50 protein-coding genes and 3 riboswitches (2 of these 53 only partly in view) are annotated in these 57,671 nt (G+C 37.9%); of the genes, 44 read left to right on the forward strand and 6 right to left on the reverse strand.

Translation table 11 applies throughout. The features are described from left to right. From MLOOGBEN_RS07155 to MLOOGBEN_RS07245, 19 genes are all read left to right on the forward strand, one after another. Positions 1-982: the 3' portion of an extracellular solute-binding protein gene (locus MLOOGBEN_RS07155; protein ID WP_179157556.1), read on the forward strand. 548 nt of this gene lie to the left of the window's left edge; only the last 982 of its 1,530 coding nucleotides appear in the window; the start codon falls outside the window, past its left edge; the stop codon is at positions 980-982. Positions 983-1,086: 104 nt separating this feature from the next. Beyond that, entirely contained in the window at positions 1,087-2,202 is a 1,116-nt protein-coding gene (locus MLOOGBEN_RS07160; RefSeq protein ID WP_179157557.1) for a glycoside hydrolase family 88 protein, read from the forward strand. Positions 2,203-2,206: 4 nt separating this feature from the next. Further along, on the forward strand, positions 2,207-3,541 hold the full coding sequence (locus MLOOGBEN_RS07165) for a glycoside hydrolase family 28 protein (RefSeq protein ID WP_179157558.1): 1,335 nt from the start codon (positions 2,207-2,209) through the stop codon (positions 3,539-3,541). Further along, on the forward strand, positions 3,541-4,437 hold the full coding sequence (locus MLOOGBEN_RS07170; RefSeq protein ID WP_368737765.1) for a dienelactone hydrolase family protein: 897 nt from the start codon (positions 3,541-3,543) through the stop codon (positions 4,435-4,437). Before MLOOGBEN_RS07165 ends, MLOOGBEN_RS07170 begins: the two co-directional genes overlap by 1 nt. Further along, complete coding sequence (locus MLOOGBEN_RS07175) at positions 4,407-5,369, forward strand: pectinesterase family protein (RefSeq protein ID WP_179157559.1); 963 nt, start codon at positions 4,407-4,409, stop codon at positions 5,367-5,369. The genes MLOOGBEN_RS07170 and MLOOGBEN_RS07175 overlap by 31 nt, the downstream gene beginning before the upstream one ends. After that, entirely contained in the window at positions 5,366-5,827 is a 462-nt protein-coding gene (locus MLOOGBEN_RS07180) for a DUF4064 domain-containing protein (RefSeq protein ID WP_179157560.1), read from the forward strand. The genes MLOOGBEN_RS07175 and MLOOGBEN_RS07180 overlap by 4 nt, the downstream gene beginning before the upstream one ends. Then, a complete protein-coding gene (locus tag MLOOGBEN_RS07185) occupies positions 5,784-7,352 on the forward strand; it encodes a glycoside hydrolase family 43 protein (protein WP_179157561.1) in 1,569 nt (522 codons plus the stop codon). Before MLOOGBEN_RS07180 ends, MLOOGBEN_RS07185 begins: the two co-directional genes overlap by 44 nt. 41 nt (positions 7,353-7,393) lie before the next feature. Continuing rightward, a complete protein-coding gene (locus tag MLOOGBEN_RS07190; RefSeq protein ID WP_179157562.1) occupies positions 7,394-10,336 on the forward strand; it encodes a fibronectin type III domain-containing protein in 2,943 nt (980 codons plus the stop codon). A gap of 102 nt (positions 10,337-10,438) precedes the next feature. Then, entirely contained in the window at positions 10,439-12,889 is a 2,451-nt protein-coding gene (locus MLOOGBEN_RS07195; protein ID WP_179157563.1) for an Ig-like domain-containing protein, read from the forward strand. 269 nt (positions 12,890-13,158) lie between these two features. After that, the gene (locus MLOOGBEN_RS07200; protein ID WP_179157564.1) at positions 13,159-14,190 is read left to right on the forward strand and encodes a Bug family tripartite tricarboxylate transporter substrate binding protein; all 1,032 of its coding nucleotides are present in this window, start codon (positions 13,159-13,161) and stop codon (positions 14,188-14,190) included. Positions 14,191-14,301: 111 nt separating this feature from the next. Continuing rightward, positions 14,302-14,754: a tripartite tricarboxylate transporter TctB family protein gene (locus MLOOGBEN_RS07205; protein WP_179157565.1), complete on the forward strand. Its 453-nt coding sequence runs from the start codon at positions 14,302-14,304 to the stop codon at positions 14,752-14,754. A gap of 24 nt (positions 14,755-14,778) precedes the next feature. Next, complete coding sequence (locus tag MLOOGBEN_RS07210) at positions 14,779-16,305, forward strand: tripartite tricarboxylate transporter permease (RefSeq protein WP_179157566.1); 1,527 nt, start codon at positions 14,779-14,781, stop codon at positions 16,303-16,305. A gap of 157 nt (positions 16,306-16,462) precedes the next feature. After that, positions 16,463-17,986: an ATP-binding protein gene (locus MLOOGBEN_RS07215; protein WP_306430729.1), complete on the forward strand. Its 1,524-nt coding sequence runs from the start codon at positions 16,463-16,465 to the stop codon at positions 17,984-17,986. Further along, on the forward strand, positions 17,964-18,692 hold the full coding sequence (locus MLOOGBEN_RS07220) for a response regulator (RefSeq protein ID WP_179157568.1): 729 nt from the start codon (positions 17,964-17,966) through the stop codon (positions 18,690-18,692). Before MLOOGBEN_RS07215 ends, MLOOGBEN_RS07220 begins: the two co-directional genes overlap by 23 nt. 115 nt (positions 18,693-18,807) lie before the next feature. After that, positions 18,808-20,316, forward strand: a complete 1,509-nt coding sequence (locus MLOOGBEN_RS07225; protein WP_256988932.1) for an ATP-binding protein — start codon at positions 18,808-18,810, stop codon at positions 20,314-20,316. Continuing rightward, positions 20,300-20,992: a response regulator gene (locus MLOOGBEN_RS07230; RefSeq protein WP_306430730.1), complete on the forward strand. Its 693-nt coding sequence runs from the start codon at positions 20,300-20,302 to the stop codon at positions 20,990-20,992. Before MLOOGBEN_RS07225 ends, MLOOGBEN_RS07230 begins: the two co-directional genes overlap by 17 nt. A gap of 318 nt (positions 20,993-21,310) precedes the next feature. Continuing rightward, a complete protein-coding gene (locus tag MLOOGBEN_RS07235; protein WP_179157570.1) occupies positions 21,311-22,708 on the forward strand; it encodes a CitMHS family transporter in 1,398 nt (465 codons plus the stop codon). Positions 22,709-22,730: 22 nt separating this feature from the next. After that, on the forward strand, positions 22,731-22,877 hold the full coding sequence (locus MLOOGBEN_RS07240) for a hypothetical protein (RefSeq protein WP_179157571.1): 147 nt from the start codon (positions 22,731-22,733) through the stop codon (positions 22,875-22,877). A gap of 75 nt (positions 22,878-22,952) precedes the next feature. Then, positions 22,953-23,876 (forward strand): AEC family transporter, encoded by a 924-nt coding sequence (locus tag MLOOGBEN_RS07245; RefSeq protein WP_179157572.1) that lies wholly within the window; start codon positions 22,953-22,955, stop codon positions 23,874-23,876. Positions 23,877-23,968: 92 nt separating this feature from the next. Here the strand turns inward: MLOOGBEN_RS07245 and MLOOGBEN_RS07250 are convergent, their stop codons facing one another. Continuing rightward, positions 23,969-25,318 carry an MFS transporter gene (locus tag MLOOGBEN_RS07250; protein WP_179157573.1) on the reverse strand — a complete coding sequence of 450 codons (1,350 nt, stop codon included), beginning with the start codon at positions 25,316-25,318 and terminating at the stop codon, positions 23,969-23,971. A gap of 558 nt (positions 25,319-25,876) precedes the next feature. Between MLOOGBEN_RS07250 and MLOOGBEN_RS07255 the strand changes: the two genes are divergently transcribed. From MLOOGBEN_RS07255 to MLOOGBEN_RS07265, 3 genes are read left to right on the forward strand one after another with little or no spacing between them, the layout of a single operon-like run. After that, on the forward strand, positions 25,877-26,671 hold the full coding sequence (locus MLOOGBEN_RS07255; protein WP_179157574.1) for a 2-keto-4-pentenoate hydratase: 795 nt from the start codon (positions 25,877-25,879) through the stop codon (positions 26,669-26,671). Further along, entirely contained in the window at positions 26,672-27,454 is a 783-nt protein-coding gene (locus MLOOGBEN_RS07260; protein ID WP_179157575.1) for a 2-keto-4-pentenoate hydratase, read from the forward strand. A 25-nt stretch (positions 27,455-27,479) separates the two neighbouring features. Next, a complete protein-coding gene (locus MLOOGBEN_RS07265) occupies positions 27,480-27,662 on the forward strand; it encodes a 4-oxalocrotonate tautomerase (protein WP_179157576.1) in 183 nt (60 codons plus the stop codon). A gap of 114 nt (positions 27,663-27,776) precedes the next feature. On the opposite strand, the gene MLOOGBEN_RS07270 is transcribed toward MLOOGBEN_RS07265, so the two are convergent. Then, positions 27,777-28,538 carry an IclR family transcriptional regulator gene (locus MLOOGBEN_RS07270; protein ID WP_179157577.1) on the reverse strand — a complete coding sequence of 254 codons (762 nt, stop codon included), beginning with the start codon at positions 28,536-28,538 and terminating at the stop codon, positions 27,777-27,779. A gap of 171 nt (positions 28,539-28,709) precedes the next feature. Between MLOOGBEN_RS07270 and MLOOGBEN_RS07275 the strand changes: the two genes are divergently transcribed. From MLOOGBEN_RS07275 to MLOOGBEN_RS07300, 6 genes are all read left to right on the forward strand, one after another. Beyond that, the gene (locus MLOOGBEN_RS07275) at positions 28,710-29,564 is read left to right on the forward strand and encodes a dimethylarginine dimethylaminohydrolase family protein (RefSeq protein WP_179157628.1); all 855 of its coding nucleotides are present in this window, start codon (positions 28,710-28,712) and stop codon (positions 29,562-29,564) included. 17 nt (positions 29,565-29,581) lie between these two features. After that, the gene (locus MLOOGBEN_RS07280; RefSeq protein ID WP_179157578.1) at positions 29,582-30,343 is read left to right on the forward strand and encodes a dimethylarginine dimethylaminohydrolase family protein; all 762 of its coding nucleotides are present in this window, start codon (positions 29,582-29,584) and stop codon (positions 30,341-30,343) included. Positions 30,344-30,387: 44 nt separating this feature from the next. Next, positions 30,388-31,797, forward strand: coding sequence for an amino acid permease (locus MLOOGBEN_RS07285; protein WP_179157579.1), 1,410 nt, complete (start codon positions 30,388-30,390; stop codon positions 31,795-31,797). A 134-nt stretch (positions 31,798-31,931) separates the two neighbouring features. Continuing rightward, positions 31,932-33,554, forward strand: a complete 1,623-nt coding sequence (locus MLOOGBEN_RS07290) for a M20/M25/M40 family metallo-hydrolase (RefSeq protein WP_179157580.1) — start codon at positions 31,932-31,934, stop codon at positions 33,552-33,554. Between the two features lie 149 nt (positions 33,555-33,703). Then, positions 33,704-34,339, forward strand: a complete 636-nt coding sequence (locus tag MLOOGBEN_RS07295; RefSeq protein ID WP_179157581.1) for a DNA-3-methyladenine glycosylase — start codon at positions 33,704-33,706, stop codon at positions 34,337-34,339. Between the two features lie 122 nt (positions 34,340-34,461). Beyond that, the gene (locus tag MLOOGBEN_RS07300) at positions 34,462-34,971 is read left to right on the forward strand and encodes a hemerythrin domain-containing protein (RefSeq protein ID WP_179157582.1); all 510 of its coding nucleotides are present in this window, start codon (positions 34,462-34,464) and stop codon (positions 34,969-34,971) included. Between the two features lie 98 nt (positions 34,972-35,069). Here MLOOGBEN_RS07300 and MLOOGBEN_RS07305 read toward each other — a convergent pair whose 3' ends face one another. Next, positions 35,070-35,981, reverse strand: coding sequence for an AEC family transporter (locus MLOOGBEN_RS07305; protein WP_179157583.1), 912 nt, complete (start codon positions 35,979-35,981; stop codon positions 35,070-35,072). 389 nt (positions 35,982-36,370) lie between these two features. Between MLOOGBEN_RS07305 and MLOOGBEN_RS07310 the strand changes: the two genes are divergently transcribed. The 9 genes from MLOOGBEN_RS07310 (at position 36,371) to glgA (ending at position 47,343) form a co-directional block, all read left to right on the forward strand. Next, positions 36,371-37,588, forward strand: a complete 1,218-nt coding sequence (locus MLOOGBEN_RS07310) for an MFS transporter (RefSeq protein WP_179157584.1) — start codon at positions 36,371-36,373, stop codon at positions 37,586-37,588. Positions 37,589-37,783: 195 nt separating this feature from the next. Then, positions 37,784-38,743 carry an aldolase catalytic domain-containing protein gene (locus MLOOGBEN_RS07315; RefSeq protein ID WP_179157585.1) on the forward strand — a complete coding sequence of 320 codons (960 nt, stop codon included), beginning with the start codon at positions 37,784-37,786 and terminating at the stop codon, positions 38,741-38,743. A gap of 342 nt (positions 38,744-39,085) precedes the next feature. Then, positions 39,086-39,262: a hypothetical protein gene (locus tag MLOOGBEN_RS28905; RefSeq protein ID WP_218781092.1), complete on the forward strand. Its 177-nt coding sequence runs from the start codon at positions 39,086-39,088 to the stop codon at positions 39,260-39,262. A gap of 129 nt (positions 39,263-39,391) precedes the next feature. Then, positions 39,392-39,532, forward strand: a riboswitch (cyclic di-AMP (ydaO/yuaA leader). Positions 39,533-39,708: 176 nt separating this feature from the next. After that, the gene (locus MLOOGBEN_RS07320) at positions 39,709-41,196 is read left to right on the forward strand and encodes an amino acid permease (RefSeq protein WP_179157586.1); all 1,488 of its coding nucleotides are present in this window, start codon (positions 39,709-39,711) and stop codon (positions 41,194-41,196) included. Positions 41,197-41,427: 231 nt separating this feature from the next. Beyond that, positions 41,428-41,694, forward strand: coding sequence for a hypothetical protein (locus tag MLOOGBEN_RS07325; RefSeq protein WP_179157587.1), 267 nt, complete (start codon positions 41,428-41,430; stop codon positions 41,692-41,694). A 117-nt stretch (positions 41,695-41,811) separates the two neighbouring features. Next, entirely contained in the window at positions 41,812-43,770 is a 1,959-nt protein-coding gene (glgB, locus tag MLOOGBEN_RS07330; RefSeq protein ID WP_179157588.1) for a 1,4-alpha-glucan branching enzyme, read from the forward strand. After that, complete coding sequence (locus MLOOGBEN_RS07335; RefSeq protein WP_179157589.1) at positions 43,721-44,848, forward strand: glucose-1-phosphate adenylyltransferase; 1,128 nt, start codon at positions 43,721-43,723, stop codon at positions 44,846-44,848. The genes glgB and MLOOGBEN_RS07335 overlap by 50 nt, the downstream gene beginning before the upstream one ends. Positions 44,849-44,880: 32 nt before the next feature. Continuing rightward, the gene (locus MLOOGBEN_RS07340) at positions 44,881-45,897 is read left to right on the forward strand and encodes a GlgC family sugar phosphate nucleotidyltransferase (RefSeq protein WP_179157590.1); all 1,017 of its coding nucleotides are present in this window, start codon (positions 44,881-44,883) and stop codon (positions 45,895-45,897) included. Positions 45,898-45,900: 3 nt separating this feature from the next. After that, complete coding sequence (gene glgA, locus MLOOGBEN_RS07345; protein ID WP_179157591.1) at positions 45,901-47,343, forward strand: glycogen synthase GlgA; 1,443 nt, start codon at positions 45,901-45,903, stop codon at positions 47,341-47,343. Between the two features lie 76 nt (positions 47,344-47,419). On the opposite strand, the gene metE is transcribed toward glgA, so the two are convergent. Continuing rightward, the gene (metE, locus tag MLOOGBEN_RS07350; RefSeq protein ID WP_179157592.1) at positions 47,420-49,714 is read right to left on the reverse strand and encodes a 5-methyltetrahydropteroyltriglutamate--homocysteine S-methyltransferase; all 2,295 of its coding nucleotides are present in this window, start codon (positions 49,712-49,714) and stop codon (positions 47,420-47,422) included. Positions 49,715-49,875: 161 nt separating this feature from the next. After that, positions 49,876-50,056, reverse strand: a riboswitch (cobalamin riboswitch). Positions 50,057-50,204: 148 nt separating this feature from the next. Beyond that, positions 50,205-50,382, forward strand: a riboswitch (cobalamin riboswitch). A 154-nt stretch (positions 50,383-50,536) separates the two neighbouring features. Between metE and MLOOGBEN_RS07355 the strand changes: the two genes are divergently transcribed. From MLOOGBEN_RS07355 to MLOOGBEN_RS07365, 3 genes are read left to right on the forward strand one after another with little or no spacing between them, the layout of a single operon-like run. Continuing rightward, positions 50,537-52,828 (forward strand): ribonucleoside-diphosphate reductase subunit alpha, encoded by a 2,292-nt coding sequence (locus tag MLOOGBEN_RS07355; RefSeq protein WP_368737766.1) that lies wholly within the window; start codon positions 50,537-50,539, stop codon positions 52,826-52,828. Positions 52,829-52,856: 28 nt separating this feature from the next. Then, on the forward strand, positions 52,857-53,900 hold the full coding sequence (locus MLOOGBEN_RS07360) for a ribonucleotide-diphosphate reductase subunit beta (RefSeq protein WP_179157629.1): 1,044 nt from the start codon (positions 52,857-52,859) through the stop codon (positions 53,898-53,900). Next, positions 53,881-54,360, forward strand: coding sequence for a flavodoxin domain-containing protein (locus tag MLOOGBEN_RS07365; protein ID WP_218781083.1), 480 nt, complete (start codon positions 53,881-53,883; stop codon positions 54,358-54,360). Before MLOOGBEN_RS07360 ends, MLOOGBEN_RS07365 begins: the two co-directional genes overlap by 20 nt. A 221-nt stretch (positions 54,361-54,581) precedes the next feature. Here MLOOGBEN_RS07365 and MLOOGBEN_RS07370 read toward each other — a convergent pair whose 3' ends face one another. After that, positions 54,582-55,322: a metallophosphoesterase family protein gene (locus MLOOGBEN_RS07370; RefSeq protein ID WP_179157594.1), complete on the reverse strand. Its 741-nt coding sequence runs from the start codon at positions 55,320-55,322 to the stop codon at positions 54,582-54,584. A 202-nt stretch (positions 55,323-55,524) separates the two neighbouring features. On the opposite strand from MLOOGBEN_RS07370, the gene MLOOGBEN_RS07375 reads away from it, so the two are divergent. Then, entirely contained in the window at positions 55,525-56,322 is a 798-nt protein-coding gene (locus MLOOGBEN_RS07375; protein WP_179157595.1) for a DUF2935 domain-containing protein, read from the forward strand. Between the two features lie 67 nt (positions 56,323-56,389). Here MLOOGBEN_RS07375 and MLOOGBEN_RS07380 read toward each other — a convergent pair whose 3' ends face one another. Next, positions 56,390-56,941 (reverse strand): hypothetical protein, encoded by a 552-nt coding sequence (locus MLOOGBEN_RS07380; protein WP_179157596.1) that lies wholly within the window; start codon positions 56,939-56,941, stop codon positions 56,390-56,392. 110 nt (positions 56,942-57,051) lie between these two features. On the opposite strand from MLOOGBEN_RS07380, the gene MLOOGBEN_RS07385 reads away from it, so the two are divergent. From MLOOGBEN_RS07385 to MLOOGBEN_RS07395, 3 genes are all read left to right on the forward strand, one after another. Beyond that, positions 57,052-57,198 carry a hypothetical protein gene (locus MLOOGBEN_RS07385; protein WP_179157597.1) on the forward strand — a complete coding sequence of 49 codons (147 nt, stop codon included), beginning with the start codon at positions 57,052-57,054 and terminating at the stop codon, positions 57,196-57,198. 91 nt (positions 57,199-57,289) lie between these two features. Further along, complete coding sequence (locus MLOOGBEN_RS07390) at positions 57,290-57,577, forward strand: hypothetical protein (protein WP_179157598.1); 288 nt, start codon at positions 57,290-57,292, stop codon at positions 57,575-57,577. 56 nt (positions 57,578-57,633) lie between these two features. Beyond that, positions 57,634-57,671 carry the 5' portion of a uracil-DNA glycosylase gene (locus MLOOGBEN_RS07395; protein WP_179157599.1) on the forward strand. It continues 547 nt past the right edge of the window, so the window shows 38 of its 585 coding nt (coding positions 1-38); the start codon lies at positions 57,634-57,636; its stop codon lies beyond the right edge, outside the window.

Here is a 57,671-nt window from a genome sequence, read left to right on the forward strand (position 1 = left end):
TCCTAAAACAACAGAAGAATTAATGGAAGTGGCGAAAGCGTTTACGGAAAAAGATCCGGATGGTAATGGTAAAAATGATACGACTGGATTTATGGATCGTAGTGATTTAATCTATGGTGCTTTCAAAACATTAGGTTCATACCATGGTACACCAAATAATTGGCAGGTGGACAGTAAGGGCAACTTTACAGCTGAGTTTGAAACAGATGGTTATATTGAAACAATGGACTACATGAAAGAGTTATATGAAAACGGCTGGATTAACAAAGACTTTGCTGTAACAGCCAAAACAGATCAACAGCAAAACTTTGCTCAAGGTAAGGCAGGTATTTATGTAGGAGCTCTATTTGATGCCAAAAACCTACAAACAATGGCCGCGGGTATCCAAGATAATATGGAAATTGCCTTAGTCAATGATATGACATCTGATTCGAATTCTGAACGAGCCATCTGGTCTGCAGGTAATGGTATTGGCGGGTTACTAGCATTCCCACGTTCAGAGGTTAAGGATGAAGCGGAATTAAAACGGATTTTGAAATTCGTTAATGATTTATTAGAACCAGAAAACTATACGTTAATGACCTACGGTATTGATGGTACACACTATAAGGTTAATGATGATGGTGCATATGAAATTATTAACCAGGATTTATGGCAGCAGGAAGTCCAGCCTTTTGCCTCTTCACGTCCAAAAGAGGCTGGTTATGGTTTAAAAGATCCTAACCCAATTAAATCATTAGCAGATGATATGATTGCTGAAAACGCAAAATATGCTGTCTTTAACCCTGCTGTTCCTTTAGAATCACCAACTTTCACTACACAAGGTTCGGAATTACAAAAGATTATCACGGATGCTACGTATCAATACATTTTAGGAGAAATCTCTCTCGATGATTATAAGGAAGCAATTAAAAATTGGAATGAACAAGGAGGCAAAACGATAAAAGAGGAATATAAAGCAGCGTACAAAGCAGCAGAATAATAACTATGGAGGTTTTTCTATTGAATGTTTGTTCAATAGAAAGAACCTCCATTCTATATGCTGGCATGTTAAGTAATATAAACCGAGATAGGAGAATGATAGATATGAATTGGTCCGTTAAAACAGCAAACTCAATTATCGAAAGATTACCTCGAATATATGAGGACAAAGGATATAAAGGAAAGTGGTCCTATGATTATGGTGTGGTATTTAAAGGGTTTGAAAGGGTCTGGAAGCAAACGGGAGAACTGAAATATTTTAACTATATAAAAGAAAACATGGATTATTTTATCCAAGAAGATGGGTCAATAAAAGGGTATCATCTGGATGAATATAATATCGATCATATTAATAATGGAAAAATGTTATTTGTCCTTTACAAAGAAACCGGAGAGGAAAAGTATCAAAAGGCTGCTGAATTATTACGCAGTCAGCTCCAAACACACCCTAGAACATCTGAAGGTGCATTTTGGCACAAACAAATTTATCCTTATCAAATTTGGCTGGACGGTTTATACATGGGTTCACCCTTTTATGCAGAGTATCAAACAACCTTTGCTAATCGAGAAGGTTTAGAGGATATCATTCGTCAGTTTAAACTTAGTTATCAGCATTTAATAGACGAACGGACAGGGCTTTTATATCACGCATGGGATGAGAAAAAAGTTCAGCCATGGGCCAATAAAGAAACCGGGTTATCAGAGAACTTCTGGGGCCGTTCAATGGGCTGGTATTTATTAGCTTTAGTAGATACATTAGAAATCCTACCTAAAGATACACCCGATCGAGACTTTCTTGTACAGATACTAGAGAAAACATTAAAGGCACTAGTAAACTACCAGGATGAAGCAAGTGGTGTCTGGTATCAAGTAACAGATAAGGGACATGTAAAAGGGAATTACTTAGAGGCTTCGTGCAGCAGTATGTTTGTATGTGCAATAGCAAAAGGGATTCGCTTGGGGGCTCTTGATCGACAAGAATGGGAAGCGCAGTTAAGAAAGTCGCACCAAGGATTATTGGATGAATTTGTCCTGCTAACGAAAGAAGGCTGGGTGAATTTAAATAAGAATTGTCAGGTTGCTGGACTGGGCGGCGATGATCAACGGGATGGAACCTATACGTATTACATTAGTGAACCGATTATTTGTAATGACCAAAAAGGAGTAGGTGCGTTTTTACAAGCTTTAGCTGAATTTGAAGAAGTCATGAATGAGGAGTAAGGAAATGACAATTTACACTATTACCGATTTTGGTGCATTAGCCGATGGTGGTTTATGTACCAAATATATCCAGAAGGCTATTGATGAAGCCTATATAAATGGTGGCGGCCAAATCGTGATCCCGTCAGGTGTATTTTTATCAGGTGCTTTATTTTTAAAAGATAATACTGAATTGCATTTGTCTGCAGGGGCTACTTTAAAATTTTCGGATCAACAAAAAGACTATCCAGTGGTAGTTTCTCGTTGGGAAGGTGTTGAACGAGAGGTATATGCGTCTTGCATATTTGCAGAAGACACAAAAAAAATATCTATTACCGGTTTTGGCATGATTGATGGTAATGGGATGAATTGGTGGCATATTTTTCGAAATGAACGAGAAGCTCTAGCTTACCCTCGGCCAAAATTGATTAGTTTCGACGGATGTGAGCGGATCACCATACGAGATGTGACCTTAATCAACTCACCAAGCTGGACACTGAATCCGATCCGTTGTCATGATGTAACCATAGACAATGTTTCTATTATCAACCCAGCCGACTCACCTAATACGGATGGAATAGATCCGGAATCGTGTAAAAATGTAAGAATCAGCAATTGCCACATTGATGTAGGAGATGACTGTATCGCGATTAAAGCTGGTACGGAAGATACATCTGAAAGGGTATCTTGTGAAAACATTACTATTACCAACTGTACAATGGTTCACGGCCATGGGGCAGTGGTATTTGGCAGTGAAATGAGTGGTGACATCCGAAATGTGACGATTAGTAACTGTACCTTCCAGGATACCGATAGGGGAATTCGTTTTAAATCACGACGAGGACGCGGAGGGGTCGTTGAGGATATTCGAATTGACAATATTGTCATGGAACGGGTAATGTGTCCATTTATTTTGAACTTGTACTACTTCTGCGGACCTAAAGGTAAAGATAAATATGTCTGGGACAAAAACCCATACCCTATAACAAAAGAGACTCCAACCTTTAAACGAATACACTTTTCTAATATTACGGCTCGAAATGTCCATGCATCAGCTGGGTTTATTTATGGATTAACTGAGCAATACGTGTCCGAAATTACATTTAATAACATTGATATTTCTATGGCAGAAAATGCGATTCCCGGGAAACCAGCCATGATGGCAGGGATAGAAGATATGAATAATCGAGGTTTTTATGTGGGTTTTGCAAAAGACATCCTGTTTAACCGAGTAACCATTGAGAATCATGAAGGTCCAGCATTTCATATTGAATATAGTGAGGATGTAGAGATTAGCCACTGCAAGTCTAAAAATACAAAAGCTGATGAGGTACTTCTTAAGGAAGTAGGGGTAGTGTGATTGGGAAAAGGCGAAAACATCTAATCGATTTGTTAGGAGAACGGCCGAAATCGGAAAAGATATCTGCACAATTAATAAATGTAGAGAAAAGGCAGGGGTTCGTTTTAGAAAGTTTAATGTTGCATTTAAATGCCATCGAAACTGTCCCTGCCTATTTTGCTAAACCATTAAATGCTGTTGAACCTTTGCCTACCGTTATTTTTAATCATTCTCATGGCGGCAATTTTGATCAAGGGAAAGAAGAACTTTTAACCAGCAGCTCTTATTTACAAACCCCATCCTTCATTGAAACGATCATTGAACTTGGGTTTGCTGTTTGTTGTATTGATATGTGGGGCTTTAATCAACGAAAAGGGAAACAGGAAAGTGAATTGGTAAAGGAAATGCTGTTAGATGGTCAAACACTGTGGGGGATGCGGATATTCGATAACATGTCATTGTTGGATTATCTAGAAACTCGATTAGATGTAGATCCTGCCAGAATGGCAACAATTGGAATGTCTATGGGTGGTTTAATGAGTTGGTGGTTAGCTGCATTAGATGAGCGTATAAAGGTCACAGTGGACATCGCAGCCCAAGTGGATCTCGAGACACTAAAACAGAAACGTGGTTTAGATCATCATGGATTCTATTATTATGTTCCGGGTTTCCTAAAGCATTTTTCTACAATAGAAGTTCAAGAAATGATTGCCCCAAGACCACGCCTCAGTATGATTGGTAAGGATGATCGAATGTGTCCGATTGAAGGAGCAGAATTTTTAAACGAGCGATTGATAAGTACGTATGAAGAACACGGTGTTTCGTGGAATTGGGAAGGATGCATACTTACAGGTGGACACCAAGAAACAAAGGAAATGAGATTATTATGGAAAACGTTCTTAAAGAACCATCTATGAATTTTGTTAAGAGTCTAGTTGTTGGAAGAAATGAAATATGTGATTTTTCTAGTATACAAGAGGCATTGAATAGTTGTCGAAATGAGGATGGTCTTTTAAAAATAACCGTCTTAAGCGGAGAGTATTATGAAAATATTACCTTATATCAATCTAACATTTCATTGATAGGTATCGGCTCTGTTAAGGTAATTGGAAATCGATATGCATTACAAAAAGATGAACATCTACGAGAAATAGGTACATTTCAGAGTGCAACTCTTTTTATCAATGGTGAAAATATTCGTTTAGAAAATCTTGAGATTATTAATAATGCAGGACCAGGAGAAAAGGTAGGTCAGGCGCTTGCCTTATATAGCGAAGGAAACAACGTAACATTTAAAAACTGCTCCTTCAAAGGGTATCAGGACACCATTTGTCTGGGGCCGCTGCCAGAATTGCAAAAAAATGGCCAGCCTTTTTCTACTCCTGAAATAAGGACCATCTATGAAGAAAACAAGAATCATTTTATTAGTTGTTATATAGAAGGAACAGTCGATTTTATTTTTGGTGGCGGGGAAGCAGCGTTTCAATGCTGTCAAATTAAGTCCTTGAAAAGATCGCTTAACAAAGAAGGGTACATTACTGCTGCTTCCACTTCTAAAAATAAAAAAGGTTTTTATTTCGATCAATGTTATTTAACAGCAGATGCAGATGTTACAAATGTCTTTTTAGGAAGGCCGTGGCGCCCTTATGCGAAAACTACTTTTACAAAATGTATTGTAGGTTCTCATATTCATCATGATAGATGGCATGATTGGGGGAACATAGCAAATAGAAAAACGGTAACTTATAAAGAAAATAATAATCGATATACCTTTCATAATGAGATGAAAACGGTAGATTGGATCGATTTCAAACAAAGTAGATTTATAGGAAAGGAATATGGGGAATGAAGCGAAAATGGGAAGTGATGATTGGATTAGCAGGTGTCATACTTTGTGTCATTTTTTTAGGCGGGTTTTCATTGACGATGACTTCGATGGAGGAAGGTACTTACGAGACAACGGTTTTTCCTATCCTGCAGGAGGGTGTCTCTGAAGAATACCTTTCAGAGAGCTTTGATGCAGTGAAAGTGTTAGCTATATGGTTTGGTATTACACTAATAATTGTATTTATTCTAGTTGCTCTGGCTACTCTATTAATTTGGCGAAATAAATATCCTAAAAGGGGAGCTGTGCTCTTTATATTTTCCGGCTTAGCCACTTTAATTGGTACCCAATTTATTGCCTTTCCCTTAGCTTTTCTCTTTTTTATTGCCGCAGCCTTATGCCTATTTATAAAAATAAAGGAAAAAGAAGGAGTAGGAAATGTATCGAACAAAAATAGTCAATCCGATTTTGCCAGGATTTAATCCAGATCCGTATATTTTAAAGGTGGAAGATACGTATTATATTGCCGTTTCCTCCTTTGAATGGCTCCCAGGCGTTCGCATTTATCAATCAAAAGATTTGGTGAATTGGAATCACGAAACCGATATATTAACGAATCAAGTAGATCTGCGTGGTAACCCACAAAACGGAAGTATTTGGGCACCACAAATTAGTTACGCAGACGGTTTATTTTATCTTGTCTACACCGATGTAAAAAGTACAAAACGGCCATTTAAAGATAGCCATAATTATTTAATTTCAGCACCAAGTATCAATGGACCATGGTCAACACCCGTGTATTTAAATAGCAGCGGATTTGATCCTTCTTTATTCCATGATAAAGATGGACGCAAGTGGTTGTTAAATGAAATTTGGGATTATCGTATCGAAACAGGCAATAAATCAGTAGGCGTTGTTATGCAGGAATATGATTTGGAAAATGAAATATTAACAGGACCCGTCTACAAAATTTTTGATGGTACAGAATTGGCAAAAACAGAAGCCCCACATATATACCGACACAATGATTATTACTATTTGATCACCGCGGAAGGTGGAACAGGTTCAGGTCATTCCGTTACGGTTTGTCGTGCAAAAGAACTTACCGGACCATATGAATTGGATCCACACTATCCCATGTTGACAGCTAGTGATAAACCCGATTCACCATTACAATGTTCGGGTCACGGCAGTATTGTACAAACTCCATTGGGCAACTGGTATATGGTCTATTTATGTACTCGTCCTTTAATGGGAAAAGCAACGATTTTAGGTCGTGAAACAGCAATTCAAGAAGTTTATTGGACAGAAGATGGCTGGCTGCGATTAGTGGATGGCGGCAATGGACCATTGGCAGAAACAGAAATTGTTACAGCAGAGCCAGTTGTACAAAGAAAAGGTACTAATTTCAGAGATGATTTTACTGGTGTTCTTGACAAAGAGTGGAACACGTTACGCATATTAGCGGATGATTCATGGTGCGATTTAACTAGTCGTAAGGGATATTTACGTGTAGTTTCAGGTGATTCCATCCAATCCTTATTTGAACATCATATCCTGGCTATTCGCCAAAAAGATTTCCGGTTTGATGCCTCTACAAAAATAGACTATACCCCAGAAACCTATAATCAAATGGCTGGATTACTATTGTATTTAAATGATAGTAATTACCTCTATGCCTACCTAACTTATGATGAAGTAAGAGGCCGTGTTATTCGATTGATGCAATGTAGAGATGGAGAATTCACCTTATTTCCAGTCGTTATTCCAACAGAAGAGGGCGAAGTAGAGTTAAAGATTGAAGTAGACGGACCTGCTGGAAGATTTTTTTATCGGATGGGTGAGAATACTCTTTGGCACGAAATTGGAGAACCTCAAGATTTATTATTCTTGGCTGGAGGATTTACCGGTAACTTTGTAGGAGTTGCTGTTCATGATATGGACCGAAAAGCTGGATCGTATGCTGACTTTGATTTCTTTGAATATGGTGGACTAGATTCATTGTAAAAGAATGATAATCCCAAATATAACAAAGGTGGTTAATATAGTTGAAAATAATAAAAGATAGTATTTCTTTTTTACTAGTAATATTACTAGTATTCAGTCAATTTGCTGCAACTGCTTCTGCAAAAAAACAATCTTCTGCATATGACCTTCCAGCCCCAGTAAACTTACAGATACCGAACCTTTCTTATGACGAAGACAGTATAACCCTTGTTTGGGAAAAACCTGAAGATTATAAGGACATTGTAGATTTTAATGTCTATATGAATGGTAAGAAAGTTGGCAGCGCTTTAAAAGATAACAGCGGCCCAGCAAAAGCTTATATCAATAATTTCTATGAAAATATTGATAAAGATGATTTCCACGTTGATATACTCATTCATAATTTTATGGTAGAAAACCTGAAACCTAACAAAACTTATGAATTTTATGTAACCTCTGTAAATACAGAAGGGATCGAATCTGCCCCTTCCAATAAAGTGGTTGGGAAAACAACGGCTGTACCAGAAATTTTTAATATTGTTGATTTTGGCGCAACAGCAGATGATGAAACAAAAGATACAAAAGCGATTCAAGCCGCAATTGATGCAGCGGCACCAGGAGCGAAGGTATTAATTCCTAAAGGAAAATTTATCTCTGGGGAATTATGGCTGAAATCCGATATGACGCTGCAAGTAGATGGACATTTACTTGGTTCACCGGATGCTGAAGATTATAGCATGAATTTCTGGCTATATGATTACTCGACCGATGAGCGTTCTTACTCCCTGATCAATGCCCATACCTACGATTACGGCAGTCTAAAGAACATTAGGATTGTAGGAAACGGGGTCATTGACGGAAATGGATGGAAATATGATAAAAGCCATCCAACGATTGATGAACTTGGCAATGAACTCCCTCGCTTAGTTGCAGGGAATAACTCTAAAGTTACCGGTAATGAGAAAGTAGAAAATGGTAAAATGGGTCCTTTGGTTCCTGAAGCGGAAAGTACATTCGGAATACTAGCTGCAAATCAGTCTTACGCAGCCCAAGTAATGGGGATGGATGCAAAATCTGCTTATTCTGGACGGTCCAATCTGATTACTGTTCGCGGGGTTGACGGTATGTATTATGAAGGTATTACCCAGCTTAATCCAGCCAATCATGGGATTGTGAATCTTCACAGTAAAAACATCGTTGTAAATGGTACCATATCCAAAACATACGATGGAAATAATGCGGATGGCTATGAGTTCGGTGATTCTCAAAATATTATGGTCTTCAATAACTTTGTAGATACAGGAGATGATGCCATCAACTTTGCTTCTGGAATGGGCCAAGGTGCTGCTGAAAAAGAACCAACGGGAAATGCATGGATTTTTAATAACTATATTCGTGAAGGTCACGGTGGAGTGGTAACAGGCAGTCATACTGGCAGTTGGATACAAGACTTTGTTGTTGAAGATAACATTATGTATAAAACGGATGTGGGTTTACGTAGTAAAACCAATACCCCGATGGGCGGCGGAGCAAGAAAAATCCTCTTCAGAGATAATGCTTTAGAGGGCATTGATGGGGATGGTCCTTTTGTCTTCACTTCTGCTTATACAGATGCCAACGCTTCCATTCTTTATGAGCCTGCACAAGAACTATCTCAATTTAGAGATATGGAGATTGTTAATACTACGGTCCGCAATCAAGGAGGTAGTAAAAAACAATCTATCCTTGTATCTGGTAATAAGGATGTGGGGGAAGTGTACCACGAAAATATTACCTTTAGAGATGTGAAATTTGATAATGTCTATTCCGTAAATATGGATTACGCAAAGGATTTCAAATTTATTAATGTTTCCTTTACGAATGTCAAAGATAATGGCGGAAATCCATGGAGAATAAAAAACTCTACAGGACTTGTCTTTGAAGATACAACCGCTGCTCCTGAAGATGCAGGCCAAAAACCAGAATGGTCAAAATCATCATCAGTGCAAGCACTATCTTCAGCAGATGGAAAGAGTGTAACCTTAACATGGGAGGGAGCAGCGGATAATAAAGGGGTTACAGGATACACCATATATAAAGATGGTGAAAAAATAGGATCTACCTATACGACAACTAATATAACAAGCTATAAAGTTACTGGGTTATCTCCAGTTAAAGAATACAATTTTAAAGTAGAAGCTGCAGACGCAATTGGGAATCGTACTTCTAATGGCCCGGAAATAACAGTAAAAACGGAAGGGACAGCTGATTTAACACCACCAGTACTTCCTGAAAATACTGAAATTTTTGAACCAAAATTAAAGATACCTGCAAGTGATACGTTTAGTGGAAAAGAAGCAGAGGTTGTTTATCCTGGATTCACTTGGGCATCTGTTGCTTGGAAAGCTGCAAGTGACGACGTTGGAATTGCTGGATATAACGTTTATGCAAACGGAAAATTACGCGGATTTGTTACATCAAGCAAATATACGTTAACCCAACTTGAACCAGGTACAAAATATGATATTGAAGTAGAAGCAGTTGATTTTGCAGGAAATAAAACACCATATAACCGTTCACTTGAAATTGAAACGGCTGTTCCGTATGCGATTGGGGCTCCAACTTTTGATGGTGGGTTAAATGCTGCGATTGGAAAGGATGGAAAGAGTGTTTCTCTTTCATGGAACGAGGCAAAAGCGACCAACCAAGAGGTGATCGGATACCGTGTTTACGTAAATAGGCAGCCAATTAAGCCTGAGGGTGCTGAATATACGCCAATAAATGCGGAAATGACAACAGATTTAACCAATTATACGGTAACCGGCCTTAAACAAGGGAAAATATATACATTTAAGGTAGAAGCAGTTGGACGAGGAATCAAATTTTCCAAAAGAGAAAGACTCGCAGATGTGATTCCTAACGGTCTTGTAAAAGTATTTGGATATCGATGGAGTGGTTATGGACCTAGTGAAACTGTGCACCTCATCCCTGGTAAAGCAGTTAGTGAAGAAGCTAAATCCAAGTAATTTCTAGTAATTAGCTTAATTGTAGTACGACTAATTTGGGGGCTTTGATCTACGAAAGATGAAAGAGCCCCCGAAATTATTTTCAAAGGAGATGATTAAATCTTGAAAAAACCGTCATTAAAAGGCAAGAAAATCCAAGCTTCGATCATAACTGCGGCATTAGCTATTTCAAGTTTGTTAGTAGTACCAGATAGTAATGTGAATGTGGTATCCGCAGTTGAAAATATTGATAAAGTGCTTGCATTTCCTGGTGCAGAAGGCGGAGGACGCTATACTTCCGGCGGAAGATTTGGGGAAGTCTATATCGTTAATACACTAGAAGACTATGGAACTGGAGAAAAGGAAATCCCAGGATCCCTGCGTGATGCCTTAAGTAAGGACAATCGTTTTATCGTCTTTAACATCTCTGGAGTAATCAATTTAAAAGAACCTTTTTCTCTAAGAAAACGAAAGAATATAACGATTGCCGGACAAACCGCTCCGGGGGATGGAATTACTCTAACTGGATATGAAACCAATATCAGTGATTCTGAGAATGTTATTATTCGCTACCTTCGCTTCCGGCCAGGAGCTGAAAATGTACATAGTGGAGATTCCATGGACGCTATTTGGGGTAGAAGCATGAAAAATGTCATGATTGATCATATATCAACAAGCTGGTCTACTGATGAAACGATGTCCTTATATCGTGCGGAAAATATGACTGTGCAGTGGTCAATTGTGGCAGAAAGTTTAGCCATGAGCGGTCATACGAAAGGTCGTCATGGGTACGGTGGAATATGGGGTGGAGTTAATACTTCCTACCATCACAATCTAGTAGCTAATCATACTTCTCGAAACCCCCGTTTAGGTGGGGGTACTGCCGAGGCAGATGATAACAACCATATTGGCTTATTTGATATCAGAAATAATGTGATTTATAACTGGGGATTTAACACTGCATATGGTGGCGGCAGAGCCTATGCCAATTATATGAATAACTATATGAAGCCAGGATTAGGTACACGTAGCAGTGTAGAATCACGGGTGATTGACGCTGGGGAGAAAGACAAACCAGGTAAATTTTACATTAACGGAAATGTACTAGAAGGAAATTCTGAAGTATCCAACGATAATTCAAAAGGTATTTATGTATCTGAAAGTGCAGCCCCTACAACGGAGATAGTGGATGAGGAGTTTCAGATGGATGGTACATCAGCGGAGGCACTAAGAACTACTTCGGCTGAGGAAGCATATAATGAGGTTTTAGCAAAATCAGGAGCAACATATCCAAAACGAGATGCCTTGGATGCTAGAATTATAAATGAAGTGAAGAATAATCAAGGTAGATTCGTTAATCGCCACGAAGAAGTAGGGGGACTCCCATACACAGCTGTAATTACTCGACAAGAGGATTTAGATAAAGACGGTGATGGGATAGCTGATGAATGGGAGATGAAAAATGGATTAGATCCGAGTAATGCTGATGATAGCAGTGAAATAGCAGCAGATCAAAGCGGATATACGAATATAGAAAACTACGTCAATTCATTGGTAAATATGGAATATACACCAAGTAACCCAGAAATATCAATGAAAACACCTACCAATAATCAGATTTTTAAAACAAGTGATCAAATTACGATTGAAGCAAATGTAAAAGGAAAGACAGACATTGAAAAAGTAGAATTTTACAATGGAGATAAGATTATTGGAACAGTTACAAGTGAACCATTTAGGATGAGCACAAATTTACCAGATGGTACCTATTATATATCTGCCAAAGTAATAGATAAATCTGGTCTACAGACACAGGCAACTGCCTCCGTTATTCATATTAATAACGAAACGAATTTAAAACAATGGAAAACAACGGATATTGGAACTCCAAATATTCCAGGTCATGCATCTTTATATAATGATGTTATGACTGTAAAAGGTTCTGGAAAGTTAAAAGAGAATGATGATAACTTCCACTTTACTTACCGTAATTTGGCAGGAGATGGAGAATTGATTGCAAAAGTTGAGACCATGACACCGGTGGATCATCATGCTTTTGCTGGGTTAATGGTCCGAGAGAGTCTTGAAAAAGATGCGAAAACGGTCGCTTTGGGTCTTTCTTATACAAAATCTTATTCATGGAAAGAAAACGGAACAACCTACTATAGAAATCCATGGTCCGCCTATGTAGCCGCCCGTTATGAACAAGGTGGAAATATGGACGAGTTAGGTGAAAACCTTGATTCTCCTAGTAATGCGATAGAATCTGGAGTTGCATTAATTAATGATATACCATTTAAAGACAAGGAAAAACCTCTGGGTTATTATCTTAAACTCAAACGAACAGGTAATGTTTTTAGCGCAGAAGGGTCAACCGATGGAATCAACTGGATTCCAATAGGAGAACGTACGATTGAAATGAATAAAAAGGTTTACATTGGAATGGCTGTTGATGGAAACAAAGTTGAGAATCACTTAAACAATCTAAATACGGCTACCTTTTCTCATATACAATTAAACTTAACCAAAAAACAATATAAAGATCCATCCGTAACAAAAAAAAACAGTAAATAAATGGCTTTTTAGCCAAGGATGATTTTTTTCAGCCGCACAGTGAATAGTTCACAAGTGCGGCTTTTGTTATTTAATCAGAAATAATTGTCACAAAATTTTCAGAATAAGTTTGAAGTTCTTGTAAGATTGAATTTCATTTGCAAGTTCAACCCTTCGTGAACAAAATGAACAAAATGGTTAATAAGTTTTTAATGCTGTTTAAATTTATAATCTATTAAATATTCGAAAATTTTGTAAAATTAAGAAAACATTTACAAGGGGGAATTGAAATGTTTTCTATTAAAAGAATTTCAGCAGTAATGTGTGCAGGGGCATTGGCGCTAAGCCTAGGTGCTTGCAGCAGCAGTAATGAAACAGCAAGCTCAGATAAAAAGGAAGAAAGTACTGGCTATCCTACGAAAGCGATTACAGTAGTTGCACCTTCAGGGGCAGGTGGCGGATGGGATTTAACTGCACGTGCGTTTACAAAAGTGCTGGGTGAAACGAAGGTGGTTGAACAGCCTTTGACGGTCGAGAACAAGCCTGGTGGCGGCGGTGCTGTCTTTATGGCGGAATACGCTACCCAGCAAGTTGAAAATAATGATATGCTCTTTGTCAATTCACCACCAATTGTAATTAACAATCTGAAAAAAGAAGGAAACAGTCCATATGGCTACAAAAATACAACACCATTGGCGCAGCTGACAAAAGATTTTGGTGCAATTGTTGTAAAAGCGGATTCTAAATTCACAGACTTAAAATCAGTATTGGAAGAGGTAAAGAAGGATCCTAGTAAACTAACATTTGCAGGTGGATCTGCACCAGGTTCCATGGACCATTTAATTTCCATTCTACCTGCTTATAAATATGGAGTGGATCCAACAAAGGTTAAATACGTTTCCTATGATGGCGGCGGTGAAGCGATTACCGCACTTCTTGGCGGTAACGCAGATGTAATTGGTACCGATGCCTCTAGTGTAAAAGAATTTTTAAAGGCGGGTAAGGTGCGCGTGTTGGCGATTACCTCAAATGAACGTTTATCGGGTGATTTTAAGGATGTACCAACTGCAAAAGAACAGGGTGTCGATGCAGAGTTTACGATTTGGCGCGGGATTTTTGGTCCGGAAAAAATGTCTACTGAGGCAAAAACTTATTGGGAACAAGCAATTGAAAAGCTCGTTAGCTCTCCTGAGTGGAAAACAGAAGTAGAGACGCAAGGCTGGGAATTGGAATATAAAAACAGTTCTGATTTCAAAAAGTTTTTAGAGGAACAAGAAAGCCAAGTCCAGCAATTATTAACAGCATTAGGAATGCAGAAGTAAAACAGAAGGGAAGGAGTAACTCACTCCTTCCTCGGGAAGGAGTAACTCACTCCTTCCTCGGGAAGGAGTTAACTCTCTCCTTCCTCTATTTTTTCTGAAGGGGGATTACGAATGGTATTAAAATTTGATTACATTGCATCTGTATTGTTCCTGGTTGTAGGTGTTCTTTTTATTATCGGGAGCAGGCAGCTTGAAAGCTCGTCCTATGGGAGTGCAGTTGGCCCTGATATCTTTCCACTTATTCTTGGTGGCGCACTTATTTTATTAAGTATCCGTTTATTTTATGAAACATTCATCACGAAGAATCAACAGGGGACGAAAGAGAAATTACAGTACAAACCTTTCCTAATCATTTTTGTGGCTACATTGGTTTATATTTTAACGTTGGAAACAATCGGGTATGTAATCACTACCTTTCTATTTTTATTTATTTGTTTTCAAACGATGGAACGTACGAAAGTGATACAATCCCTTATCATATCAGCTTGCTTTTCAGGACTTGTATATTTTTTATATGTAGAGGTTTTAAAAGGGACATTACCAGACTGGCCAATTTGGTTTTAAGCGAGAAAGAAAGGTGGACACAAAATGAGTACACTCGATTATTTATTTCAGGGATTTGGAACGGCACTTATTTGGTATAATATCCTATTTGCTTTTGTTGGGGTTTTAATTGGGACAGCTGTAGGTGTGCTTCCTGGGATTGGACCAATGAGTGGTGTTGCCCTTCTTATTCCGGTGACGGCTTCTATTACGGGGGGGCTTCCACCAGAAAATGCTGCGACGAGCGCGATTATTCTACTCGCTGGAGTCTATTATGGAGCGATGTATGGCGGATCGACCACTTCCATTCTATTAAATACACCGGGAGAATCTTCATCTGTCGTTACGACCTTGGACGGTTACCAGATGGCCAAGAAAGGAAGAGCAGGAAGTGCCTTATCCATTTCGGCAATCGGTTCCTTTGTGGCGGGGATTATTACCCTTGTGGCACTGATTGCATTAGCAAAACCATTATCAGCTGTAGCGCTCAAATTTGGTCCGGCAGAATATTTTTCCTTGATGCTATTAGGGCTGGGGGCAGTCAGTGGATTAGCTGGGAAATCGGTAACAAAAGCATTAATGATGACCATTTTCGGTTTATTACTTGGTACGATTGGAATCGACAACGTATCTGGTATTGCCAGATTTACCTTTGATGTTCCATGGCTGTATCAGGGAATTGAGTTTTTAACAATAGCAGTTGGATTGTTTGCAGTTGGTGAGGTATTTAAGACCATTTTGGAAAAAGAAGAGGAAGATTCTGAGATTGCAAAGATAAATAATTTACTTCCATCTAAAGCTGAGCTAAAAGAATCCGCAGGACCCATTGCCCGCGGTTCGATTTTAGGTTTCTTTGTAGGAATTTTACCGGGCGCTGGGGCGACGCTTGCTTCCTTCTTTTCTTATATTCTAGAAAAAAAGATTTCAAAAACGCCTTCAAAGTTTGGAACAGGAACGATTGCAGGGGTTGCGGCGCCAGAATCGGCGAACAATGCAGCCTCGGGCGGTGCGATGATCCCATTATTAACACTAGGTATTCCAGGTTCAGGTACGACGGCTATATTAATGGGAGCATTGATGATGTATAACGTCCAGCCGGGTCCGTTATTATTTGAAGACCATCCACAAGTAGCATGGGGATTGATTGCCAGCATGTTTATTGGGAACATCATGCTTTTAATTTTAAATCTCCCACTCGTCAAAGTGTTTGCGAAAATTATTCAAACACCAAAGCAATTCTTGATTCCTATGATTATTGCCATCTCGATCTTTGGTGTCTATGCGGTCCAAGTATCAACGAACGATCTTTTACTATTATTGGGATGTGGACTTCTTGGCTATTTCTTAAGCAAAAACGATTATCCAATTGCCCCTTTGGTGCTCGGATTGGTATTAGGACCCATGGTAGAGAATAATTTACGAAGAGCTTTAACGATATCAAATGGAGATTTCAGTGTATTCTTTACAAGACCAATTTCTCTCATTTTTCTTATCATTACGCTCCTTTGGCTGCTAGTTCCATTCATTATGAAAAGAAGAGGAAAAGATGTAATTATTAATATTGAAGGATAAATTTTTATAATAATTCGAAAACTCCTTTATTTAAGGAGTTTTTTTACTATAATATGAATGAGGTGATTGAGTGCGTTTACATTCGAAATTAATGCTAGTCATTCTTCTTCTTATTATCTCAATCGGGGGAATATTTGGGATTACTTTTAAAAATATAATGGAGAATAATCTCAAAAAAGAAATAGGTTCTAAAGCCTTATCTGTCGCCCAATCCATTGCAAATATGCCAGATATCCAGGAGGCATTTTATTCGAAAAATCCTGCGGCTGCTATCCAGCCAATCGCAGAAAGCATTCGTAACCAGGTTGGGGCAGAATTTATTGTGATCGGGAATACGAATGAAATCCGATATTCGCATCCCAATCCGAAGCGGTTAGGACAAAAAATGGTTGGGGGAGATAATGGGCTTGTTTTTAAAGGAGAATCTGTTATCTCTGAATCTACTGGAACACTAGGTCCATCTCTACGGGGGAAAGCGCCTATCTTTAGCCAGGGAGAAGTTATTGGCGTTGTTTCAGTTGGTTATCTTCAGACAGATATTGAAAAAGAAGTTTCAAAAATACAGAAAAAAATCTTTTTTGCCACACTTCTTATTTTGATTGGAGGATTACTAGCGGCATTACTAATCTCTTTAAATATCAAAAAAGCGATGTTTGGACTAGAGCCAAAAGAAATCGCTTGGATGTACCAAGAGAAACATGCCATTTTAGAGTCTATTCATGAAGGGATTATTGCAATCGATACCGACGGGCGAATAACGGTAGTGAATGAGACGGCTCATAAAATTTTGGGAGTTCCAAATGAGATTCTTCTCCGAGGAAAAAGAATTGAAGAGGTTCTAGAAAATACAAATCTTCTTAAGGTGGTACGAAATGGGCAAGCAGAATATGATAAGGAAATTATTATATTTGGGGATGTATTTTTGGCAAATCGGGTTCCGATTTTTAATATGAAAGGTAATGTGATTGGGGCTGTCGCGAGTTTCCGTAATAAGTCAGAGCTGGCCCAGTTACTAAAGGAATTATCCCATGTAAAAGCCTATGCAGAAGGGTTGCGCGCTCAAACCCACGAATATTCCAATCGTCTTTATACCCTGCTAGGCTTGATTCAGCTGGGGTCTTATAAAGAAGCCATTGATTTTATCTCTAAAGAAGTGGATGTCACCCAAGGATTCATTCAATTTTTAATGAAGGAAATACCGGATCCCATTATTGCTGGATTTATATTAGGCAAGGTAAGTCTAGCAAGCGAATTGAAAGTGAACTTTTCAATAGATAGAGAGAGCAGCTTTAAGGATCTACCACATGAAATCAGTAGAGATTCATTAGTAACCATTATTGGAAACCTTGTCAATAATGCCTTTGAAGCTGTTAGAGAAAATGGAGATGGAGAAAAAAGAGTAACACTATTTTTGACCGACCTTGGTAAAGAATTAATTATTGAAGTAGAAGATAACGGAAAAGGAATTGAAGGTAATAATAACGACAAGATATTTAAACAAGGCTTTACCACAAAGGACAAGAGCAGTAATGCCGGAATTGGTCTGAGTCTAGTTCAAAATGCCATTAATAGTTTAGGTGGATATGTCACGTTTTCATCAAATGTGGGGGAAGGTACGATTTTTACTGTGGCAATACCAAAAAGCAGGGGGAATATGAATGAAGGGGAACCGAGATATTGAAGTATTAATTGTCGAGGATGATTTAAGGATAGCAGAAATACAAAGGCGGTTTCTTGAACAGATTGAAGGATTTCAAGCGGTGGGGATTGCTGCCAGCTATATAGAAGCAAAAACCTTAATTGATATTTTACAGCCGGATTTACTTTTGTTAGATGTATATTTTCCTGATATGAATGGAATAGATTTACTAAAAGAAACAAAGCTACAATTGAAACAAATGGATGTTATAATGATCACTGCAACAAAAGAAATCCATAGAGTACAAGAGGCTATTAGTATAGGAGTATTCGATTATATTATAAAACCAGTGGTTTTTGACCGCTTTAAACAATCGTTACTGAGGTATAAGGATTATCATGGACAGCTATTACAATTAGGAAAAGAAAATACCCATGTGACTCAACATCAGGTAGACAAGTTGTTACGAAAAGACCTTGATAGAGATGGAAAAGAAAAGTCCTACCTTCCGAAAGGAATTGATCCACTTACACTCGAGAAAGTGATGGATGTCCTCGGAAAGGTAGATGATGGACTTACAGCAGAATTTGTTGCAAAAGAAATTGGGGTAAGCAGAACAACGGCAAGACGGTACCTTGAACATTTAGTATCCAATGATAAAATTGAAGCCGACTTATCTTACGGAACAGTCGGTCGGCCAGAACGAGTTTATATCGTTTCAAGAAAAGCAACTAAGAATTTACTTTAAATAGGAGGTTTTCTGCCTGAAGTCAATAAAAATTTCCCTACAAACAAAAATTTTCGGGCTGGTTCTTTCACTAGGCTTATTGTTAATCCTGCTAATGACAGGGTTTTATAGCTATATGGAAAGTAAACAAATTGAGGAAAACAAGGGAAGGCTGGCATTGGAATTATCGAAAACTGTCTCCTTTATCCCGACTATCATTGATGCTTTTCAAACGACCGATCCTTCTAAAACAATACAGCCTATTGCAGAAAAAATTCGAAAAGAAACAGGTGCCGAATTTGTGGTAATAGGAAATAAAGATGGCACCAGATATGCGCATCCTCTGATCACTAAAATTGGGCAGAAGATGAAAGGCGGAGATAATGATAGGGCGCTAACCCAAGGAGAATACTATATCTCCAAGGCAGAGGGCTCACTTGGACCTTCTATTAGAGGGAAATCTCCTATTTTTAATCATCAGGGGGAGATCATCGGAATCGTTTCTGTCGGATTTCTCCTTGAAGATGTGCAGCAGCAAATTATAAATAACATTAGGAGAGTGCTCATTGTTTCTTTCTTTGCGCTTTTGATTTCCCTTCTAGGCAGTATGTTACTAGGACGTAATATCCGCAGGGATACAATGGGGCTTGAGCCTTATGAAATTGCATCTCTTTATAAAGAGAAAAACGCAATCCTGCATGCGGTAAAAGAAGGGATCTTAGCGATAGATAATAAAGGCTATATTACTATGATGAATCAAAAGGCAAAGAGGCTTCTTCAGCTCCATGGGACAGTCAAAAATAGGAAAGTGGATGGGCTGTTTCCTTCAAATTATTTGTATGAAGTATTACGATCAGGAAACTCACAAACAGATAAAGAGATGGTCTGGAAAGATAAAACCGTTATTGTTAATTGTACTCCAATCGTCGATGAGACAGGTATTCAGGGAGTTGTTGCTTCTTTTCGTGATAAAACTGAAATTAAGCAAATGTTAAATACGATATCTGAAGTGAAAAGTTATTCAGAAGATCTCCGTGCCCAAACACATGAATTTACCAATAAATTATACGTTTTATTGGGCCTGCTTCAACTTGGTGAATATAACCAGGCAATCGAAATGATACAAAGTGAGACACAAACACAGCAATTTCAGAATTCAGTCGTTTTTAATCAGATCAAAGATACAAAAGTGCAGGCAATCCTATTGGGGAAATTAGGAAAAGCTTCTGAAAAGAAAATTAAGTTTGAGATTATTTCAGATAGCTATATGGAAATATTACCTTCCCATATTAAACTCTCTAACTTGATCGTAATCCTTGGAAACTTAATAGATAATGCCTTTGAAGCTGTCTATGAATGCGAGACACCGACGGTTAAGTTTTTCGCTACAGATATTGGAAGTGATATCATTTTTGAGATTTCGGACAATGGGAATGGAATAAGTGAAATAGAATTTCCCCTTCTGTTTGAAAAAGGGTATACCTCTAAAAATGGCACTGAGCCAAGGGGATTTGGCTTATCAAATGCTGAAGAGGCGGTATTGGAGTTAAAGGGGATTATCGAGGTGCAAAGCCACCACGAGAGTGGATCTGTTTTTACCGTTTATCTTCCAAAGAATGTGCAAGGGGATGAGAATTTTGGATAAGATAAAAGTGGCTATAGCGGAAGATGATTTTCGAATAGCTGATATACATGCGAAATTTTTAGATAACTTTAAGGAAATAGATGTGGTAGGCAAATCATTGAATGGGGAGCAGACTTTACAATTATTAGAGCAGAAAACCCCAGATTTGCTGCTTCTGGATGTATATATGCCAGATATGCTAGGATCTGAATTACTCCCCATTATACGGAAGGCATTCCCAAAAGTTAGTATTATTATGATAACAGCAGCAACAGATAAAGAGTTCCTTGAAAAAGCTTTAAGTTATGGTGTTGAGAATTACTTAATCAAACCAGTAAGCAGGGAAAGATTTGAGGAAGTTATTCAGGAATATATCAAAAAGCACTCTCTTCTTTTGGCTAATCAAGAAGTAAATCAGAATTATGTAGATCTGCTTTTCCGTAAAGGGAAAAATGAAGTGCCGACAAAGAGCGCGGGATTGCCTAAAGGAATTGATGAAATTACCTTAGGAAAAGTTAAGGCTGTTTTCCACGTAAAAAGAGATGGGATTTCGGCTGAAGATGTTGGCAAGGAAATTGGTGCATCGCGGATAACTGCCCGCAGATATTTGGAATATCTCTCCTCCAAAAAGGAAGTAAGAGCAGAAGTGGTTTATGGAATTGTGGGAAGACCAGAAAGGAAGTATTATCCAGTTTAGAAAGGGTGGTAATTAATTTACGGTTTCCGTTATCTATCACATTAATAATGTAAAGAAAAATGGCTATCAAAATGTATGTTTATTTGATGGTCATTTTTTTTATGCAGTTTTAACTGAAAATAGGAACCTGAGAAGATGGAAACTGGTAGGGACTGGGAAAGGTGCCCGTGGAAGAGGAAAAAGGGTATCAGCGGTCATCATTTGAATATAGTGATATCCGCAGAAGAAGAAGTACTTGGAGCACTAGCAAATTATTTCGTAACTTGATACCCCTAATAAGTTATTCCTATTTGGAAAAATCCCCCTCTCGTGAACAAAATGTACAAAATCAATTTTATTTACGTTAATAACTTTATTTTGGTAACGTTTTCACATCTGAATATTTTGATTATATTTAATTTACAAATAAAAGAGGTGAAGACGATGCTTGCAATATTAGGGTTCTTGATGATTATTACTTTTATGATTTTAATTATGACGAAACGCCTTCCTGCTATGATTGCCCTTATAGTGATTCCTGTTATTTTTGCCTTGCTTGGCGGATTTGGTAAGGAAATGGGGCCAATGGCGCTTGAAGGTATAAAAAGTGTTGCGCCAACGGGAATTATGATCCTGTTTGCAATTCTCTTTTTCGGCATTATGATTGATGCAGGAGTATTTGATCCGATTATTTCGACTATCTTAAAAGTGGTAAAGGGAGATTCAGTAAAGATAGCTATTGGAACCGCAGTCCTTGCACTTTTGATATCCCTTGACGGGGATGGAACCACTACATATATTATTACCATTTCTGCCATGCTGCCATTGTATAAACGGATTGGCATGAAACCATTGATTCTTGCAGGAATTGCTATATCAGCTTCAGGTGTTATGAACCTGCTTCCATGGGGCGGACCTACTGCCAGAGCCATGACGGCTTTAAATCTTGAGATGTCAGATGTTTTTACACCGGTTATACCTAGCATGGCGGGCGGAATATTGTTCGTATTGGTCATGGCCTACTGTCTTGGGAGAAAGGAACGGAAACGAATTGGAGTCCTGCAAGTTGATTACAGCACGATGTCCATGGTGGCTGCTACATCAGAGGACGCTTATCTAAAACGCCCAAAGCTAATACTTATAAACTATTGTCTTACTATTCTCCTTTTAGTTGCGTTAATTAAAGAGGTACTTCCAACAACCGTATTGTTTATGCTTGGATTTGCTTTGGCGATTACAATAAATTATCCAAAATTAAGTGACCAAAAAGAAAGAATTGCAAAATATGCTGATAATGCATTATCAGTAGTTTCAATGGTATTTGCTGCAGGTGTTTTTACTGGAATTCTTTCAGGCACGGAAATGGTCGATGCCATGGCAAACACCATGATTTCCTATATTCCAGATGTACTAGGTTCTCATTTTGCAATCATTACTGCTATTATCAGTGCACCGTTAACGTTTTTCATGTCTAATGACGCCTTTTACTATGGTGTTTTGCCTTTGCTTGCCAAAGCAGCAAGTGTCTATGGAATTGACCCTGAGTTTATCGGACGAGCGTCACTATTGGGACAGCCTGTCCATTTATTAAGCCCGCTTGTTCCATCGACGTACTTATTAGTTGGTTTGGTTGGAGAAGATTTTGGGGAATTACAGCGCACATTCCTCAAATGGGCTTGTGGATCGACTTTAGTTATGATTGTTGTTGCTATTGGTTTATCAATAATTCCTTTTTAAAATTGAATGGAGATGAATGTTAATGTGGATAATCACTGTCTATTCAAAGGGTAACAGTATTTCAATGTTTGAATTTAATTCTGAAAAAGAAGCCAAGGAAGCTTTTAAAAATGTCTCAGGTTGTAAGATTCTTTCAGAGGTTATTTATTTTAACGATCAAGTAGTGTAAGAAGCAGGAAAATGCATTTTATTAATTAATAAACTGCATTTTTCTTTTTTTTATCAGAGAGAGAAGGTAATTTGGATGAGTATTTTGTATCATATATTACTAGATATCATTTTTCCGATATTCTTGTTAATAGCGGCAGGGGCTGTACTGCAGCGTGTAATTAGGCTTGATTTATCTACACTGTCAACCTTGACGGTGTATTTCTTATTGCCTGCTGTTTGCTTTGTAAATATATATGAGAGCAAAATGTCAGGCGAGTTAATTAGCCAAACGTTAGTATTTTTACTACTTTTTAATATTCTACTTATCTTAACCAGCATGTTTATTGCAAAAGCGAACAGGTTTGACCGTAAGCTGACAGCAACTTTTAAAAATAGTATGGTTTTGAGTAATTCAGGTAATTACGGTCTGCCTGTAAGTGAACTAGTATTTGCCGCTAATACTGCAGGTATGTCAATTCAGATTATAATTTCTATTTTTCAAAATCTCCTTACTTTTACATATGGTTTTTTCAACAGCGTCTCTGCAGAGAGCAGCGGGCTTGATATCTTACGAAAAATTATCCGTCTTCCGGTTATTTACGCTTTATTACTGGCAATATTGTTGAAATGGCTACATATTGATATACCTGAATTTTTGTGGAAGCCAATTGAAAATTCCTCGAATGCGTTTTTGGCAGTTGCACTAGTCACACTAGGAGCACAAGTAGCATTTTTAAAGATTACAAGAATTTCAAGACCAATTGTTTGGATTGTAATCGGCCGGCTGATTATTTCTCCTATAGTTGGGTTACTAGTAATCTTTACTCTTGGACTAACTGGAATTACAGCTCAAGCATTATTTATCGCTAGTTCATTTCCTTCTTCAAGAAATAGTGCTTTGCTGGCACTTGAGTATGATAATTATCCAGAATATGCTTCGCAAGCGGTCCTTTTGACTACCGTTATAAGCAGTATTACAGTTGCGGTTGTCGTTTATCTATCAAAAATACTTTTTTAGTACGACAGTTTTTCACATTGTCATTGAAGATAGAAAAGAGTTCCATTTAACGCAATGAGTCTCCCTTTTAGAAGGGAGACTTTTTTAATCCATTAACTTACATGAACTTTAATAGATTTATCTTTAGCATCGTTTTTATTATAATAGGCATTTTTTAAAGGCACCAATGAGAGGGCGGCAGCCGCAATCAAGCCAGGAATGGCAAAGGCGATAAAGTTTAAGTGAATGGGTAAAGAAATTGATAATAGGAATCCTCCTAAAAGGGGACCTAGCATACCGCCGATCCTGCCGATTCCTGAAGCCATCCCTAATGCTGTAGATCTAATAGATGGCGGATAGTACTGGGAAACATAGGCCTGAACAATATTTTGTGCACCAATGGTTGCAGCTCCGGCAATAGCTACTAACAGATATATTACTAACGTATTTCCTCCAAATCCTAGGAGTGTCAGAGCCACGGCGCCTGAGGCATACATCGGAACAAGCATTTTTTTTGAACCGTATTTATCACAAAGTCGTCCGATGATGAGTGTCCCAATAATGGCTCCGCCTTGGAGGGCAATGAGAAAGCCTAAACTTGAATTTAATCCATATCCTGCTTCCATCATCAATTTTGGAAGCCAGGTATTTAAACCATAAACCATCAATAAACAACTGAAAAACGCTGTCCAAAACATAACCGTACTGAAGGCTCGGTTCTCCTTAAATAATCCTATTATAGGAACCTTTGAATCATGTATTTTTAAGTCGATAACCTCATCATTTTGACTAAAATGCGATTCTGGACTTACTTTAGCAAGGGTTGCAATCAATTTTTCCTTTTTACCTGTACGGATAAGATAGCTGGCTGTTTCAGGCAGCTGTTTATACATGATAGGCAAAAATAGGAGGGGAAGACCCGCAAACCAGAAGATTGATTCCCATCCGAATGTTGGCATTAAGAAAATCCCTATTAAGGGAGCAAGAATCCCCCCAACAGAATAACCACATAATACGATACTTACAATCATACTTCTCATCGTCTTAGGGGCATAATCTGTTAATAGTGCGATAACATTTGGCATGATTCCTCCCAAACCTAAGCCAGCTATGAAACGGAAGGTTGAGAAAGTAGTTGGTGTTTCGGCAAAGCCACAAAGGAATGTAAATAAACTAAACAGTACTAATGTTATCGCAATCACGTTTTTTCTACCAATCCGGTCAGCCAAAGTACCGAAAAAGATTGCCCCAAACATCATCCCAAATAATCCATAGGTCCCGATTGCTCCTGCTTCCACCGAGGAAAGATTCCATTTTTCTATCAAGGTTGGTAAAACCGTTCCATAGACGACCAGATCATAACCATCAAACCAGATAATCAAAAAACTCCATAATAGTAAACCTAGATGGAAGCGGTTAAATTTGCTGTTAGCAATAACTTCGGTAGAATTAATCGTTGTCATGTTTTTTCCCCCATTAAAAAATAAAATTAAATGATAACGCTTACGATAATATGAGAGAATTCGTATTTGTTATCGGTTAACACTAATTGCACTTTACTTATAGTAAATACAGTTCTCTAATTAGAGATTATAAACATTAGTGGTTTTATTTTCAACAAAATATTTATACTTTTCGGAATGTTATTACTAAATTAGGTCTATTGAACCGTTAAACACATAAAAAAGGGGGATTATCCACTTCTTTTTGGTTAGGTGTGAGAGCTATTTTTAAAAATTCATTGTGCTTGTTGCATATAGAGCAACACAAAAGTTGTATGTGAAACTTGCGAGCGTTACTATCAAACTATGAAAAATAATTTTTCCTATTAGGAGGAATACGTACATGTTAAGTAGAAACAAAAGTAAAAAGCGATAAATTGCTTACACTACATTGTCTTGCGATGTGGAACACAGCCGTTATTAAACCACTTAGTGGACCCAATGACGGCATGCACAGCATTGATTTTTACTCGGAATTATCCAATATTACGAATAACCTTTAGAAAGGGTGTTATACAGGTGACAAATAAAATAGTAGAGTTTGCGAAAATATTGGAAGAAGCAGAGTCCACTCGAGTTGGAATTGTACCGCTTACTTCAATCGATTCAGAGTTGACAGTGAAGGAAGCCTATTACGTCCAACTAGAAAATATAAAGAAAAAGATAGAACAAGGACAAAAAGTAGTAGGAAAAAAGATTGGCTTAACTTCTCTGGCCATGCAGAATCTATTAGGTGTTGATGAGCCGGATTATGGACACTTATTAGACAGTATGGTGGTTGAAAACGGAGGTTTTATTTCCACCGAGAAAGTGTTACAGCCAAAGGTAGAGGCGGAGATTGCCTTTATTTTAAAAAAGGAATTACGTGGCCCTAATTTAACCGCTCTAGATGTTCTTCAGGCAACAGAATATATCGTTCCTGCGCTTGAAATTGTCGATAGTAGAGTAAAAGATTGGAAGATTAAGCTGGCAGATACAGTTGCAGATAATGCTTCATCAGGTTTTTATGTACTTGGCGGTAAGCCAGTCAAGATTGAAGATATCGATCTTGAATTACTCGGAATGGCATTTTATAAAAATGGGGAGTTAGTCAATACTGGGGTTGGTGCAGCAGCTTTAGGCAATCCAGCCAATTGTGTTGCTTGGCTGGCTAATAAGTTGTCAGAATTTGATATTCCATTACGTGCAGGTGAAGTGATTCTCTCTGGTGCTTTATCGGCAGCGGTGGAGGCGCGCTCTGGAGAAACATTTACGGCAAGATTCGCACACATTGGGCAGGTAAGTGTCCATTTTAAGAACGGAGGAGAAAATTAAATGAGTCAATACAAGGATATTGCCAATTACCTCGTTTCAGCGGAGGAGGAAAGGCAGGAAGTTCCAAAGGTAACGGTGAGCCTGAAGCCGGATTTATCAGTGGAGGAAGCATATCTTGTTCAACAAGAAATTGTAAAGCGCAAATTAAGTGAAGGAAGAAGAATCGTTGGTCCTAAGATGGGATTAACGAGCTTTGCCAAAATGAAGCAAATGGGTATTGAAGAGCCTATTTATGGATATGTGTTTGATTATATGTTGATTGAAAATGGCGGAAAAGTCCGTTTAAGTGATTTGATACATCCGAAAGTGGAGGCAGAAGTTGCATTTGTGATAGGAGAAGACATAGAAGGACCTGGTATAACCGGGGCGCAAGTTCTCGCAAAAACGGAATATGTTCTTCCCGCATTGGAAATTATCGACAGCCGTTATGAAAACTTTCAATTTACCTTGCCGGATGTGATTGCTGACAATGCCTCAACATCACGGGTTGTGTTTGGAACATCTTTAAAAAAACCGGAACAATTTGAACTGGACCTTGTCGGCGCAACTCTGTCGATTAACGGTGAGATCAAAGAATTGGGTGCAGGGGCTGCTGTCCTTGGCCATCCAGCCCACTCTGTAGCCATGCTTGCCAATATGCTGGCAAGAAAGGGTGAGAAGGTTCGCAAAGGTGACGTGATTTTAACGGGCGGCATTACTGCTGCCGTCAAATTGGACTTTGGCGATATCGTTACTGGAAAGTTTGATGGATTTGGCGAAGTGTCATTTACCGTAACCGATTAAAATATTGTAAATAGAGGGGATTTTTATGCCTATTATTCATGTGCAAATGATGGAAGGAAGACCAAAAGAAAAAGTAGCAGAATTAATTCGCAATGTAACGAATACCGTTTCCGAAACCTTGGATGCTCCAAAAGAAAATATAAGAGTTCTAGTGACAGAAATCCCTAAGACACACTGGGGAAAAGCTGGGGAACCGGTTGAAAAATAAATATTTGACCTTAACAAAGTAGTAGTCTGCCCCATACTAAGTTGATAATGAGAAAATTCAAAAACACTCTTTCCGATACATCGGAAGAGTGTTTTTTTAGTAACTAATTCAATGTTAATATTTTTGGTCTGTATAAATTTTAAGTTTGCTTCCTAGTTTAGCGGATATGCGTAAGCTGGATTGGATTACTTTTTCGATAAATAACTGCTGTTTTTCGTCTGTTTGGTTAAAGGATACGTATCCAATGCTTAATGCACCGATTAATTCGTTGGTGTGATTAAATATAGGAGCTGCGACAGCGGAGGTACCTTTTGTTCTTTCTCCGTGGCTCTCTCCATAGACTTTTTGGCGAATAGTATTGAGAACCTGCAAAAAGGACTCCCTTTCATCTTTTGGAACGATACCATTGATGATTTTTTCAGCTTCGTCCTTATGCATGTGTGCCAGCATGACTTTATTTGCCGCTCCGATATTCATTGGGATTCTGATTCCCAGCTGATCATAAATCCGGATTGGGTTATGCGGGCAATCGATTCTTTCCACAACGATAGCTTCTAAGCCTATCGGTTTACTGAAATAAACACTTTCTTCTACCTCATGCATTAATTTCTCCATTTCGGGGCGGATGAGCCCGACAAAATCAAAGGTATCATACATCTGTAAGCCATATTCAAGCCAAGCATACCCCATTGAATAAAGTTTGAGGTGCGGATCCTGCTGAATTAATCCGTGCTTTATCAAAGATTGTAACAGACGGTGCATGGTACTGACAGGCAAGTCACATTCCTTTGATAAGTCTGTAATGGAGAACCAATTTTTACTGCCACTTTCCGCTAAGACTTTCATTACTTGCATAGCCCGGTCAATGGTTTGCATTTATTCAACCCCTATAAATTTTATTATCATCAGCTGCTAATAATTAATCAGTAAATTCGAAATATATTGACATACCTCTCTACATTTAATAATATCATATTAAGCGTTTCCATTCAAAGAAAAAGGTTTCCACTATGCGGAAAAAGGAGGAGGTAAAACTTGTTAAATTCAATGCACAAAAATCTTAAAAAGGTTATTTTAAAACACCCAAAGGATGCCTTTATCAGTCAGGAGCATCTAAGGAATGAATGGGAAAAGTTCAACTACATCAATGAACCGGACTACATAAAGGCACAAAATGAATATGAAAGGTTCCATGCAATTATTAAAGAACATGTAGCTGAAATTGAATTTTTACCTGCTTCAGAGACAGTTGGATTAGACTCTCTATATGCTCATGACCCTGTTAAATTCACGAAAAATGGGGCGATTATTTTAAAATCAGGGAAAAAGCTGCGCCAGCCTGAGGCTATCGCTTATAAACAATTTTTACTAGAAAAGAACATTCCTATTATAGGAGAGTTAACAGGGGATGCGGTGGCTGATGGAGGAGACCTCGTCTGGCTTAATGACCGTACATTATTGGTTGGACGCGGTTATCGGACAAATGATGAAGCCATCCGGCAAATTCAGGAAATGACAAAGGATATGGTGGACGAATGTATCGTTGTTCAATTACCACATGATCAGGGAGAAGAGGAATGCCTTCATCTTATGTCATTCATTAGTATCGTAGATGAGAATCTAGCAGTGGTTTATTCAAGACTCATGCCGGTCTTCCTGCGCCAGTTGCTAATCAAGCGCGGTTTTGAATTAATAGAGGTACCGGATGAAGAGTACCACCGGCTTGGCTGCAATGTACTGGCATTAGCACCAAGAGTCTGCGTGATGGTTTCGGGAAATCCCTCCACAAAGGCTCAGCTGATTGAAGCTGGAGCAACTGTCTATGAGTATGATGGAAATGAAATTTCTTATTTAGGAACTGGGGGACCGACATGTCTTACATGTCCAGTAGTGAGAGGATAAATAAGGGGGATACGATTATGTTCAACAATACGATTGTTAAAATTCCAAGTGAAAGCTATATCAATGGCTTAACTACATCGGATTTAGGAAGCCCTATTTTTGAAAAAGCATTGGAGCAGCACCAGGCGTATATCGAGGCGTTAAATAAATGTGGAACAGAAGTAACCATTCTTCCTGGTAATAAAGAGTTTCCGGATTCAACTTTTGTGGAAGACACAGCGGTATTGACTCCAAAGTTTGCCGTCATCTCTAATCCTGGGGCACTGTCTAGAAATGGGGAAATTCATGAGATGGAACCTGTCATTAAGACTTTCTATGAAAATATTTATTATATTAAATCTCCAGGAACACTAGATGGGGGAGATGTACTCCAGATAGAGGATCATTTTTATATCGGTATTTCTGCGAGAACCAACCATGATGGTGCCATGCAATTAAAACTAATTCTAGAATTAGAAGGTTACAAGGGTATCATTGTTGAACTGGATAAATTCTTTCATTTAAAAACAGGGATTACCTATTTAGGAAACCAAACGATTGTGGTCGCAGGCGAATTCATCGATCATCCAGACTTTAACCGCTATCAAAAAATCGTTGTTCCCTCAGAAGAGGAGTACGCAGCCAATTGTATTCGTGTGAATGATTATGTCATCATTCCTGCAGGGTATCCTGTGACCAAACAAAAAATTAACGAAGCAGGCTATCAGACCATTGAACTCGATATGTCAGAATTCCGTAAACAGGACGGTGGATTAAGCTGCTTGTCACTGCGATTTTAATTAACTAAAGGGGTAAAGCTATTTTAAGAGGGGTGGGAGAGGGAATGGAAACCGTTAATCAGGTAAGTCAGGAAAATCAATTAAATCGTTCCATGAAGCGCAGGCATTTATTTATGCTTTCATTAGGGGGAGTAATTGGAACGGGATTGTTTTTAAATGCCGGTTATACGATAAATCAATCGGGGGCTGGCGGTGCACTAGTCGGGTATTTGTTTGGCGGGATTATTTTGTATCTTGTCATGGTCTGCCTAGGAGAACTTGCCGTCCATATGCCTGTAACTGGTTCTTTTCAAACATATGCTAGTAAATTCATTAGTCCTTCTGCCGGATTTTCATTGGGATGGATGTACTTTATCGGGTCGGCCACTACGGCGGGTGTAGAGTTTACCGCCGCCGGAATCCTAATGCAAAGGTGGTTTCCAGATGTTTCAATCTGGATATGGTGTGCAGTCTTTATCCTGTTGTTATTCGGACTTAATGCCTTAACAACAAAAGGTTTTGCCGAAGCAGAATACTGGTTTGCCGGTATTAAGGTAGTAGCTGTTATCTTTTTTATCATTATAGGTGCCGGAGCCATTTTTGGAGTTATTCCTCTTGCAGACAGACCAGCACCATTATTAGACAATCTAGCTCCATCTGGTCTATTCCCAGCCGGAATCGCCATTCTCTTTGTAACGATGATGAATGTTATTTTTTCTTATCAAGGTTCTGAATTAATTGGGATTGCTGCCGGGGAGAGCGAAGAGCCTTCTAAAAATATCCCTCGTGCAATTCGTAATGTGTTATTTAGAATTATTGTCTTTTATTTGGCCTCTATTATTATCTTATCAGCAATTTTTCCAGCCAAGGAACTCGGTTTACTCGAAAGCCCATTCGTAACGTTAATGGACTTGGCTGGAATTCCATACGCACCAGATATCATGAACTTTGTTATCCTGACAGCGATATTATCGGTAGGGAACTCATGTATTTATGCTTCCACCCGTCTTTTGTGGGCCATGGCTCATGAGGGAATGGCACCAAAAAGGTTTGGGAAACTTTCAAAACGGAAGGTTCCATTTACAGCTCTAGTTTTTACGATGGTTTTCTCGCTGCTATCACTACTGACAAGTTTTATTGCCGCAGATACAGTTTTCGTTCTCTTGATGTCAGTTGCCGGAATATCCGTAACCATTTCTTGGATTGGTATTGCCCTTTCGCAGTTAATGTTCCGACGTAAGTACCTTCGAGGGGGAGGAAAACTAGAGGACCTGGAATACAAAGTACCTTTTTACCCATTAATCCCGATCGTTTGTATCGTATTCTGCGTCTCAATCCTAATATTCCTGGCATTTGACCCTACACAGCTAATAGGGCTCCTCATCGGACTAGGATTCCTAGCAACATGCTATATATTCTACTACATCAAAAACAAACAAACCAAAGCAAACGCAGAAACTGAAATAAAAGGATAAAGACAATGGAGAAAATGGTGACAATAATATGGTTGCAATAATTTGGTGGCAATAATATGGTGACAGGCACCGCTCGTGGACAGTGTCCACCTCAGGCGGACACTCAGAATTTGATTGTAAAGGGGTCTGAAATGATGGAGCATCTTAGGTGGGGTACACCGGATAGGCTGCGGGGTTTATTGTGTGAACTGGTGAGTTGGAGAAGTATGACGTTAACGGAGGGGGAGCGGGAGTTTCCCCGTAAGGTTCAAGCGAAACTTCAGGAATTGCGATATTTTCAGGAGAATCCCAGTCATTTGGGTCTGCATGATGCTGATTTGGGGCGCCGGTTCTTAACTGGCTTATATAAGGGGGATTCAGAGGAAACGATTGTTTTACTTAGTCATTTTGACACAGTTAATACAGAAGAATATGGGGACCTGGAGGAATTTGCTTATCAGCCGGAAGAATTGACCAAATTGCTTTTAAGTAGAATTGATGAGCTGCATAGCGATGCACAAAGTGATCTCAAATCTGGTGAATATTTGTTTGGACGGGGCACTATGGACATGAAGATGGGGCTCGCGATGCATATGAGATTATTGGAAAAAGCAACGGTTGAGAATTGGCCGATTAATCTTCTCCTGTTGACCGTTCCTGATGAAGAGGTAAATTCATCTGGAATGCGGGCAGCTGTTACCAAACTGCTGGAATTAAAAGAACATCATGATCTCAGCTATAAACTGTTCCTAAACGGAGAGCCGGTATTTACTCAGGAACCTGGTGACAGAAGTTTTTATGTTTATTCCGGATCGATAGGAAAAATTATGCCATCCGCGCTTTTTTATGGAAAAGAAACACATGTGGGCGAACCGCTTAGCGGCATTACCGCTCCCTATATTGCATCATTTCTGACCCAACGGATGGAGTGGAATGTAAGTCTTCTGGAGGAAGTGAAGGGAGAAACCACACCGCTGCCTGTTACTCTGCAGCAAAAAGATTTACGGCTTGAATATTCAACTCAAACGCCCTATCGTTCTGCAGCAATGTACAACGTGTTTTTAATGAAACGGAATGCTGAAGAAATCATGGAGATATTTGAAAGAGTTGCCATAGAGGCAGCTGGGGCATGCAATCAGGCGTATAAAGAGGTTTGTAGGAAGCAGTCTGTGAAGCCGGTTGGTAAAGTCCGTGTTTTGCGATATGAGGATTTACAAACTCATGCCATCCGTAAATTCGGAGCCAATTTTGTAGAGGAAATAAAGGCTGAAGTTCAGGCAAATACAAACTGGGATGACCGTGAAAAATCATTGCGGATTGCTGACAGTCTGATGATAGAATGTCAGGAGCTTGCACCGGCCATTGTCTTACTATATGCACCTCCCTATTATCCAGCGGTTAATTCTTCAGATGATGAACTTGTTAAGAAATGTATCCAATATATTAGGGGAAAAGGGCAAAAAGAGTTTAATTTACCGGTAAAACAGGTTCATTATTTCAATGGAATCAGTGATTTAAGCTATGTTAATTACCAGGATGAAGGGGAAGGGTGGACTGCCTTTAAAGCAAACACGCCTGTCTGGGGAAGCAGTTACAGTATCCCTTTTGATGAAATGTCCAACCTTAGTGCTCCTGTCTTAAATGTCGGTCCGTTTGGTAAAGATGCCCATAAACGAACAGAGCGATTGCACATTAAAAGCGCATTCGAGGAAGTACCAACCTTAGTCGAGGGTATGATTAAAATGATGACCTTGAGCATGTACCAATCACATAGTTGATATAAATAAGAGGCACCTTCCATATAGGATGGTGCCTTTAAACAATTTCTAGTTATTTTTCTACGTGAGAATTTCCCACGATACGCATTTTTAATTTTCAGTAATATGGGTAAAACAAGAAGAAAGAAATTATTTTGGAGGCACCTATTATGGAAGAAGTGCCTAATGAAATCGTTCCATTACCCCGCAAATTTTATGAAAAGCCTACCCTAGAACTGGCAAAGGCGTTGCTCGGATGCCTCCTTGTAAAAGAGACACACCAGGGCATCGCTGCCGGGTATATTGTAGAAACAGAGGCATACATAGGTCCCGGTGATAAGGCAGCGCATAGCTATAACAACAGAAGGACAGCAAGAACAGAAATCATGTTCCATCGTTCCGGCCACGCCTATACATATCTTATGCATACACACTGCCTTTTCAACGTGGTCAGCGGTGGTGAAGAAAAACCTGAAGCTATTTTGGTCCGAGCACTGGAACCTCGGTACGGTATCGATTTTATGAAAACAAGGAGAGGGATTGAAGAATTAAAAAATCTGACAAACGGACCTGGAAAACTGACAAAGGCATTAGGCATAACAATGGAGGACTATGGCTGCTCACTCACACATCCACCCTTATATTTAGCTAAAGGTTTTTATCCTGAAAGCATTTCAGTCGGAAAAAGAATTGGAATTGAGAATACTGGTGAAGCAAGGGATTATCCTTGGCGATTCTGGATTACGAATAATCAATTTGTTTCGAGGCATCAAAAGTTCGAATACGTAGTCAATTTGAAACCGTGATGATCATCACAAAATTATCGACACTATTGGGCTATTATTTAATAAGAGTTAATAGATACGACCGAAACCATGAAAAATAGGAATTTTAGATGAATGGTATGGTTGGAAGAGGGTGCTAAACGGTGGAAAATTCGAATATTGTATTAAGTGCTCCATTGCAGCAATTAATGGATGAGCATGTGTCGCTTCGGCAAGATATGAATCATTTCTATGAGATTACAGAAGAGATAGAATCTGATTCTGGTCTTACTGTGGTTCAATTGTTTACGAAATTGCATGAACGGGTATCAGCTTTTGCTAAAGAGCTGAAGGCACATTCAAAACGAGAGGATGAAGGGTTGTTCCCTATGATGGCTCGCCGTCTAGGAGAGAATGACAGAACAATTGAGGTAATGGAACAAGAACATGAGAAGGCAGAAGGGCATCTGCAGGATTTTCTAACTGAGGCTGATCAGGCGGGAGCGTCCATAGATGAAAACGAGGCTCAATGGATTACAGTATACGCCGTCCAAGCTTATGCTACCTTAACACAACACTTTGCAAAGGAAGAAAAAATGTTGTTTCCGTTGGCTGAGAAGTTACTATCGGCTGATGAAAAAGAGGAACTTAAAAGACTCTTTCAGGTATGCTAGAGAGAATCCTGGCCAAAAGTATATGTTTATTGGAAAGAAACAAACCACCTAAGTATTCTTAAAGTACACTTAGGTGGTTTGTTTTTAATTAAAAAACTTTATAAAATAAAGTTTGAAAAAATATATAAAATAACAATACTTATTATAATCGTTATATTTGACATAGTGGCAATGAAACGGGTGCTGTCGGTGCTATATTTGAATTCTACCGCAAATGTTAAGGCAGATGCAGCAACAGGCAATAATAGTCCAATTAGAATAGTAGATCGAAGCATGATATCGTATGGAAGGATAAAGTATAAGAATAACCCAACAGTAAGACCCAAACCATACCGAAAAGCTAAGAATTTCACCATTGGCTTAATAAACTGTTTGTCAAACTTAAAATTTAAAAAGAGTCCTAGTAGTAATAATGATAACGGTATATTTGCTCCTGAGATTTTACTTGCAACATTAATAAACATATCAGGTAATTGGATATGGCTAAAATTTAAAACACTAGCAATTATATAAGTCATTAAAGGAATGGACTTGCCCAGCTTTTTTAGAATTTCTAGTGGGTTAAGACGAAGACCTTCTTCCGAGAAATAACTTCCTAAAATATACGCAATTCCAAAGACAACGAAGGATGCACCAACATCGAACATACTAAAATAGGTTAATCCATCCATCCCCCAAATAGCATAGACTAATGGAAATGCAAATAAGCCGACATTAAATCCGGATGATAGCATCATAAGTGAACCTTTAAGTTCTCTTTCTTCATTTTTAAAAACGAATAAGCCTAGTAAAGCTGTGATGATTCCGTACACGAGGACAATTACTGGTAACAACATTAAAGAAGTTTCTATCTTTACAGAATCGAAAGTTACAAGAACTAAGGCAGGAAGGGTAATTTTAAAAATAATTTTTGAAATCACTTCTCCATCTTTTTCTTGTAGTATATTTATTCGTTTTAATAGATAGCCCAATGCAATGATGATAATAATATAAAGAAATTCCTGATTCATATTTAAATTACGCTCCTCTAAGATGTTTCTAAATCTGTATAAAAAAATTGAATATAAAAGTTTAATTCTAATTAAACCATATTTTCAAACATTATAATGCAATTTATGCTTATTTATCCGCAAAGTAATTTGCACTTGTGCGTGTTTTTAATAAGGTATTTAATGGTTTATTATTTTAAAATATTGTCACATTCTTATTAACATGATACTATAAGGTGAAATTAAATCCCTTTAATCTGGTCCAGAGAGTCCAAAAAGGCGAATCAAACTTCATACATAATTTATTATGTCTATGAATGCCTTTTTGTCCTTTGGATGGAAGGGCATTTTATTTTTGCCTATTATCTTTTAATCTGAGTCCTGTGAGGCTTGAAAGGAGAACAACAAGAATGGATTATCGTAAAAAAACAGTAGTCGCTTCAGTAGCAGGTTTAACATTAGAGGGCATGGATATAATGTTTATCTCCTTTGCGATGTCGATGATCATTGCGGAGTTTCATATCGATATGGCAGCAGGTGGACTAATTTCTTCCATTACTAATTTAGGAATGCTTGCTGGGGGAGTCATTTTCGGTATTTTAGCAGATAAATTTGGGAGAGTTAGAATTTTCACTTATACAATTCTACTATTTGCCGTCGGAACTGCGTTAACCGGGCTCGCACAAAATATTGAACAAGTATATTTATTTAGGTTTATTGCAGGTTTAGGTGCTGGGGGAGAATACGGTATTGGTATGGCCCTTGTCGCTGAGGCATGGCCAAAGAATAAACAAGGGCGCGCGTCTTCCTACGTAAGTGTCGGTGCTCAATATGGTGTTATCCTTGCCGCTCTTCTTAGTGCGATGATCCTTCCTTCATGGGGATGGAGAGGGTTGTTCTTCGTTGGATTGGCACCGGTCATTTTTGCCTTTATCGTTCGAAAGAAACTAGACGAATCACCGGTATGGGTGGAATCACAAAAGAAAAAGCAACTCGTTCAGAAGCAAGGAAAATTGAAGCAATTGTTTGCTACTCCTAGAATTGCCGTAACGACTTTCGCTTTAGCAATAATGGCAACCGTACAAATCGCTGGTTATAATGGTTTAATGATTTGGCTGCCATCTATGCTTCAACAATCCCAAGGACTATCCGTTTCAAGCTCAGCGCTTTGGACAATTAGTACCGCTGCAGGAATGATAGCCGGTATGTTAACATTCGGACAATTTATGGATCGTTTTGGAATGAAACGCTCATATGGAATCTTCTTAGCTGCTTCCGCTGTTGCTGTCTTCTTATATTCCTTTGCTTCAGGCAGCACAGGACTACTAATTGGCGGTGCAATTGTAGGATTCTTCTCGAATGGAATGTTTGCAGGGTATGGAGCATTAATTAGTAAGTATTATTCAGTAGAAATTCGCAGTACAGCAACCAATACGATTTTTAACTTTGGCAGGGCCTTAGGGGGCTTATCTCCTATTTTAGTAGGGTATATCCTGCAGCACTCAAATGTAACGGTAGCAATGACGTACCTAGCACTGCTCTATTGTATCTCCTTTATAGCCATGGTTAGTTTACGAAAAGTAAAAGGTAAACAAGAAGAAATCAATACTTTGTCTGAAGCAGTGTAGGGCTAATAAAAAGTCATTCTCTCAAACATTCATGTAGGAGGGGATGGCTTTTTATTGTAAAATAAATGAATTTTTGGAAAATAGCATTGACTCGTTCGAATGAAACATGATATAAACACAGTAAGAATTTTAGTACTTTAAAGCATGTGGATTACAAATAATGACAAAAAAGGAATTACAGGAGGAATTACTTTCATGGGACATCGTAACAAGATAATAGACTGCACCATTCGAGATGGAGGCTTAGTTAACAATTGGGATTTCAGTGTCGAATTTGTTCAAGACTTGTATAATGGTTTAAGTGCAGCTGGTGTTGAATACATGGAGATTGGTTACAAAAACTCCCCAAAATTACTCAATGCGACTGAGCCAAATCCATGGAGATTTCTAGATGATAACTTCTTGAAAGAAATCTTCCCTGAGAAAAAATTTACGAAGTTTTCTGCTCTAGTGGATATTGGCCGTGTGGATCCAAATGACATTTTACCACGTGAACAAAGTGTTTTAGATATGATCCGAGTGGCATGCTATATTCGTGAAGTCGATAAAGGGTTAGAGCTTGTACAAATGTTTCATGATTTGGGTTATGAGACTTCCCTTAATATAATGGCTTTATCAAGTGTACCTGAAAAGCAGCTTACGAAAGCATTTGATATGGTGAGGGAAAGTCCTGTAGATGTTGTATATATTGTCGATTCCTTCGGAAGCTTGGATCCTGCGGATATTGAACACCAAGTGAAAAGATTCCAAGAGCTAATCCCTAACAAACAGCTTGGAATCCATACGCATAATAACATGCAGTTAGCATTCGCCAATACATTAGCGGCATTGCAAAACGGAGTTACATACCTGGATTCATCTGTTTATGGCATGGGTCGTGCTGCTGGTAATTGTAACACAGAACTACTTGTTAGCTACATTCAAAAACCAAGCTATGAACTTAAGCCAGTACTTGAAGTGATTGAAAAGCACATGTTAGACATGCGCCAAAAGTGGGAGTGGGGTTATATCATTCCGTATATGATTTCTGGTGTACTTAATGAGCATCCCCGTGTCGCCATGGCTTACCGCGATAGCGACAATCGTGATAAATTCGTCGATTTTTATGATAAGGTAACATCCCCCGAAGCCTCCATTGCAACAGCAATGAAATAGGTAAGACTGAAAAAAGTACCTCTCTTGAGAGGTGCTTTTTTTGTCTTACTAGAGATTGTTTAACATGCAATTGTAAGGTAGCAAAAAAACTTTGCGGTAACAACCTTATAAAACATTAATATGCAAAATATTTTGGCATAGGCAAAGAAATTTTGCGGTAATTCTATTTAAAAGAATAATAAAATCTATATTTCTAATGGCAATCATCTTGGCACACTTATTGCATTATAGAAGAACGAGATATAAAACAATATTATGTTGTCAATAGTGAAAATCAGTAAATGAAAAAACTGATTCAATTTATCAGTAATTTTCAGAAGGTTCAGTTTTAAAAATAAAAATATGAAGCGAGGAATAATTATGTGGGTCATTACGGTGCATTCAGAAAAGAATATTCAAATGTTTGAGTTCGATAATCAAGAGGAAGCAAGAGCCACTTACAAGAGTATAAAAGGGTGTAAATATCTCAGTGAAGTGATTTACTATAATGATTTTGATATAGTTGAATCACATTATTAATCCGATTTTTCCAATTTTCAGAGGTATTGACAGTGTATATAGGGGAGTTCAGATTATTTTATATTTTTGAAAAAAAGTATTTTACTTTTCTTAAGATAACAACTATTATAATATTGAAAATAGTTTCAAATTTCTAAATCGCTGAAACCATTTAGGCACGGGGGAACCATATGGATTTAATCAATCCAAGGGGTGAATCCTTTTTAAGGTAGGGCTACTTAGTAGGCCCGAATCCGACAGCTAACCTCGTAAGCGTTTATGAGAAGGAAGGTGGAACTTGTGACACGATTATTTAGTGTCTACAAGTCTATTTCTCATGACTTGTAGACACTTTTTTTATTTCTTAAATAGATTTTCTACTCCTAGGGGGATTATTTATTTTCAAAAGGAAATAGCCTACATATGTTTGAAACCGCTTTCTATAAAAAATGAAAGGACTGAAGCAAATGTTACCAGAACGTGAAGTAGAAATATTCCAGCAATCTGTAGATCGACAAAATGAACAGACATTAAAACGCGAGTTAAAATCCCGGCATTTAACGATGATTTCCATTGGAGGTGCAATAGGGACTGGACTGTTCCTTAGCAGCGGGACAGCAATCAGCACAGCCGGCCCTGGAGGAGCTTTACTTGCATATACCATAGTTGGCGCAATGGTCTTTTTTATCATGACGAGTTTAGGGGAAATGGCTGCATTTATGCCAGTTAGTGGTTCATTTAGTACGTATGGGACAAAATTTGTAGACCCAGCATTTGGTTTTGCGATTGGATGGACCTACTGGTTTAGCTGGGCGATGACCATTGCTGCTGAATTAGCCGCCTCAACCATGATCATGAAATTTTGGTTTCCGGATAGTCCTTCCTGGGTATGGAGTGCATCATTTTTAGTACTTATATTTCTATTAAACTATTTATCTGTTAAGGGATATGGGGAAGGGGAATATTGGCTGTCCTTAATTAAAGTATCAGCGATTGTACTATTTATTATTGTTGGTGTTCTGATGATTTTCGGCATTATGGGAGGAGAAGCAGTAGGGTTTAAAAACTTTACAGTGGATAATGCTCCTTTTTCAGGTGGTATTTTAAGTGTTTTTGTTATATTTATTGCAGCAGGTTTTTCTTTCCAAGGTACGGAAATTGTGGGCGTTACGGCAGGAGAAAGTGAGGATCCAGCCAAAAATGTACCAAAGGCAATTAAAAGTGTTTTCTGGAGAATCCTGATTTTTTATATTTTGGCGATTGCTGTGATTGGGCTTCTTATTCCATATACCAATCCGAATTTACAAAATGATAATGTGATGGTAAGTCCATTTACCCTCATTTTTGAAAAGGCTGGGATTGCCTTTGCAGCTTCAATTATGAATGCGGTTATTTTAACTGCGGTATTATCAGCGGGTAATTCTAGTTTATATGCTTCAACACGCATGTTGTATTCGATGGCGAAGTCGGGACAAGCACCTCGGATTTTTGGACAACTTAACAACCGTGGAGTTCCCGTTGCAGGTATTATTCTAACCTGTGCTATAGGTGCGCTTGCCTTTTTGGCTTCCTTCTTCGGTGATGGTATGGTCTATATATGGTTAATGAATGCAATCAGTATAACAGGATTTATTTTCTGGCTAGGTATTTCCATCAGTCATTATCGATTCCGAAAAGCTCTTATCGCTCAAGGGCATTCTCTAGACAAGTTACCATATAAGGCAAAATGGTTTCCGATTGGACCAATTTTCGCGATTGCTTGTGGAATTATCGTAATAGTAGCTCAAAATTTCCAAGCCTTTCTTGCCGACCAGATTGATTGGGGCGGAGTTGTAGCAGCTTACTTAGGTATTCCGTTCTTCCTTAGTTTATATTTTGGATATAAATTGATTAAGAAAACGAAAGTGGTTAAACTTGAGGAAGTTGAGTTTGACTTTGATAAAAAATATCATTAGACGATAACGTGGTTATTGTTGAAGATGGAGAGAATATTCAGGCTCTTGGGAATGGTCCCAAGAGCCTGTTTCATTAGGAGCGCATTCATTAATAATTACAAAAAAGTATCTTTCTATTTTTGGGTAGTGAAATTCGAGATTTCTAGTTCTTATATCTTACTTATACTAATTTCCAAGAGTTGTATGTTATAATTCTATCAAATCAGACTATTAAAGCAAGGAGTGAAAATAATGATAATTCGAAGTAAAGCGGATGTGGAGCAGTTTTGCGAGAGGTTTGGTGATCTGGCAAGTTGGGATGGTTCGAAGTACTACATTGCCGTACAAGATGAAGTAAACAGCGGTACCCTTACATTTATGCAATATCCAGATGGCACACTGACTGTACATCGTAAATATCAAACGTTTTGGGACATACATGAGCTTCCGGTTGATAGTAAAGATATATGGCGGTATAGGAAAGTTTTAAATCGTTACTTGAAAAATATCAATAATTAGGGAAGGTGACTCTTTTTTTCGGGGTCGCTTTTTTCATTTTTTTAAAATGATATAGTCAAAGTAATTTTATGCATTAAACCATACATTTTAGAAAAACTAACAGATAGTCTAGATATTATGGAAGAGCAGTTTAAAGAGGTGAGGCTAGTGGTTGTAACACATCCGACAGAGTATGAAGTATATCTTTTTCACGAAGGAAGTTTATTTGAGAGTTATAAAGTTTTTGGAGCTCATTCTGAAACCCAAGAAGGAGAAAAAGGCACTCGCTTTACTGTTTGGGCTCCCCATGCGACCCAATTACATGTTGTCGGGGATTTCAATAAATGGGATGGTAGTTATCATGAAATGACGAAACTTAATAAACAAGGAATATGGTCACTTTTTATTCCGGGGCTGCTAGAAAATGATATTTACAAGTATCAAATTAAAACAGCTGCCGGAGACACCATCCTAAAATCAGATCCGTATGCATTTTATTCAGAAGTCAGGCCAAATACCGCGTCTATTATCTATGACCTGGAAGGATACATTTGGCAGGACCAGAAATGGTATCGAAATAAAAAAAAGAAAACGGTGTATGAAGAACCGCTTGCCATTTATGAGGTACATTTAGGCTCTTGGAAGAAAAAGGGTGAAGAGGAGTTTTATACATATAGGGAGCTAGCAGATGAACTGATTCCATACGTACTTGAACATCACTTTACACACATTGAACTTTTGCCTCTAGTTGAACATCCTTATGACCGTTCTTGGGGATATCAAGGAACTGGATACTATTCTGCAACAAGTCGATATGGTACCCCGCACGATTTAATGTATTTTATTGACCAATGTCACCAAAGTGGAATAGGTGTTATTCTGGATTGGGTTCCGGGACATTTCTGTAAGGATGCCCATGGTTTGTATATGTTTGATGGACTGACTACTTATGAATATGAAGATGTTTACGTAAAAGAAAATCCGATATGGGGTACAGCGAATTTTGATTTGGGAAAAGGTGAAGTGCAAAGCTTTTTAATATCTAACGCCTTATTCTGGATCAAATACTATCATATTGATGGATTTCGTGTTGATGCGGTTGCCAACATGCTATACTGGCAAGCCGGGGGGGAATCTCAAAAGAATGAATATGCCGTTAGCTTCTTAAGAAAGCTGAATGAGGTTGTGTTTGAAGCCGAACCTAATCTGCTCATGATAGCTGAGGATTCGACCGATTGGCCGCTTGTGACAAGACCCACCTCTGAAGGTGGTTTAGGTTTTAACTATAAATGGAACATGGGTTGGATGAACGATATTTTAAAATATATGGAAGCGGATCCGCAGAATAGAAAGTATTTGCATGATAAAGTAACCTTCTCCATCCTGTATGCTTTTACAGAAAACTTCATCTTACCTCTGTCGCATGATGAGGTAGTTCATGGGAAAAAGTCACTTCTAAATAAAATGCCAGGAGATTATTGGCGAAAATTTGCACAGCTGCGTCTTTTGTTCGGGTACCTAATGACACACCCTGGTAAAAAGCTGTTATTTATGGGTGGAGAGTTTGGTCAGTTTGATGAATGGAAGGATTTAGAGGATTTAGATTGGGAGTTACAGGATTTTGAGATGCATCGCATCTTGCATGATTACTTTAAAGAATTGATGCAGCTATATAACCGTTCGAAAGCGTTGTGGGAGCTTGACCATACCCACGAAGGCTTTGAATGGATTGATGCAGATAATAAAGATCAAAGTATATTCTCGTTTATGAGAAAAGACAAAAATGAAGACCCGCTTATTATCGTGTGTAATTTTACAGAGTTCGTTTATGAGAACTACAAAGTTGGGGTACCTTCTCACGCTTTTTACAATGAAATTTTTAATAGTGATCGTATTCATTACGGTGGTTCTGGTCAGGTGAATAATAAGAAAATGATAGTGATTGAAGAGCCCTTTCACAACCAGTTATGTCATCTCGAAATGACGATCCCGCCTTTTGGGATGTCCATCTTACGACCAGTTAAAACTAGAAAGGGGACAAATCGCAATGGTACAAAAAAAGTGCGTAGCAATGTTACTAGCAGGAGGACAAGGTAGCCGTCTCGGTGCTCTTACTAGATATATTGCAAAGCCGGCTGTTTCATTCGGCGGCAAATATCGAATAATAGATTTTCCATTAAGTAATTGTACAAACTCTGGAATTGAAACTGTAGGTGTGTTAACACAGTATCAACCTCTGGTTTTACACTCTTATATTGGGATCGGTGCTGCTTGGGATTTAGATAGAAGTAATGGCGGAGTCACCGTATTGCCTCCGTATGCGGAAACCTCTGGCGTTAAATGGTATAAAGGCACTGCCAGCGCGATTTACGAAAATATTAATTACATAAAGCAATACAATCCAGAATACGTACTGATTCTTTCTGGTGACCACATTTACAAGATGGATTATTCTAAAATGCTTGATTATCATATTGAAAAGGATGCAGATGTTAGCATCTCTGTTATAGAGGTACCTTGGGAAGAAGCAAGCCGTTTTGGAATTATGAATACTAACATGAACTTAGATATTATCGAATTTGAGGAAAAACCAAAATCACCAAAAAGTAATTTGGCTTCTATGGGAATTTATATCTTTAATTGGTCCGTTTTAAGAACGTTTTTAGAAATAGACGATAATAATCCAGAATCCTCCAATGATTTTGGGAAGGATATTATTCCATTATTACTGGAAGAAAATAAAAAGGTGGTTGCGTATCCATTCAAGGGATACTGGAAGGACGTAGGTACTGTAAAAAGTTTATGGGAAGCAAATATGGATTTATTAACAGAAGAAACAGAACTAGATCTTTATGACCGAAATTGGAGAATTTACTCTGTAAATCCGAACCAGCCGCCGCAATATATATCACCCACTGCTCAAGTAGAAGAGTCACTAATTAATGAAGGCTGTATAGTAAAAGGAAACATAAAGCATTCTGTTCTATTCCAAGGCGTAACGGTCGAAGAAGGAAGTGTGATTCAGGACTCCGTAATCATGCCCAATGCTCGAATCGGAAAAAATGTATTAATTGAGAAGGCGATCATCGCTGAAGGAATGGTGGTCGAGGATAATGCCATGATTCGTCCTGAAAAGAAAAGGGATGATGTCATTCTGATTGCGAAGGAAGATTAGCGCAAAAACTGACAGGAAAGGAATAAGATACTATGCCGCAATCAATGCTAGGAATTATCAATGCTACCCATGAGTTAGACACCTTTCAAAATTTAACAGCTCATCGTTCCATAGCTGCACTTCCTTTTGCAGGACGATATCGTTTGATCGATTTTATGTTATCGAATATGGTGAATTCAGGGATCACGAGTGTGGCTATTTTCACAGGTCATGGGGTAAGGTCACTTATGGACCATTTAGGATGTGGAAAGCAATGGGACTTGGATAGAAAACGTGATGGACTATTCGTGTTTACACCAGATGGCAAATCTAAAGACGAGGCATTTGGGTCCTTCGCACATTTAGCTAAGAATATAACCTTTTTCTTACGCAGCAGGCAAAAATACGTTGTGATTACAAATTGCAATATTATTGGGACTATAAATTTCAGTTCTGTTTTGGTTCATCATATTGAAACAGATGCGAATATTACAGAGATTGTTCATAATGGAGAATCGCTGCATACGTATATTTTAGAAAAAGAATTATTGCTCTCTTTATTTGAGCAATACAAAGATCAGGGCTATTACAGTATTTTAGATGTCGTAAATGAGCAACTTGATAAATTTAAAGTTGAAAAGTATGAATGGAAGGAATATAGTGCAACTATAGACTCTCTCGATAGTTACTATAAACATAGCATGGATATGCTTACGGCAGCGGCATATTATCATGTATTTACGAAAAACGAGCCAATCTTCACAAAGGTAAAAGATGAACCTCCAACACGATATAAAACCGGTGCCAAAGTTTCAAATTCTTTGATTGCAAATGGCTGCATGATTCAAGGTGAAGTGGAGAATTGCATTATTTCTCGTGCGGTTAAAATCGGGAAGGGCGCTGTTATTCGTAACTCCATTATTATGCAAAAAACACAAATTGAAGATAATTGTGTACTCGATGGAGTCATCATTGATAAGGATGTTAAAATTGAAAGTGGTGTCAAATTAACAGGAACAAGAGAAAACCCTTATGTGGTAGAAAAAGGGACAGTACAAAAGGGGCGCTGAGAAGTGAAAGTTTTATTTGCCGTATCTGAGTGTGTTCCGTTTGTGAAAACAGGTGGCCTTGCGGACGTAGCGGGCGCACTTCCTAAAGAGTTAAAAAAGTTAGGTACAGAAGTTCATGTAATGTTACCGAATTACAGTTTAATTTCTGATGAGTTTAAACAATCTTTCCAATTTAAAACATCCATTGAAGTACAGTTAGGATCAATGAATCAATATTGTGGCATCTTTAATATGGAACTTGATGGAATTACATACCATTTTATTGATAACGAATATTATTTTCATCGGAGTTCATTGTATGGACAAGACGATGATGGAGAACGATTTTCGTTTTTCTCAAAAGCTGTACTCGAGTGTATACCACATCTAGATTTTATTCCTGATGTGATTCATTCTCACGACTGGCATACAGCCATGGTGAACTTTTTATTAAAGTTCCAGTATCGTCATCTACCAATGTATGAAAAAATAAAAACCGTATTTACGATTCATAATTTGCAATTCCAAGGTATCTTCCCATTTGAGAAAATTAGTGAACTGTTACAAGTAGATCCTCAATATTTTAACATGGAACAGCTCGAATTTTATGGAAATGTTAACTTTATGAAAGGTGGTATCGTTTTATCTGATCGTGTAACAACCGTCAGCCCAACTTATAAAGAGGAAATTCAATTTCCTTATTTTGGCGAAAGGCTTGATGGACTATTACGAAAGCACAGCGATAAACTTATAGGAATATTAAATGGTATAGACGATTCAGTTTATAATCCAAGAATTGATCGAGATATCGCTGTTTCTTATGACCTTGATACCATAAAAGGAAAACTAGAAAATAAGAAAGTTTTACAACACTATTTCGGATTGCCCGAAAAAGATAGCACACCCATAATTGCAATGGTAACACGCTTAACACCGCAAAAAGGTTTAGACTTAGTCCTGCATGTATTTCACGAGATGATTCAGGATGATGTACAATTCATCTTGCTTGGTTCTGGTGACCATCATTTTGAAAACTTCTTTAATCAAATGGCCCAAGAATACCCGGATAAAGTGAAGGTATACATTGGGTTTAATGAGGCGTTAGCCCATCAAATTTATGCAGGGGCGGATTTGTTTTTAATGCCTTCGCAGTTTGAACCATGTGGATTAGGACAGCTTATTGCCTTGCAGTATGGAACAATACCCATCGTGAGAGAAACAGGCGGATTAAATGATACTGTTCAATCTTATGATGAATCAAGTGGTATTGGTAATGGATTTTCTTTTAAGAATTTGAACGCCCATGATTTGCTGCATACCGTGAGAAGAGCCTTAGATTTTTATCATCAAAATGAAAATTGGAGCCGCTTAATACAAAATGCAATGACTCAAGATTATAGTTGGTTACAGTCAGCGAAGAAATATAATGAAATATACGAGGAACTGCTTGAAGGCTCAGTAGAATAAAGGATCCTTGCTATCATTCAAAAGGGGAAGATGTAAGTACATTTGCAACTTACACCTTCTTCCTTTTATAGGCAGTTTAAACAGTTTGTTGTTGCTGTTGCTGGCGTAGTTTTCGTGCAGCTGTCACCATATTTTTTAATGAGAAAATAGTTTCATCTTCATGTCGTGTTTTTAAACCGCAATCTGGATTCACCCAAAACTGTTCTTTTGAAATAATCTCTAAGCTGTCTTTTAATATGGTATTGATTTCTTCTACACTTGGAATACGCGGGCTGTGTATATCATACACACCTAAACCGATACCAAGTTCATATGGATTTTGTTTTAGTGATTGTAGTAGTTCCCCATGACTTCGAGACGTTTCGATAGAAATTACATCTGCATCAAGGGCCCGAATTGGCTCTATAAAGTTATTAAACTCGCAATAACACATATGCGTATGAATTTGTGTTTCATTTCTGACACTAGAAGTCGCGAGCTTGAATGCATTTACTGCCCATAATAAATATTCTTTCCAGTCTTCTTTTCTTAGTGGCAAGCCTTCACGTAATGCGGGTTCATCCACCTGAATAATAGCGATGCCTGCATTTTCTAATGCTTGAATTTCTTCCTTCAGAGCTAAAGCAATTTGGTTGGCTACATGTTCACGAGAAAGATCATCACGGACAAAAGACCAATTTAAGATGGTGACAGGGCCTGTTAACATTCCTTTAACATACTTAGACGTTAATTGCTGTGCTTCTACAACTTCCTTCACAGTCATTGGCGATGTCCACTCGATGTCACCGTAAATAATCGGTGGTTTTACAGAACGTGACCCATATGATACCACCCAGGCTTTTTCTGTAAAAGCAAAACCTCTCAGCTTTTCACCAAAGAATTCGACCATATCTGTTCTCTCAAATTCACCATGAACGAGGACATCAAGGCCAATTTCTTCCTGGATTTCTATCCAACGTGCTGTTTCACTTTTCACAAACTCAGCGTAATCAGAGTCCGTTATTTCATTTTTGCGCCATGCCGTTCGTGTTCGTTTTACTTGATCCGATTGAGGGAAGCTGCCAATTGTTGTTGTTGGAAAATCCGGTAATTGTAATGACGCTTGCTGTAAAGGTTGACGTTCCTTAAATGGCATTGGACGTGTGAAATTCTCAGGTTTGACTTGTAATAAAAGCTCCTTCACACGTGTGTTTTTCCTCGTCTCATGCTGTTCTAAGGCTTGAATAGCCGCCATACTTTGTGACACACTTTTATTTCCTGACCAATTCTCGTCTGAAACAAAGGATTTTATGTGTGTTAACTCAATGATTTTCTCATCGGCGAAGGATAATGCATTTAGTAATGTTGCATCAAGAGTCTTTTCAGATTTAGTTGTCACCGGAACATGCTGCATACTGCAAGAAGATTGAACCCAAGCTTCCTTTACACCGCTTAAAGATAAAATTGCTTTTGTCATCATTGCTTTTTCAGCCAAATTTGCCCGCCAAATATCACGCCCATTTATGATTCCAATCCCTAATACTTTATCTTCTGGGAACCCGTATTTACGGAGTGAAGACATATTCTCATCAGCACCATGAATAAAATCAAGACCAACTCCTGCAACAGGTAATTGAATGAGCTCTTCATACGCTGATAGTCCTTCAAAATAGGTTTGTACCATCAATTTCGCTGCTGGGACTTCAACTCTTAATTGTTTATAAATTTGTTGAACTAGTTTTACATCTTCAGGTGCTAGTGAAAGGACTAATGCTGGTTCTTCCACTTGAATCCACTCTGCCCCTGCATCTACAAGTTGTTGGAGTACTTGAGCATAAAGAGGTAAGAGTCTTAAAATAAAGGATGCTTTGGATAGTGAATCATAGCCCTTTGACAATTGAACAAAAGAATAGGGACCTATAATGGTCGGCTTTGTAATTAGATCTAGTTCAAATTTCGCTTCTAAAAAATAATCTAAAATATAGTTTTGAGTTAATTCTAGTGGCTGGTTTTCATACTCAGGTACAATGTAGTGGTAGTTTGTATTAAACCATTTGGTCATCTCAGAAGCTACAACATTGTTAGCCCCACGTGCCATTGCGTAATAAGTTGGTAAATCTACCTTTTCGCCTTTCCATTTATAACGGGCTGGAATTAAACCGAACATGGTCGCGAGGTCTAGCATACGGTCATAAAAAGTAAAATCTCCGACCGTGAGAATGTCTAATCCTAATGTTTGCTGGTGCCTCAAATGATTCAAGCGTATGGTCTTCATCTCAAAGATAAACTCTTCCTCTGATATCTGATCCTTCCAAAAAGATTCCACACAGCGTTTCCACTCTCGATTACCACCTATGTATGGGTAACCAATGGCTGTACTCACTAAATTCATTTTTACGATTCCTCCTTTACATTTACATATTCCAAATACAAAAAAGCCATCTCCATGAAAAGGAAATGGCTATACATTCAAGTTAAAGGTATGTCTAAGAAATCAAACAACTCATAACTCGTTTGTCGTACGAATGTCACCACCTATTCCACGTAGGTATTTGGTGTGTACTAGAATTGGCAGGTCTCCTGGCTCATCATCAATGTTCATCACACCTTCCCATCAAAAGACAGTGGTATTTGTGATTAACTCCGAATTACAGTTGCGGGACAGCGACGGAATTACACCGTTCTTCCCTTTTAAGCCAAGCCTCAGCTTGGCACCAATTCTTACACGATATGTAATTGCCAATAAATATAACATACACATATTCTGGTGTACATAATTTTCTGAGAATTTATTTTTGTTATTGTCAAAGTAGATAATGTATATTATATTTGTTGTTATACAATATTTAGTGTTGCTTGTAATGGAGTGACACTAAATATAGATAATGACCAAATTTAATGGTGTCTGTATAGACTTAATAGGGAATCTGGTGATAATCCAGAACTGTACCCGCAACTGTAAGTGCTGACGAAATAATCATATCCACTGTCATTGGACGGGAAGGGATTAGAGTAGGAAGATGCACAAGTCAGGAGACCTGCCATTATTATTACGTATTATCTTCTTCGGGAGTTGGGAGGATATAACGAGGGTATGCCTACTATTACAGTGACCAAATACTGTATGATAGATTATTCCACGTTATAAACCCATCTTCATTGATGGGTTTTTTTGTTGTTTCACTCGCGAAGTCAATTCGATAAGAAAAGAGGAATTGCTATGGCAGTAAATAGTGTTTATACAGAAAAAGATAAAGTTTTTGCAGCAGTGAAAAGGGTTTCTGAAAAATATAATCTGGATACAACAGAATTTTATAAAAAGATTGCTAGTTTCGAGGAGTCATCAATATATGAACAATCCCTTACTTATGCATTAAATCAAATTTCGATGTCTGATCCTAACTGGACCTTCTTGGCAGCGAATCTTTATTTACAGGAACTTTATCGGAATGCTTCAAACAGCAGGGGGTACAAGCCTGAAGAAAAATACGGAGATTTTTACACTCTGATTGATGAATTAACTAAAATCGGAATTTATTCTGAGGATCTATTACAAGACTATTCAAAAGAAGAAATTCAACTTTTGGGTGCAGAAATAACATCTGAAGGTGATCATTTGTTTAACTATATAGGTCTGTTTTTACTAGCAGATCGTTACTTGGCAAAAGACTATGAGGGAAAACTATACGAGCTGCCACAAGAGCGGTTTATGATCATTGCCATGACATTGATGAGAAAAGAACAAAAAGGAAATAGATTAAACCTTGTAAAAGAAGCATACTGGGCACTTAGTAACTTATATATGACTGTTGCTACACCAACTCTATCAAATGCTGGAAAAAGTTATGGCCAGCTCTCTTCCTGTTTTATTGATACAGTAGAAGATTCTTTAGATGGAATTTATTTAAATAATTGGGATATTGCTAGATTAAGTAAAGACGGTGGCGGTCTAGGTGTGTACCTTGGAAAGGTACGTGCATTAGGTTCAGATATAAAGAAATTTAAAGGAAATTCCTCTGGAGTTGTACCTTGGATTCGTCTTATTAATGATACGGCTGTGAGTGTTGATCAATTAGGTCAAAGGCAAGGGGCGATTGCTGTTTATCTAGATGTATTTCACAAAGATATCATGAACGGCTTTTTAGACTTAAAAACAAACAACGGGGACGAAAGACGTAAGGCTCATGATATTTTTACAGGTGTTTCGATACCAGACTTGTTTATGAAAAAGTTAGAAGAAGTTGATGAAAACGGCAGAAGTGTTGGAGAATGGCATACCTTTTGTCCGCATCAAGTAAAACAAATGATAGGTTGGAAGGATCTGGAAGGAAATCCCCTCGGTTTGGAAGATTTTTATGATGAGTGCGATATAAAGTTTTTTACTGAAAAGTATGAAGAAGCGGTCAACCATCCTCTACTTCCTCGGAAAACCTATCGAGCTATGGATATTATGGCAAGGATTATGATTTCTCAATTAGAAACAGGTACTCCATATATGTTTTATCGAGATGAAGTAAATCGTCAAAATCCGAACAAACATGTAAGAGGAAACGGACGTACGTCGATTTTTTGCAGTAATTTGTGTACAGAGATTGCGCAAAATATGTCTGCCACAACGATTGTTAAAGAATATAAGGATGAAGATGGAAATATTGTCATTGTTCGAAAACCCGGGGACTTTGTTGTCTGTAATCTATCATCTATAAATCTGCCGAAAGCTGTAAAAGGGAATGTACTAGAAAGATTAATCCCTATTCAAATGAGAATGCTAGACAATGTTATTGATCTCAATACCATTTCAGTCGGACAAGCGGAAGTGACAAATAAGCAATATCGACCAGTAGGATTAGGTACGTTTGGCTGGCATCATCTTCTTGCGATAGAGGGGATATTTTGGGAGTCCGATCAAGCTGTTGAATATGCAGATCGACTTTACCAGGATATTGCTTTCCTTACCATTCGTTCTTCTATGGAGTTAGCTAAGGAAAAAGGCAGTTATCCAAAATTTGAAGGGTCAGAATGGCAATCGGGCCAGTATTTTGAGCGAAAAGGATATAAAACAAACCGTTGGAACCAACTGATGGAGGAAATTGGAAGGTATGGGGTTCGCAATGGCTGGATGATGGCGATCGCCCCAAACTCATCCACCGCAAAGATTGGCGGTTCCACAGATGGGATTGATCCTTTATATGCAGTTGAATACGCAGAGGAGAAGAAAAATTTCAAGTTTAAAGTCACCGCACCTGATTTGGACCATAACAGTTACAGCTTTTATCGACGTACCAGGCATGTTCTGGATCAGAATTGGAGTATTTTGCAAAATGCAGCCAGGCAGCGCCATATTGACCAATCGATTAGCTTTAATCTCTATGTTCGTCATGATATTAAAGCAATAGAGTTATTAAATCTTCATATGCAAGCATGGAAGCAGGGATTAAAAACAACCTATTACGTAAGAAGCACATCGCAAACTGAGATAGAAGAATGTGAAGCATGTCAAAGTTAAAAGAGACGATCGAGGAGGTTTTTATTTGATGATACATACACCATTAACCAAAATAAAATTACTAAATCCAGATTTTCCAAACAAATCCACTAGGATCATAAATGGTGAGTCTTCAGGTATTCTTAATTGGAATGATATTGCCTATCCGAAAATGTACGACTTATATCAAACTCTATTATCGAACTTTTGGAAACCGCAGGAAATTAATATGCAGGATGATATAAAACAATGGGAATCCCTTAGTAATCATGAAAAGGATGTGTTTTTACGTATTAATACGCAACTTGCTTCACTTGATAGCTTGCAAACACCAACCATGAGTCAAGTTATGGATTATGTGACGGACTCTAGTTTCAAAGCGATCTTTGCGGTTATTTCACAACAAGAAGCCGTTCATAATGAGTCATATTCTTATATACTTAGCTCACTTATACCGATAGGTGAACAAAATCATCGATTTAATCAAGCGAAAAGTGATCACATTGTCCTAAAACGAAATCAATTAATTTTAGACTCATATGAGGAATTTAGACAAAATCCAACGTCACAATCGTTATTTAAGTTAAGTGTAAACTCCATCAATCTAGAGGGGATTTTCTTTTACGCCGGTTTTGCTTTTTTCTATCATTTAGCACGTCAGCAAAAAATGCTGAAAACAAGTACGATGATTAGTTATATTCAACGAGATGAAATGCAGCATGCCTATTTTATTTCTCAATTTATTCGGATTCTTCTAACTGAAAACCCTGAACTTCATACGGATGAAAATATCCACTATGTCTATGAAACGATTAATGAGGCTGTTGCACTAGAAAAAGAGTGGGCTCAATATATTTTATCTGACATAAAAGGGATTGATTTAGTAGAATTCGAGTGGTATGTAGAATATTTGGCAAATAAGCGGTTGAGACAGCTTGGCTTGAAAAATCTTTATGAAGAAAGAAACAATCCGATGCCGTGGATTCAAATTTTTGGGGATGAAATGATGAATGAGACAAAATCGGATTTCTTTGAACAAAAGTCCAGAACCTATTCAAAGGTCTCGCAGTCCAATGGATTTGACGAACTGTAAAATATCCGTTGCTATTATTTATGCGTCCGTATCCGGAAACACAAAAGAATTAGCTGAAGAACTTTATCAAATCTTGCTAGGGATGTCAGTCAATATATCAATTTATAGTATAAATGAGTTTTCATTGGAAGACTTAAGCCAATATAAGGCAGTTGTCATAGGAACGTACACATGGGGAAATGGTGAAATCCCAATGGAAATGAGGCAGCTCTATCAAGCGTTTGAATCAATTAAGAGAAAAGACATTACGACTGCCGTTTTTGGAACAGGAGATAGCTTTTATCCAATGTTTTGTGGAGCGGTTGATCAATTTCGAGACATGCTTTATGTTCACACGAACTTAGCTGCTACCTTGAAGGTTGAACTTTTGCCACAGGAACAGGATATAAAACGTTGCAGGAAATTTGTTGAAATACTACTATTGCGAGCAAGTATGGAAAACAGGGAATGTAGTATATAAATATGGGCTAAGGGAGGCTCTACAAGCGTGTTTAGCATTGGAGACTCCTAGGACGCCTGAAACATGGGATAAACCGATTCAATCAGTACTAAAAGTTTGACTACCTCTTCCTTTGTCACTCCGATTTCCTCCAGTAACATAATTTCCCTTCCTAAATCAACCTCATCGTCATACGCATGCCACATGTGTACGACTAGTAAAAACGGTCTTCACTAAAATCTCTACTTTTTTATTCCTCGATATTTTGCTGTTTTTAATTCTTGAATATATTCTCCAAGCTCGGGCATTTCCATTTCTTTAGCTATATGTATGGATGTTTCGATATCATATGGAACTCGAACAAGCTGAATCGAAAAAACTCCATATTCACTTTGGTTATATTCTCCTTCGAGAATGGCATAGGATGCCTGAGTTAGATCAAGAGGATTCCCTACGCTGCCCACGTTACATAATGTTTTACCTTTAATGTTTTGCTGAAAGGCATTATGAATATCTCCATAAAAAACAACATCTGGCTCTCTTTCATCTGCTATATTTTCTGTGAGTTCTGTGTTTTCGAACATACTTAACCGACGTTCAAGAGAGTCCCAAGGTTGTATTCTTTCATACACACTCCGCGGTGAAGCATGAAACATTCTTACTAGTTTTCCGCTCATCATAAACTCTACTGAAAACGGTAGTTTTTCTAACTCATTCATTTGTATTTTCGTTAATTGGTTTTGATGCCATTTGATTGTGTCGGATTCTTGTGGTTTAGGAAAGAAATCATCCCAATTGCCTCTAACCACTTTTTCACAATGCTTTTGGATCATATTTATTGCCATGCTTGATTGTGGTCCTTTGCCAACTAAATCACCTAAGCAAATAATTCTCTTAATGTGTCTTGAATCGATATCAGCCAGTACCGATTCTAGTGCAGGGATATTTCCATGGATGTCTGAAATAATAGCAATTTTCTCCATCTTTACAAAACTCCTAATGATTTATATGAAAATAATTCTCCATTTGTCGCTTCATTTCCTGTATATTTTACCAAAATTATTATGCAAGTATTTATAGCTCCGCCAGTTATTCACATATCGCAAGAACCGATGTTCATAGGACGTGCTATTGGAGAATAAATATCAAAATAATGTGGGTATTTTTTTCCTAGGAGGAATTTACATGAATGAGGTTTTTGAAAGGTCAGCCAGATTTGAACACCGTTTTTGGATTCAAATATTAGGTGATCATTCTAGGTTTATTTCTGAAGCTCTTGCCCCCATTCAAAAAGTTGAGATTGAGAAGGCCACGAATTTTATTAACATATTTGATACACTTCTCGAACGCGCAAAATCCATCCCACTGACACAACTAACAGCTCAAGTAGAACCAGAGGTACTAAAGTTAAGGGAGTTCAAATTAAAATTAATAAGAAGACACCTCGTCGGGAAAATCAAAATTCACCTTTCGCCTACATTTATTAATCATATGGTAAATGAATTAGAGGAATATTTAAGGATTTTAAATCATTTAAAAGAGGGGAAAGTCCCTCCCGTTTACCATGAACTTCATCATCACCTACTTTGGTTATTAGACGCAGCAGGTCATTCAGACGCTATATATTCAAATTTAGATGGTGTTGAAAAGCAATTAAGAAAGAAAAGTAAGACTTTTAAGAAGGATTTTGAAGGTTTTTATCTCAAAGCAGTAGAACTGGCAGGATATTTAAGAACCAATTTGACGACCTTTCCAGCTTTGACAAAAATGACCAATGATGCTCAATTAGAAATTAAGTTATTTCAAAATTTTTTAATAGAACTTGAAGAATTAGAACTAAGTAACCAAGCATTGGGAACATTTGCACCGTTAATGGCTGATCATATGTACCGGGAAGAATGTTATTATCTAATGAAATTAGCAGAATCGGCAAATATTGACCCGCCCAATTGTGACACTGCTAAACCTCGACTTAAAGAATGAAAAACGATAGTAGCTGCAAAGGTGTGTTCAGGGGGAAATTCTCCTAACACTTTTTTGAGACTATTGTTTAAACTTCTAAAGGAAGGACTTCTGTTATAAGTAGAGATTCCTGCGAAAAAATACAATACAAATCTGTAATCATATTATGTATTAAAGCCTTTCGTATTAACAAACCTTCATAGCCCTGTTTGATAAGACTCTTCCGAAATTCCGTATTGGCTTCTTCTTTATTTAAAAGAATAGCACCATCTTCCCAGGTAACGTTTCTTTTTTTGGCACCTAAATAATCACAAAATTCGTCACGTTCTCTCATAAACATATCAAATGAATCCTCTGTATTTGATTCGAAAATTTTTAAATTTGGTTCATCTATATACACTTTATAAATAAAGCCGCTACCGGCTCTTTCATATTGGATTACCTTTGGTTCTCCATTCTCCCAGAACTCGCTCTTTGATATTTCAATCACCGACTCAGAGCCAGTTGCAAAAGGTTTTGCTGAATCGAAATTTGAAGTAAACCAAAATCCAATAGTATTGATGTCGTTACTTAAATTTTGAACTACGGTTTCTTTATTAAAATTTTGAAAATTTCTTATAGATCCATGGTAAACAATCATTTTCATAACCTCCACTATTAAGATTCCCTAATTTTTTAGTTTAATTTCTTCAGTATATTTCCTTTACACTCTATAGATAATAAAACTGATTTACTAAAGGAGATGACAGCATGAAGACTAAGGATGATTTTAAAACAGGAGCAAAGGTAACAGCGGATAATCAAATTTATGGAACACCTAATAGCAAAAGTAAAAATGGTACCGGTGACTCACCAAATGATAATACCGGTAAGAATAAAAAGGGTCTTGATCGTTAAGGAAGCAGCCAATTTATATTGGCTGTTTTTTTAAACACAAAAGGTCAGGAATTGAATCCTAGATGAACACAATAAAAGGTGAGGACTACGTATGGATAAAAAGAATCTGAGTGAACAAGAGTGGGTATATAATTATCTTCGGGATCGTGATAAACCTTTGCCTCTAGTTATAGGAACGAGAGGTACATGGGGGATTAATGGGGAAAAGTCTATTATTTTAGTGGCATTTACCCTGCCAGATATAGCAGTTATTAGAGATATGCATAATGTTACAAAAAATCCAATACGAAAAATGAAATATAAAGATATCGTATATTATGCTGTAAATATAGTAGCCCAAAAACAAGTTGAGTACGTGATTGATTATTGGAAAGAATAAAAAATACTGTCCTTATATATTCATTTATGAAATACAAGTACCAGGAGATGGATGCAATGTCTGATTTTTGTTCAGAATTATGGCCGGAAGAACC

This window comes from Bacillus sp. EB106-08-02-XG196, assembly GCF_013396335.1.
Lineage (GTDB): Bacteria > Bacillota > Bacilli > Bacillales > Cytobacillaceae > Neobacillus.

What these genes read in the sequence shown, in the direction of transcription:
- MLOOGBEN_RS07160 (WP_179157557.1), top strand. Translation starts at nt 1,087, where the DNA reads ATGAATTGGTCCGTTAAAACAGCAAACTCAATTATCGAAAGATTACCT.
- MLOOGBEN_RS07165 (WP_179157558.1), top strand. Translation starts at nt 2,207, where the DNA reads ATGACAATTTACACTATTACCGATTTTGGTGCATTAGCCGATGGTGGT.
- MLOOGBEN_RS07175 (WP_179157559.1), top strand. Translation starts at nt 4,407, where the DNA reads ATGGAAAACGTTCTTAAAGAACCATCTATGAATTTTGTTAAGAGTCTA.
- MLOOGBEN_RS07180 (WP_179157560.1), top strand. Translation starts at nt 5,366, where the DNA reads ATGAAGCGAAAATGGGAAGTGATGATTGGATTAGCAGGTGTCATACTT.
- MLOOGBEN_RS07185 (WP_179157561.1), top strand. Translation starts at nt 5,784, where the DNA reads ATGTATCGAACAAAAATAGTCAATCCGATTTTGCCAGGATTTAATCCA.
- MLOOGBEN_RS07200 (WP_179157564.1), top strand. Translation starts at nt 13,159, where the DNA reads ATGTTTTCTATTAAAAGAATTTCAGCAGTAATGTGTGCAGGGGCATTG.
- MLOOGBEN_RS07205 (WP_179157565.1), top strand. Translation starts at nt 14,302, where the DNA reads ATGGTATTAAAATTTGATTACATTGCATCTGTATTGTTCCTGGTTGTA.
- MLOOGBEN_RS07210 (WP_179157566.1), top strand. Translation starts at nt 14,779, where the DNA reads ATGAGTACACTCGATTATTTATTTCAGGGATTTGGAACGGCACTTATT.
- MLOOGBEN_RS07215 (WP_306430729.1), top strand. Translation starts at nt 16,463, where the DNA reads ATGGAGAATAATCTCAAAAAAGAAATAGGTTCTAAAGCCTTATCTGTC.
- MLOOGBEN_RS07220 (WP_179157568.1), top strand. Translation starts at nt 17,964, where the DNA reads ATGAAGGGGAACCGAGATATTGAAGTATTAATTGTCGAGGATGATTTA.
- MLOOGBEN_RS07225 (WP_256988932.1), top strand. Translation starts at nt 18,808, where the DNA reads ATGGAAAGTAAACAAATTGAGGAAAACAAGGGAAGGCTGGCATTGGAA.
- MLOOGBEN_RS07230 (WP_306430730.1), top strand. Translation starts at nt 20,300, where the DNA reads ATGAGAATTTTGGATAAGATAAAAGTGGCTATAGCGGAAGATGATTTT.
- MLOOGBEN_RS07235 (WP_179157570.1), top strand. Translation starts at nt 21,311, where the DNA reads ATGTACAAAATCAATTTTATTTACGTTAATAACTTTATTTTGGTAACG.
- MLOOGBEN_RS07240 (WP_179157571.1), top strand. Translation starts at nt 22,731, where the DNA reads ATGTGGATAATCACTGTCTATTCAAAGGGTAACAGTATTTCAATGTTT.
- MLOOGBEN_RS07245 (WP_179157572.1), top strand. Translation starts at nt 22,953, where the DNA reads ATGAGTATTTTGTATCATATATTACTAGATATCATTTTTCCGATATTC.
- MLOOGBEN_RS07250 (WP_179157573.1), bottom strand. Translation starts at nt 25,318, where the DNA reads ATGACAACGATTAATTCTACCGAAGTTATTGCTAACAGCAAATTTAAC.
- MLOOGBEN_RS07260 (WP_179157575.1), top strand. Translation starts at nt 26,672, where the DNA reads ATGAGTCAATACAAGGATATTGCCAATTACCTCGTTTCAGCGGAGGAG.
- MLOOGBEN_RS07265 (WP_179157576.1), top strand. Translation starts at nt 27,480, where the DNA reads ATGCCTATTATTCATGTGCAAATGATGGAAGGAAGACCAAAAGAAAAA.
- MLOOGBEN_RS07270 (WP_179157577.1), bottom strand. Translation starts at nt 28,538, where the DNA reads ATGCAAACCATTGACCGGGCTATGCAAGTAATGAAAGTCTTAGCGGAA.
- MLOOGBEN_RS07275 (WP_179157628.1), top strand. Translation starts at nt 28,710, where the DNA reads ATGCACAAAAATCTTAAAAAGGTTATTTTAAAACACCCAAAGGATGCC.
- MLOOGBEN_RS07280 (WP_179157578.1), top strand. Translation starts at nt 29,582, where the DNA reads ATGTTCAACAATACGATTGTTAAAATTCCAAGTGAAAGCTATATCAAT.
- MLOOGBEN_RS07285 (WP_179157579.1), top strand. Translation starts at nt 30,388, where the DNA reads ATGGAAACCGTTAATCAGGTAAGTCAGGAAAATCAATTAAATCGTTCC.
- MLOOGBEN_RS07290 (WP_179157580.1), top strand. Translation starts at nt 31,932, where the DNA reads ATGGAGCATCTTAGGTGGGGTACACCGGATAGGCTGCGGGGTTTATTG.
- MLOOGBEN_RS07295 (WP_179157581.1), top strand. Translation starts at nt 33,704, where the DNA reads ATGGAAGAAGTGCCTAATGAAATCGTTCCATTACCCCGCAAATTTTAT.
- MLOOGBEN_RS07305 (WP_179157583.1), bottom strand. Translation starts at nt 35,981, where the DNA reads ATGAATCAGGAATTTCTTTATATTATTATCATCATTGCATTGGGCTAT.
- MLOOGBEN_RS07310 (WP_179157584.1), top strand. Translation starts at nt 36,371, where the DNA reads ATGGATTATCGTAAAAAAACAGTAGTCGCTTCAGTAGCAGGTTTAACA.
- MLOOGBEN_RS07315 (WP_179157585.1), top strand. Translation starts at nt 37,784, where the DNA reads ATGGGACATCGTAACAAGATAATAGACTGCACCATTCGAGATGGAGGC.
- MLOOGBEN_RS28905 (WP_218781092.1), top strand. Translation starts at nt 39,086, where the DNA reads ATGAAGCGAGGAATAATTATGTGGGTCATTACGGTGCATTCAGAAAAG.
- MLOOGBEN_RS07320 (WP_179157586.1), top strand. Translation starts at nt 39,709, where the DNA reads ATGTTACCAGAACGTGAAGTAGAAATATTCCAGCAATCTGTAGATCGA.
- MLOOGBEN_RS07325 (WP_179157587.1), top strand. Translation starts at nt 41,428, where the DNA reads ATGATAATTCGAAGTAAAGCGGATGTGGAGCAGTTTTGCGAGAGGTTT.
- glgB (WP_179157588.1), top strand. Translation starts at nt 41,812, where the DNA reads ATGGAAGAGCAGTTTAAAGAGGTGAGGCTAGTGGTTGTAACACATCCG.
- MLOOGBEN_RS07335 (WP_179157589.1), top strand. Translation starts at nt 43,721, where the DNA reads ATGGTACAAAAAAAGTGCGTAGCAATGTTACTAGCAGGAGGACAAGGT.
- MLOOGBEN_RS07340 (WP_179157590.1), top strand. Translation starts at nt 44,881, where the DNA reads ATGCCGCAATCAATGCTAGGAATTATCAATGCTACCCATGAGTTAGAC.
- metE (WP_179157592.1), bottom strand. Translation starts at nt 49,714, where the DNA reads ATGAATTTAGTGAGTACAGCCATTGGTTACCCATACATAGGTGGTAAT.
- MLOOGBEN_RS07360 (WP_179157629.1), top strand. Translation starts at nt 52,857, where the DNA reads ATGATACATACACCATTAACCAAAATAAAATTACTAAATCCAGATTTT.
- MLOOGBEN_RS07365 (WP_218781083.1), top strand. Translation starts at nt 53,881, where the DNA reads ATGGATTTGACGAACTGTAAAATATCCGTTGCTATTATTTATGCGTCC.
- MLOOGBEN_RS07370 (WP_179157594.1), bottom strand. Translation starts at nt 55,322, where the DNA reads ATGGAGAAAATTGCTATTATTTCAGACATCCATGGAAATATCCCTGCA.
- MLOOGBEN_RS07375 (WP_179157595.1), top strand. Translation starts at nt 55,525, where the DNA reads ATGAATGAGGTTTTTGAAAGGTCAGCCAGATTTGAACACCGTTTTTGG.
- MLOOGBEN_RS07380 (WP_179157596.1), bottom strand. Translation starts at nt 56,941, where the DNA reads ATGATTGTTTACCATGGATCTATAAGAAATTTTCAAAATTTTAATAAA.
- MLOOGBEN_RS07385 (WP_179157597.1), top strand. Translation starts at nt 57,052, where the DNA reads ATGAAGACTAAGGATGATTTTAAAACAGGAGCAAAGGTAACAGCGGAT.
- MLOOGBEN_RS07390 (WP_179157598.1), top strand. Translation starts at nt 57,290, where the DNA reads ATGGATAAAAAGAATCTGAGTGAACAAGAGTGGGTATATAATTATCTT.